Annotated in this window: 52 protein-coding genes, 1 tRNA gene, 1 pseudogene and 1 riboswitch (1 of these 55 running past the window's edge); of the genes and pseudogenes, 31 read left to right on the top strand and 23 right to left on the bottom strand. The window is 62.0% G+C overall.

Annotated elements, in window-relative coordinates; translation table 11 throughout:
- From VMP31_RS12865 to VMP31_RS12855, 3 genes are all read right to left on the bottom strand, one after another.
- Positions 1–967 carry the 5' portion of a sigma-54-dependent transcriptional regulator gene (locus VMP31_RS12865; protein ID WP_325507697.1) on the bottom strand. 572 nt of this gene lie to the left of the window's left edge, so 967 of the gene's 1,539 nt are visible here — the first part of the coding sequence; the start codon lies at positions 965–967; the stop codon falls past the left edge of the window.
- Positions 968–1,159: 192 nt separating this feature from the next.
- Complete coding sequence (locus VMP31_RS12860) at positions 1,160–1,840, bottom strand: response regulator (RefSeq protein WP_325507695.1); 681 nt, start codon at positions 1,838–1,840, stop codon at positions 1,160–1,162.
- On the bottom strand, positions 1,840–3,225 hold the full coding sequence (locus tag VMP31_RS12855; protein WP_325507693.1) for an ATP-binding protein: 1,386 nt from the start codon (positions 3,223–3,225) through the stop codon (positions 1,840–1,842). Before VMP31_RS12855 ends, VMP31_RS12860 begins: the two co-directional genes overlap by 1 nt.
- A 156-nt stretch (positions 3,226–3,381) precedes the next feature.
- Here VMP31_RS12855 and VMP31_RS12850 point away from each other — a divergent pair, with 156 nt between their 5' ends.
- The 13 genes from VMP31_RS12850 to madM all read left to right on the top strand — a co-directional run bounded on the left by VMP31_RS12850 (position 3,382) and on the right by madM (position 17,017).
- Complete coding sequence (locus tag VMP31_RS12850) at positions 3,382–4,539, top strand: efflux RND transporter periplasmic adaptor subunit (RefSeq protein ID WP_325507691.1); 1,158 nt, start codon at positions 3,382–3,384, stop codon at positions 4,537–4,539.
- Between the two features lie 10 nt (positions 4,540–4,549).
- Positions 4,550–7,684, top strand: coding sequence for an efflux RND transporter permease subunit (locus tag VMP31_RS12845; protein WP_325507690.1), 3,135 nt, complete (start codon positions 4,550–4,552; stop codon positions 7,682–7,684).
- Positions 7,681–9,078, top strand: coding sequence for an efflux transporter outer membrane subunit (locus VMP31_RS12840; RefSeq protein WP_325507688.1), 1,398 nt, complete (start codon positions 7,681–7,683; stop codon positions 9,076–9,078). The genes VMP31_RS12845 and VMP31_RS12840 overlap by 4 nt, the downstream gene beginning before the upstream one ends.
- Before the next feature lie 46 nt (positions 9,079–9,124).
- Entirely contained in the window at positions 9,125–9,601 is a 477-nt protein-coding gene (locus tag VMP31_RS12835) for an anti-virulence regulator CigR family protein (RefSeq protein ID WP_325507686.1), read from the top strand.
- A 109-nt stretch (positions 9,602–9,710) separates the two neighbouring features.
- A complete protein-coding gene (gene mdcA, locus VMP31_RS12830) occupies positions 9,711–11,372 on the top strand; it encodes a malonate decarboxylase subunit alpha (RefSeq protein WP_325507684.1) in 1,662 nt (553 codons plus the stop codon).
- On the top strand, positions 11,372–12,250 hold the full coding sequence (locus VMP31_RS12825; protein ID WP_325507682.1) for a triphosphoribosyl-dephospho-CoA synthase: 879 nt from the start codon (positions 11,372–11,374) through the stop codon (positions 12,248–12,250). Before mdcA ends, VMP31_RS12825 begins: the two co-directional genes overlap by 1 nt.
- 2 nt (positions 12,251–12,252) lie before the next feature.
- Entirely contained in the window at positions 12,253–12,552 is a 300-nt protein-coding gene (locus tag VMP31_RS12820; RefSeq protein WP_325507680.1) for a malonate decarboxylase subunit delta, read from the top strand.
- Positions 12,545–13,402: a biotin-independent malonate decarboxylase subunit beta gene (locus VMP31_RS12815; RefSeq protein WP_325507679.1), complete on the top strand. Its 858-nt coding sequence runs from the start codon at positions 12,545–12,547 to the stop codon at positions 13,400–13,402. The genes VMP31_RS12820 and VMP31_RS12815 overlap by 8 nt, the downstream gene beginning before the upstream one ends.
- Positions 13,399–14,205, top strand: a complete 807-nt coding sequence (mdcE, locus tag VMP31_RS12810; protein ID WP_325507677.1) for a biotin-independent malonate decarboxylase subunit gamma — start codon at positions 13,399–13,401, stop codon at positions 14,203–14,205. Before VMP31_RS12815 ends, mdcE begins: the two co-directional genes overlap by 4 nt.
- A gap of 10 nt (positions 14,206–14,215) precedes the next feature.
- Entirely contained in the window at positions 14,216–14,851 is a 636-nt protein-coding gene (locus VMP31_RS12805) for a malonate decarboxylase holo-ACP synthase (RefSeq protein WP_325507675.1), read from the top strand.
- A complete protein-coding gene (mdcH, locus tag VMP31_RS12800) occupies positions 14,848–15,783 on the top strand; it encodes a malonate decarboxylase subunit epsilon (RefSeq protein ID WP_325507673.1) in 936 nt (311 codons plus the stop codon). Before VMP31_RS12805 ends, mdcH begins: the two co-directional genes overlap by 4 nt.
- 62 nt (positions 15,784–15,845) lie before the next feature.
- Entirely contained in the window at positions 15,846–16,247 is a 402-nt protein-coding gene (gene madL / locus VMP31_RS12795; RefSeq protein ID WP_325507671.1) for a malonate transporter subunit MadL, read from the top strand.
- 5 nt (positions 16,248–16,252) lie between these two features.
- On the top strand, positions 16,253–17,017 hold the full coding sequence (gene madM / locus VMP31_RS12790; protein ID WP_325507669.1) for a malonate transporter subunit MadM: 765 nt from the start codon (positions 16,253–16,255) through the stop codon (positions 17,015–17,017).
- 183 nt (positions 17,018–17,200) lie between these two features.
- Here madM and VMP31_RS12785 read toward each other — a convergent pair whose 3' ends face one another.
- From VMP31_RS12785 to VMP31_RS12775, 3 genes are all read right to left on the bottom strand, one after another.
- Complete coding sequence (locus tag VMP31_RS12785) at positions 17,201–18,112, bottom strand: LysR family transcriptional regulator (protein WP_325507667.1); 912 nt, start codon at positions 18,110–18,112, stop codon at positions 17,201–17,203.
- 76 nt (positions 18,113–18,188) lie between these two features.
- Positions 18,189–18,488, bottom strand: a complete 300-nt coding sequence (locus tag VMP31_RS12780; protein ID WP_325507665.1) for an I78 family peptidase inhibitor — start codon at positions 18,486–18,488, stop codon at positions 18,189–18,191.
- A gap of 160 nt (positions 18,489–18,648) precedes the next feature.
- Positions 18,649–19,041, bottom strand: a complete 393-nt coding sequence (locus VMP31_RS12775) for a GFA family protein (protein ID WP_325507663.1) — start codon at positions 19,039–19,041, stop codon at positions 18,649–18,651.
- A 143-nt stretch (positions 19,042–19,184) separates the two neighbouring features.
- Between VMP31_RS12775 and VMP31_RS12770 the strand changes: the two genes are divergently transcribed.
- From VMP31_RS12770 to VMP31_RS12760, 3 genes are all read left to right on the top strand, one after another.
- A complete protein-coding gene (locus VMP31_RS12770) occupies positions 19,185–19,733 on the top strand; it encodes a heme NO-binding domain-containing protein (protein ID WP_325507661.1) in 549 nt (182 codons plus the stop codon).
- Positions 19,730–21,940 (top strand): putative bifunctional diguanylate cyclase/phosphodiesterase, encoded by a 2,211-nt coding sequence (locus VMP31_RS12765; protein ID WP_325507659.1) that lies wholly within the window; start codon positions 19,730–19,732, stop codon positions 21,938–21,940. The genes VMP31_RS12770 and VMP31_RS12765 overlap by 4 nt, the downstream gene beginning before the upstream one ends.
- Positions 21,941–22,177: 237 nt before the next feature.
- Complete coding sequence (locus VMP31_RS12760; protein ID WP_325507657.1) at positions 22,178–23,170, top strand: NAD-dependent epimerase/dehydratase family protein; 993 nt, start codon at positions 22,178–22,180, stop codon at positions 23,168–23,170.
- Here VMP31_RS12760 and VMP31_RS12755 read toward each other — a convergent pair.
- Entirely contained in the window at positions 23,167–23,547 is a 381-nt protein-coding gene (locus tag VMP31_RS12755; RefSeq protein ID WP_325507655.1) for a MerR family transcriptional regulator, read from the bottom strand. The genes VMP31_RS12760 and VMP31_RS12755 overlap by 4 nt on opposite strands.
- Before the next feature lie 343 nt (positions 23,548–23,890).
- Here VMP31_RS12755 and VMP31_RS12750 point away from each other — a divergent pair, with 343 nt between their 5' ends.
- From VMP31_RS12750 to VMP31_RS12705, 10 genes and pseudogenes are all read left to right on the top strand, one after another.
- Entirely contained in the window at positions 23,891–24,820 is a 930-nt protein-coding gene (locus VMP31_RS12750; RefSeq protein ID WP_325507654.1) for an ABC transporter ATP-binding protein, read from the top strand.
- Positions 24,817–25,577: pseudogene (locus VMP31_RS12745) on the top strand (ABC transporter permease). The gene VMP31_RS12750 and the pseudogene VMP31_RS12745 overlap by 4 nt, the downstream one beginning before the upstream one ends.
- Before the next feature lie 101 nt (positions 25,578–25,678).
- Positions 25,679–26,905, top strand: coding sequence for an RNA polymerase sigma factor (locus VMP31_RS12740; protein ID WP_325507652.1), 1,227 nt, complete (start codon positions 25,679–25,681; stop codon positions 26,903–26,905).
- Positions 26,906–27,079: 174 nt separating this feature from the next.
- Entirely contained in the window at positions 27,080–27,454 is a 375-nt protein-coding gene (locus VMP31_RS12735) for a YciI family protein (RefSeq protein ID WP_325507650.1), read from the top strand.
- Positions 27,455–27,539: 85 nt separating this feature from the next.
- Complete coding sequence (locus tag VMP31_RS12730) at positions 27,540–28,322, top strand: DUF899 domain-containing protein (protein ID WP_325507648.1); 783 nt, start codon at positions 27,540–27,542, stop codon at positions 28,320–28,322.
- Between the two features lie 24 nt (positions 28,323–28,346).
- On the top strand, positions 28,347–28,784 hold the full coding sequence (locus VMP31_RS12725) for a YybH family protein (RefSeq protein WP_325507646.1): 438 nt from the start codon (positions 28,347–28,349) through the stop codon (positions 28,782–28,784).
- A gap of 368 nt (positions 28,785–29,152) precedes the next feature.
- Positions 29,153–29,992: a hypothetical protein gene (locus tag VMP31_RS12720; RefSeq protein WP_325507644.1), complete on the top strand. Its 840-nt coding sequence runs from the start codon at positions 29,153–29,155 to the stop codon at positions 29,990–29,992.
- A 66-nt stretch (positions 29,993–30,058) separates the two neighbouring features.
- A complete protein-coding gene (locus VMP31_RS12715) occupies positions 30,059–30,553 on the top strand; it encodes a hypothetical protein (protein ID WP_325507642.1) in 495 nt (164 codons plus the stop codon).
- Positions 30,554–30,780: 227 nt separating this feature from the next.
- A complete protein-coding gene (locus VMP31_RS12710) occupies positions 30,781–31,152 on the top strand; it encodes a TIR domain-containing protein (RefSeq protein WP_325507640.1) in 372 nt (123 codons plus the stop codon).
- Between the two features lie 13 nt (positions 31,153–31,165).
- Complete coding sequence (locus VMP31_RS12705; protein ID WP_325507638.1) at positions 31,166–32,140, top strand: caspase family protein; 975 nt, start codon at positions 31,166–31,168, stop codon at positions 32,138–32,140.
- 246 nt (positions 32,141–32,386) lie between these two features.
- Here VMP31_RS12705 and VMP31_RS12700 read toward each other — a convergent pair.
- The 5 genes from VMP31_RS12700 to VMP31_RS12680 form a co-directional block, all read right to left on the bottom strand.
- A tRNA-Gly gene (locus VMP31_RS12700) sits at positions 32,387–32,460 on the bottom strand.
- A 95-nt stretch (positions 32,461–32,555) separates the two neighbouring features.
- Positions 32,556–33,440: an alpha/beta hydrolase gene (locus tag VMP31_RS12695; protein ID WP_325507636.1), complete on the bottom strand. Its 885-nt coding sequence runs from the start codon at positions 33,438–33,440 to the stop codon at positions 32,556–32,558.
- Positions 33,441–33,843: 403 nt separating this feature from the next.
- Entirely contained in the window at positions 33,844–34,545 is a 702-nt protein-coding gene (locus VMP31_RS12690; protein WP_325507634.1) for a pseudouridine synthase, read from the bottom strand.
- A 2-nt stretch (positions 34,546–34,547) separates the two neighbouring features.
- Complete coding sequence (locus VMP31_RS12685; RefSeq protein ID WP_325507632.1) at positions 34,548–34,766, bottom strand: cysteine-rich CWC family protein; 219 nt, start codon at positions 34,764–34,766, stop codon at positions 34,548–34,550.
- Positions 34,763–36,235 (bottom strand): sensor domain-containing diguanylate cyclase, encoded by a 1,473-nt coding sequence (locus VMP31_RS12680; RefSeq protein WP_325507630.1) that lies wholly within the window; start codon positions 36,233–36,235, stop codon positions 34,763–34,765. Before VMP31_RS12680 ends, VMP31_RS12685 begins: the two co-directional genes overlap by 4 nt.
- Before the next feature lie 308 nt (positions 36,236–36,543).
- Here VMP31_RS12680 and VMP31_RS12675 point away from each other — a divergent pair, with 308 nt between their 5' ends.
- Positions 36,544–37,212 carry a histidine kinase gene (locus VMP31_RS12675; RefSeq protein WP_325507629.1) on the top strand — a complete coding sequence of 223 codons (669 nt, stop codon included), beginning with the start codon at positions 36,544–36,546 and terminating at the stop codon, positions 37,210–37,212.
- A 74-nt stretch (positions 37,213–37,286) separates the two neighbouring features.
- Here VMP31_RS12675 and atzF read toward each other — a convergent pair whose 3' ends face one another.
- The 8 genes from atzF to VMP31_RS12635 form a co-directional block, all read right to left on the bottom strand.
- Positions 37,287–39,092 (bottom strand): allophanate hydrolase, encoded by a 1,806-nt coding sequence (atzF, locus tag VMP31_RS12670; RefSeq protein WP_325507627.1) that lies wholly within the window; start codon positions 39,090–39,092, stop codon positions 37,287–37,289.
- 261 nt (positions 39,093–39,353) lie between these two features.
- On the bottom strand, positions 39,354–42,995 hold the full coding sequence (uca, locus tag VMP31_RS12665; protein WP_325507625.1) for an urea carboxylase: 3,642 nt from the start codon (positions 42,993–42,995) through the stop codon (positions 39,354–39,356).
- A gap of 167 nt (positions 42,996–43,162) precedes the next feature.
- Positions 43,163–43,798, bottom strand: a complete 636-nt coding sequence (locus VMP31_RS12660; RefSeq protein WP_325507623.1) for an urea amidolyase associated protein UAAP2 — start codon at positions 43,796–43,798, stop codon at positions 43,163–43,165.
- 11 nt (positions 43,799–43,809) lie between these two features.
- Entirely contained in the window at positions 43,810–44,538 is a 729-nt protein-coding gene (locus VMP31_RS12655; RefSeq protein ID WP_325507621.1) for an urea amidolyase associated protein UAAP1, read from the bottom strand.
- A gap of 9 nt (positions 44,539–44,547) precedes the next feature.
- Positions 44,548–45,339: an ABC transporter ATP-binding protein gene (locus VMP31_RS12650; RefSeq protein WP_325507619.1), complete on the bottom strand. Its 792-nt coding sequence runs from the start codon at positions 45,337–45,339 to the stop codon at positions 44,548–44,550.
- A complete protein-coding gene (locus tag VMP31_RS12645; protein ID WP_325507617.1) occupies positions 45,336–46,151 on the bottom strand; it encodes an ABC transporter permease in 816 nt (271 codons plus the stop codon). The genes VMP31_RS12650 and VMP31_RS12645 overlap by 4 nt, the downstream gene beginning before the upstream one ends.
- A gap of 132 nt (positions 46,152–46,283) precedes the next feature.
- A complete protein-coding gene (locus VMP31_RS12640) occupies positions 46,284–47,351 on the bottom strand; it encodes a putative urea ABC transporter substrate-binding protein (RefSeq protein ID WP_325507615.1) in 1,068 nt (355 codons plus the stop codon).
- Positions 47,352–47,418: 67 nt separating this feature from the next.
- A riboswitch (guanidine-I (ykkC/yxkD leader) is annotated at positions 47,419–47,532 on the bottom strand.
- A gap of 164 nt (positions 47,533–47,696) precedes the next feature.
- On the bottom strand, positions 47,697–47,822 hold the full coding sequence (locus tag VMP31_RS12635) for a hypothetical protein (protein ID WP_325507613.1): 126 nt from the start codon (positions 47,820–47,822) through the stop codon (positions 47,697–47,699).
- Positions 47,823–48,304: 482 nt separating this feature from the next.
- On the opposite strand from VMP31_RS12635, the gene VMP31_RS12625 reads away from it, so the two are divergent.
- Together VMP31_RS12625 and VMP31_RS12620 are read left to right on the top strand one after the other, a co-directional pair.
- Complete coding sequence (locus tag VMP31_RS12625; RefSeq protein WP_325507609.1) at positions 48,305–48,790, top strand: hypothetical protein; 486 nt, start codon at positions 48,305–48,307, stop codon at positions 48,788–48,790.
- A gap of 190 nt (positions 48,791–48,980) precedes the next feature.
- A complete protein-coding gene (locus tag VMP31_RS12620; RefSeq protein WP_325507607.1) occupies positions 48,981–49,232 on the top strand; it encodes a DUF1145 domain-containing protein in 252 nt (83 codons plus the stop codon).
- Between the two features lie 10 nt (positions 49,233–49,242).
- Here the strand turns inward: VMP31_RS12620 and VMP31_RS12615 are convergent, their stop codons facing one another.
- Positions 49,243–49,881 carry a potassium channel family protein gene (locus tag VMP31_RS12615; protein ID WP_325507605.1) on the bottom strand — a complete coding sequence of 213 codons (639 nt, stop codon included), beginning with the start codon at positions 49,879–49,881 and terminating at the stop codon, positions 49,243–49,245.
- Positions 49,882–50,018: 137 nt separating this feature from the next.
- Here VMP31_RS12615 and lapG point away from each other — a divergent pair, with 137 nt between their 5' ends.
- Positions 50,019–50,690: a cysteine protease LapG gene (gene lapG / locus VMP31_RS12610; RefSeq protein WP_414705458.1), complete on the top strand. Its 672-nt coding sequence runs from the start codon at positions 50,019–50,021 to the stop codon at positions 50,688–50,690.
- A 22-nt stretch (positions 50,691–50,712) separates the two neighbouring features.
- The gene (lapD, locus tag VMP31_RS12605; protein WP_325507603.1) at positions 50,713–52,647 is read left to right on the top strand and encodes a cyclic di-GMP receptor LapD; all 1,935 of its coding nucleotides are present in this window, start codon (positions 50,713–50,715) and stop codon (positions 52,645–52,647) included.
- A 95-nt stretch (positions 52,648–52,742) separates the two neighbouring features.
- Here lapD and VMP31_RS12600 read toward each other — a convergent pair whose 3' ends face one another.
- Together VMP31_RS12600 and VMP31_RS12595 are read right to left on the bottom strand one after the other, a co-directional pair.
- Entirely contained in the window at positions 52,743–53,081 is a 339-nt protein-coding gene (locus tag VMP31_RS12600) for a tryptophan synthase subunit beta (protein WP_325507601.1), read from the bottom strand.
- A 270-nt stretch (positions 53,082–53,351) separates the two neighbouring features.
- The coding region (locus VMP31_RS12595) for an Ig-like domain-containing protein (protein WP_325507599.1) at positions 53,352–56,267 on the bottom strand (2,916 nt) is incomplete at its 5' end.

Genomic DNA, 56,267 nt, shown 5'->3' with positions numbered 1-56,267 from the left:
TGCCGTCGCTTAAAAAGCGCAGCAGCTTGGCTTGCAGGTAGGGCGACATTTCGCCGATTTCATCGAGAAATACCGTGCCCTGGTTGGCCAGTTCCAGCAGCCCCGGCTTGCCGCCGCGCTGGGCACCGGTAAAGGCACCGGGGGCATAGCCGAATAGCTCGCTTTCGGCGAGGTTCTCCGGCAATGCCGCGCAGTTCAGTGCGAGAAAAGGTGCGGTGCGTCGCGTGCTGATGGCGTGACAGGCGCGCGCTACCAGTTCCTTGCCGGTGCCGGTTTCACCCTGAATCAACAGCGGTGCATCCAGGGTGGCGACGCGCTGGGCACGGGTTTTCAGGTTGCGAATCGGTGCGGAGTCGCCGAGCAATGAGTCAAAACCCTCGGCGTGATCATGGTGCAGCGCCGCCAGACGTTCGCCGATGCGGCTCGGCGCATACAGGCTAAGCAGACCGCCGGCCAGATGGCGCGCACCACCGTCGACGCCTTCGGTGATCGGTTGCGCATCCAGCAGCAGAGCCTGGCCCTTGAGGGTGACCTCGCGCATTGGTAGGCGGAATTTCTGTTCGAGTAGTTCTGTCTGTAACTGGCTGTCGGCGAACAACTCGCCAATCCCCAGCCCCTCAGGCTGTTGGCCGCACAGCTCGATCAGCGCCGGGTTGGCCAGTAGCACGCGGCCCTGGTTATCGACCGCCAGCACCGGGTCGTTCATGGCCGCAAGCAGGGCGTCGAGCTGTAGATGGCGGCGCTGGCCGGGGAGGATGTCGACGATGGTCACCGCCTGTACGCCGCGCACCTTGAACAGCGCCTCGCGCAGCTCGTCGAGCACCTCTGGGCTTAAGGTCGGCGCGTCGATATAGACGTTCGGCGGCACCATCTCCACCGCATCCAGGTTGAGATTGCGCCCACCGAGCAGGGCCAGCACTTCCTGGGTGATGCCAACGCGGTCGATAAAGGTGACGTGAATACGCATGGGGCGACTGAGCTGCGAGGGGGAGGGGCAGAATACCCGGTCTGCCGGGCTTAGTTAACTGCGCTATTTTCTGCCAGGGCCTGGTACCCGGCTGTCTACGTGCAAAGCGCTGCTGGCGGGGGCGGTTGGCGTTGGAGTTGGTGCGCACGGCGCACCCTACGGGCAACACCGCGTTGGTGCATAGCCAAGGCCTCAGGGCTCCAGCTTGTAGCCTACGCCGTAGATCGAGTGAATCAGCTCCTGCCCAGGTGCCACCAGTTCCAGCTTGCGCCGCAGGTTTTTCACGTGGCTGTCCACGGTGCGGTCGGTGACCACGCGGTGGTCGTCGTACAGTCGATTCATCAACTGGTCGCGTGAATACACCCGGCCCGGCGTCGCCGCCAGGCAATGCAGCAGGCGGAATTCCACGGGCGTCAGGTCCAGCTCCACCCCGGCGTAGCTGGCCCGGTAGGTCGCCGCATCCAGCTGCAGGCCGCCGCTGGCCTGTGGCGGGCAGCGGCGCAGGATGGCCCGTACGCGGGCCATCACCTCGCGTGGGCTGAAGGGTTTGCAGATGTAGTCGTCGGCCCCCAGGTCCAGGCCGAGTAGGCGGTCTACTTCCTCGACCCGCGCGGTGATCAGCATGATCGGCACCTCGCTGAAACTGCGCAGCTCGCGGCAGATATCCAGGCCATCGCGGCCGGGCAGCATGATGTCGAGCAGGATCAGTTGCGGCTCGGCCGCCCGCACTGCTGGCACCACGGCCAGGCCGTCGTCCAGGCAGGTCACGCGGTGTCCGGCGGCCTGCAGGTAGTCGCGCAGCAGGGCGGCCAGTTTCGGTTCGTCCTCCACCACCAGGATGTCGGCGCTGCTCAGTTCGTCGTTGTTCAGCATCAACGTGCTTCCCGTGGCAGGCTCAGCTGCAACCACAGCCCGCCGAGTGGCGAGGGGCGGGCTTCCAGGCTGCCGCCGTGGGCTTCGGCAATGCTGCGGCAGATCGCCAGGCCCAGCCCCGAGCCGCCACTGGCCCTGCCGCGCGAGGCTTCGCCGCGGAAGAAGCGCTCGAACAGGCGCGGCAGGTCCGCCTCGGCCACCCCAGGCGCGGAGTCGAGCCAGTCCAGCACGATATGGCCGTTCTGTTCCAGCAGGCGAATGCGCAGGCGGCCGCCCGCTTCGGTGTAGCGCAGGCTGTTCTCCAGCAGGTTGCCGAGCAGTTGGCGCAGGCGCGCGGCATCGGCCAGCACCGGCTTGGCCGTCATGGGTAGCTGCAGCTCCAGGGTCAGGCCCTGTTCCTGGCAGCGTTCGCGGGCACCGGCCAGGCTCTCATGCAGCAGCTCGACCAGATCCAGCGGCTGCTTGCGGTAGGTCAGCGCGCCGACATCGGCCATCGACAGCTCATACAGGTCGTTGACCAGTTGGTTGAGCTGGCCGACTTCCTGTTGCAGCGAGTGCAGCGAGTCGCCGTCGAGCTTGCGCACACCGTCTTCCAGCGCCTCCAGCTCGCCGCGCAGCACCGCCAGTGGGGTGCGCAGTTCATGGGAGATATCGGCCATAAACTCACGGCGCAGTTGTTCGTTGCGCTCCAGGGTGTACGCCAGCTGGTTGAAGTCGCGGGCCAACTGGCCGACTTCGTCGTTGCTGCTGACGCTGACCCGCTCGGCATAATCGCCCGCGGTCAGGCGATGGGTTGCCGCCGCCACCTGGCGCACCGGGGCGAGCAGGCGACGCGCCGCCCACCCGGCGATCAGCGCCGCCAGCAGCAAAGACAGCGCCGCGACCGCCAGGCTGGCCAGCAACTGGCTACGCAGCAGGCGTTCGCCGCCGACCTCGGTAACGCTCTGGAACGGAGCCATGGCCAGCCAGCCGACGGTCTTGCCATCCACCTCGATGGGCATGCGCACGGCATCGGCCCCCATCTCGATAAAGCCCATGACCTTGTGCTGTTGCATGTCCAGCAGGGAGATACGGAACACCGCGCCGGTGAGGTCGGAAATCGGCAGATCCCACTTCGCGCGGTCGCGGATCTGATCGCCTTGCGGGTGAATCATGCCGAACCACTCATCGCGATTGTCACGCAGAAAATCCCAGCTGCCGTGGCTGCGATAAGCCTTGCCGAAACGCGGCAGCACGGTGGCCATGCGCTGCTCGGTCAACTCGTTGATATAGCCGATAAAGCCGCGGCTGAAACTCCAGCCGCCGGCCACGAACATGGCCAGGGCGACGAACAGAGCGGTGCTGAGCACGGCGAGGAAGAGTTTGCGCGACAGGCTGAGTTTCATGACGGTCCAGAACCGAGGGCGAGCCTCTATTAAGGCCGTCCGCAGCGCGGGATTCAACGCCCCGAGGGCAATCTCCAAATTCTCTGCACATTTGCCCGCCAGCATGGCCCGGTCGAAACACGATTCGTTCCGGTCAGATGCCGGTTGGAGAAAGCCATGTTACCTACTCTCAACAGACCGCTGCTTAGCCTGTTCGTCCTGCTTGGCCTGGCCGGCTGCACACCAAATGCCGAGCCGCCCGCGCGCGGCCCTAGCGAAGTTGGCGTGCTCACCCTTACGGCGCAGGCGCAGACCGTTACCAGCGAACTGCCCGGGCGCACCAAAGCCTGGCTGACGGCGGAAATTCGCCCGCAGGTCGGCGGTATCGTGCAGCAACGGCTGTTTACCGAAGGTGCCGAGGTCAAGGCCGGTGAGGTGCTCTATGTGATTGATCCGGCCACTTACCAGGCCGCCTTCGATCGGGCCCGCGCCAGTACCGCTGAGGCCAAGGCTGCGCTCAATTCGGCGCGGCTGAAGGCGACTCGTTATGCCGGGCTGGTGAAGATCGATGCCATCAGCAAGCAGGACGACGAGGACGCCCAGGCCAGCCTGCAGAGCGCCCAGGCGGTCTATCAGGCCGCTCAGGCCGCGGAGAAAAGCGCGCGTATCGACCTGACCTACACCCGTATCAAGGCCCCCATCACCGGCCGCGTGGAAAGCTCCAGCGTCACCCCAGGCGCGCTGGTAACCGCCAGCCAGGACACGCCGTTGACCACGGTGCAGCAGCTCGATCCGCTGTATGTCGACATCACCCAGTCCAGCGCCGAGGTGCTGCGTCTCAAGCGTGAGCTGGCGGCAGGCCGCCTGAGCAAGGCTGGCGACAATGAGGCGCGCATCGCCCTGCGTCTGGAAGACGGCAGCGAGTACAGCCACCCCGGGCGCTTGCAGTTCAGCGGTGCCAGCGTTTCGCAAAGCACCGGCAGTGTCACTCTGCGTGCCGTGGTACCCAACCCGGATGGCCTGCTGCTGCCGGGCATGTATGTGCGCGCCGTGCTCGAAGAGGCGGTGGACGAACAGGCGCTGCTGGTGCCGCAGCGCGCCGTGACTCGCAGCCACAGCGGTGATGCCAGCGTGCTGCTGGCCGTGGACGGCAAGGTCGAGCAGCGCCAGATCAGCATCGGTCGCAGCATCGGCAACCAGTGGTGGGTCGACGCCGGGCTGGCTGCCGGCGACCAGGTGATAGTCGAGGGCGGGCAGAAGGTGCGCGTGGGCGACAGCGTCCTCACGGTCGCCGTCGATAGCCCGGCCACATCCGCCCCCCTGGCCAGTCACTGAGGAACGCACCATGGCACATTTTTTTATCGACCGGCCGATCTTCGCCTGGGTTATCGCCATCGTCATCATGCTCGGCGGTGGGCTGTCGATCAGCCAGCTGCCGCTGGAGCAGTACCCAGACATCGCTCCACCCACCGTGAATATCTCCGCCACCTACACCGGTGCCTCGGCCAAGACCATCGAAGACTCGGTGACCCAGGTGATCGAGCAGCAGATGAAGGGGCTCGATGGTCTGATGTATATGTCCGCCACCAGCAGCTCGGCTGGTAGTGCAAGTCTCAGCCTGACCTTCGCCGCCGGCACCGATGTCGACGTGGCGCAGATGCAGGTACAGAACAAGCTGCAGCAGGCCGAGTCGCGCTTGCCCCAGGCAGTGCAGAACCAGGGCATCACGGTGACCAAGGGCGGCGGCGACTTTTTGATGATCATCGCCTTCCTGTCGAGCAACCCAGGCGTGACCAACACCGATATCGGCGACTTTATCGACAGCCAGCTGCTTGATCAGATTAGCCGCGTCGACGGTGTCGGCGAGGTGCAGACCTTGGGCTCCGGTTATGCCATGCGCATCTGGCTGGACCCGGCCAAGCTTGAGCAATACGCGCTGATGCCGTCCGATATCAGCAGCGCCCTGGAGGCGCAGAACACCGAGGTCTCCGCCGGTCAGCTCGGCGCGCTGCCGGCAGCTGCCGGGCAGCAGCTCAATGCGACCATCAGTGCGCGCAGCAGGCTGCAGACGGTGCAGCAGTTCCGCGACATCGTGCTCAAGAGCGCCAGCGACGGCTCGCTGGTGCTGCTCTCCGATGTGGCCCGGGTCGAGCTGGGCAACGAAAGCTACGATGTGGTCACCGCGCTCAACGGCAAACCCTCTGCGGCCATGGGCATCAAGCTGGCCACCGGTGCCAACGCACTGAATGTGGCGGAGGCGGTCAAACTCAAGCTCGCCGAACTGGAGGCCAATTTTCCCGCCGATATGCTGCTGGAAACGGCCATTCCCTACGACACCACGCCCTTCGTCAGCCTGTCGATCGAGGCGGTGGTGGAGGCGCTGTTCGAAGCCACCGCGCTGGTGGTGCTGATCATGTACCTGTTCCTGCAGAACTGGCGCGCTACCCTGATTCCCGCCATCACCGTGCCGGTGGTGCTGCTCGGCACCTTCGGTGTGCTGGCGCTGTTCGGTTACTCGATCAACACCCTGAGCATGTTCGCCATGGTCTTGGCCATCGGCCTGCTGGTGGACGATGCCATCGTGGTGGTGGAGAACGTCGAACGGGTGATGGCTGAAGAAGGCCTGTCGCCGCAGGAGGCCACGCGCAAGTCGATGAGCGAGATCAGCGGCGCGCTGGTGGGCATCGCCCTGGTGTTGTCGGCGGTGTTTATCCCCATGGCCTTCTTTGGTGGTTCCACCGGGGCGATCTATCGGCAGTTCTCGGTGACCATCGTCAGCGCCATGCTGCTCTCGGTGCTGGTGGCCATGAGCCTCAGCCCGGCGCTGTGCGCGACCCTGCTCAAGCCCGTGGCCAAGGGCGAGGTGCATCAGGCGCGGGGCTTTTTCGGCTGGTTTAACCGCACCTTCGAACGCAATGCGGCGCGCTACCAGCGCGGCGTTGCCAGCGTACTGCGCCGTGGCACGCGCATGCTGGCGCTTTACGGGCTGATTCTGGCGGCGCTGGCGGTGGGCTATATGAACCTGCCCGGTGCCTTCCTGCCCGAAGAGGATCAGGGCATGTTGATGGCCATGGTCCAGCTGCCGGAGGGTGCCACCGACGCGCGTACCCAGGCCGCGACCCAGCAGTTGGTCGAGTACATGCTGGCCCAGCCCGAAGTGGATTCGCTGGTGACCATCACCGGCATGGGCATGGGCGGCAACGCGCAGAACTCCGGCCGCGCCTTTATCAAGCTGAAGGACTGGAGCCTGCGCGAGGGGGCTGAGCAGAGCGCCGCGGCCCTGGCCCGCCGGGCCACCGGCGAGCTGTCCGGTTTGCGCGATGCGAGCATCTTCGTCATGCAGCCGCCGGCCATTCGTGGCCTGGGCGACAGCTCCGGCTTCAACCTGCAACTCAAGGATGTTGGCGGCGTTGGCCACGATGCGCTGATCGCCGCGCGCAATCAGTTTCTCGCCCTGGCCGCGCAGAGCGACAAGCTGGTGGGCGTGCGCAGCAACGGCCTGGAGGATACCTCCGAGTTTCGCGTCGTTATCGATGACCGCAAGGCCGGCGCTTACGGCTTGGCCCCTGGTGACATCAACAGCACCCTCGGTACGGCCATGGGCGGCAGCTATGTCAACGACTTCGTCTACAACGGCCGGGTGAAGAAGGTCTATGTCCAGGGCGAAGCCGAGAGCCGCATGCAGCCCGAGCATATCGAGCGCTGGTATGTGCGCAACGACGCCAATGAGATGGTGCCGTTCAGCGCCATCGCCAGCAGTGCCTGGAGCTACGCTTCGCCGCTGTTGGAACGCTACAACGGCAACGCCTCGCTGGAACTGGTCGGCGACCCGGCCGATGGCGTCAGCTCGGGCGAAGCCATGGACGAGGTCGAGCGGCTGGTCGCCCAGCTGCCAGCCGGCATCGGCTTCGAGTGGTCGGGGCAATCCTATCAGGAGCGCTTGTCCGGTTCGCAGGCACCGCTGCTCTATGCGCTGTCCATTCTGTTCGTGTTCCTCTGCCTGGCGGCGCTGTACGAGAGCTGGTCGGTGCCCTTCGCGGTGATGTTGGTGGTGCCGCTCGGGGTGGTCGGTGCGGTGCTCGGCAGTGGCCTGGCCGGACAGAACAACGATGTGTACTTCCAGGTCGGCCTGCTGACCACCGTCGGTCTGGCGGCGAAGAACGCCATTCTGATCGTCGAGTTCGCCAAGCAGTTGCAGGAGCAGGGCCAAGACCTGTTCAGCGCCGCCATGGAAGCCTGCCGTCAGCGACTGCGGCCGATTCTGATGACCTCCCTGGCCTTTATGTTCGGCGTGCTGCCGCTGGCACTGAGCAGCGGTGCCGGCGCTGGCGGACGCCAGGCCATTGGCACCGGCGTGCTGGGCGGCATGTTCAGCGCCACCGTGCTGGGTATTTTCTTCGTCCCGCTGTTCTTCGTTCTGGTAGGCCGCCTGGCCAGCCGTCGCGCGCCGGCTGAGACTGGCGCAGGAGTAGAAGCATGATCCGCCCATCGCGTCTGACTCTGCTGCTGCCGGCTCTGCTGCTGGCCGGCTGCGTCAACCTGGCCCCCGATTATCAACAACCGCAGGCACCGATTCCCCAGCAGTGGCCGGCCAACGCCGAGCTGGGCAGTGCTTCCGCGCAGATCGGCTGGCAGGCGTTCTTCCTCGATGCCCGCCTCAAGAAGGTGATCGAGCAGACCCTGGCCAACAACCGCGACCTGCGCGTGGCCGCCCTCAATGTCGAGAAGGCCCGCGCCCTGTACCGGGTGCAACGCGCCGAGCAACTGCCGACCCTCAATGCCGGCGGCAGTGGTACTCACAGCCGCACCCCGGCCAGCCTCAGTGGCACGGGCAGCGCCAGCACCACCCACCAGTACAGCGCCGCGCTGGGCCTGAGCGGCTACGAGCTGGACCTGTTCGGGCGTATCCGCAACCTGAGCGATGCGGCGCTGGAAGACTACCTGGCGCTTGAGGAAACCCGGCGCAGCACGCAGATCAGTCTGCTGGCGGAGGTGGCCAATGCCTGGCTGACCCTGGCCGCGGACCGCGACCTGCTCAAGCTGGCCGAGGACACCCTGACCAGCCAGCAGGCCAGCTATGAACTGCAGCAACGCAGCCATGCTTTGGGCAATACCTCGGGCCTGATCCTGGCCCAGGCGCAGACCACCGTGGAGTCGGCGCGGGTCGACGTGGCGGCTTACCAGAGCCAGGTGCAGCAAGACCTCAACGCTCTCAACCTGCTGGCCGGCAGTCAGTTGGCCGAGGAGCTGTTGCCCGGCGGGCTAAGCGAGAACAGCGCCGAGCTGCTGGACGTTCCTGCCGGGCTGCCCTCCAGCCTGCTGCAGCAGCGCCCCGACGTGCTGGCTGCCGAACATGGCCTGAAGTCCGCCAACGCCGATATCGGCGCGGCGCGTGCGGCCTTCTTCCCCAGCATCAGCCTGACCGCCAGCGCCGGCAGTAGCAGCGCGGCCTTGAGTGGCTTGTTCTCGGGCGGCAGCGGTGCCTGGAACTTCGCCCCGAGCATCAGCCTGCCGATCTTCGACGCCGGCTCCAACCGCGCCAACCTGCAGGCCGCAAAGAGTGAACGCGATATTCAGTTGGCCACTTACGAGAAGACCCTGCAGAGCGCCTTCCGCGAGGTGGCCGATGTGCTGGCCGAGCGCGGCACCCTGCGCCAGCGCATGGACGCGCAACGGGCGCTGACCGAGGCCACAGCCAGAAGCCAGAATCTGGCCGACGCGCTGTATCGCAACGGGGCCAGCAGCTACCTGGATGCCCTGGATGCGCAGCGCGAGCTGTATGCCGCGCAGCAGAACCTGATCAGCCTGCAACTGACCGAACAGAGCAACCGCATCGGCCTGTACCGAGTGCTGGGCGGCGGTATCACCGAATAACGGGACTGAACGGTCCCTCTCTTGTTAACCCCGTAGGTGGAATGAAATGGATAAAACCCGGATTGCCAGTGTGTTTATTGCCTTGCTCTGCGCCAGTCCGCTGATCTCGGCGCTGCCCCAAGGTCCCGATGAGCAGCAGGACCGTGCTGCCCAGCACGGCGGCAAGGCAGCCAACAGCCAGCAACACAACCCAGGCAAAGCCCAGAGCAAGCCTGGGCAGACGCCGCAAAAAAGCCCGGCCAAGAGCCACGCTCAGCAACCGCCCAAGGACTTTGCCCCGGTACACCAGGCTTTTCGCGAGCATCGTGGGCAGATTGGCCGCGGCGGGCCGCTTCCCGCTGGTATCAAAATTCAGAAGGGCAAGCCGCTGCCCCATGGTTATGGCAAGCGCCTGGACGCCAAGGCGCTAAAAGGCTTGCCGCATTATCAGGGCTACGAGTGGCGTCGGGTCGGCAGCGATATCGTGCTGATTACCGTCACCAGCGGCATCGTCCACACCATTTTGCAGGGGGTGCTGGATTGACCGGGCAATCATTAACCCAGGCGTAATGATCGCTCGCTCTGGTTGATTGATGACCGGATGGTCACGGCCCTAAGGTGGCTCCACGACAGCGGAACTCGTGGAGTCTTCAATGACAACAACAATATCCCCACCGCCGCAGTGGTCGCGTCGTCGCGCTGAAAAAGCGCGACGCCTCGATCAGGTGCGCACCCTTGCAGATGGTGTAGTCCTGCCCAGCGACAAGATCGTCGCCGCGCTTGAGGAGTTGATCGCCCCCGGCGATCGGGTGGTGCTCGAAGGCAATAACCAGAAGCAGGCGGATTTTCTCTCCCGCTCCTTGGCCCAGGTCGATCCTGGCCGCTTGCATGACCTGCATATGATCATGCCCAGCGTCAGCCGCGCCGAGCACCTGGATCTGTTTGAGCGGGGCATCGCGCGCAAGCTCGACTTCTCCTTCGCCGGCCCGCAAAGCCTGCGCATCAGCCAGTTACTGGAAGACGGCCTGCTCGAAGTCGGTGCCATCCACACCTATATCGAGCTGTATTCGCGGCTGCTGGTCGACCTGATTCCCAACGTTGCGCTGGTAGCCGGTTTCCAGGCTGACCGTGCCGGCAATATCTACACCGGGCCAAGCACCGAGGACACCCCGGCGCTGGTCGAGCCCACGGCCTTCAGTGATGGCATCGTGATCTTCCAGGTCAACGAGATCGTCGACGAGCTGCCGCGGGTGGACATTCCCGCCTCCTGGGTGGATTTCGTGGTGGTGGCGGACAAGCCGTTCTATATCGAACCGCTGTTTACCCGCGACCCGCGCCATATCAAGCCGGTGCATGTGCTGATGGCGATGATGGCGATTCGCGGCATCTACGAGAAACACAAGGTGCAGTCGCTCAACCACGGTATCGGTTTCAACACCGCCGCCATCGAACTGATCCTGCCGACCTACGGCGAGTCCCTTGGCCTCAAGGGCAAGATCTGCCGCAACTGGACGCTCAACCCGCACCCGACGTTGATCCCGGCCATCGAAACCGGCTGGGTGGAAAGCGTGCATTGCTTCGGCACTGAGCTGGGCATGGAAGGTTATATCGCCCAGCGCCCGGATGTGTTTTTCACCGGTCGCGACGGTTCGATGCGCTCCAACCGGATGATGTGCCAGCTGGCCGGGCAATACGCGGTGGACCTGTTTATCGGGGCCACCCTGCAGGTGGATGGCGATGGCCATTCCTCCACCGTGACCCGTGGACGCCTGGCCGGTTTTGGCGGCGCACCGAACATGGGCCACGACCCGCGCGGCCGCCGCCATCCCACGCCCGCTTGGCTGGATATGCGCCCGAGCGAGAGCGAGGCACCGCTGCTCGAACGCGGCAAGAAGCTGGTGGTGCAAATGGTCGAGACCTTCCAGGAGGGCGGTAAACCGACCTTCGTCGATCAGCTCGACGCCATCGACGTGGCGAAGAAAAGCGGCATGCCGCTGGCACCGATCATGATCTACGGCGACGACGTCACCCACCTGCTCACCGAAGAGGGCATCGCCTATCTGTACAAGGCGCGCTCGCTGGAAGAGCGCCAGGCGATGATCGCCGCCGTCGCCGGGGTGACCGTCATCGGCCTGCGGCATAACCCCAAAGACACCGAGCGCATGCGCCGCGAAGGGCTGATTGCATTGCCGGAAGACCTTGGCATTCGCCGTGCCGACGCCAGCCGCGAATTGCTTGCGGCCAAAAGCATTGCCGAATTGGTCGACTGGTCCGGTGGCCTGTACAACCCGCCTGCCAAATTCAGGAGTTGGTGATGAGCGCAGTCAATGCACGACAACAGCCACTGTCGCTAAGCGAGTGTCTGGCTGACCTGGCGGTAGATGCGCTGATCGACGAGGCCGACCTGTCGCCCAAGCCGGGCCTGGTCGACCGCCGTGGCAGCGGTGCGCATACCGACCTGCACCTGGGGTTGATGCACGCCTCGGCGCTGTCGCTGTGGCCATGCTTCAAGGCCATGGCCGATGCCGCCTGCGCACGAGGGGCTCTTAGCCAGGCGCTGCGTGAGGACATCGGGCAGATCGGCCGCGAGGGTGAAGTGGAAATGCTGCGCATTACCGCAGGGGTGAACACCCACCGTGGGGCGATCTGGGCACTGGGCTTGCTGACGGCTGCCGCCGCCCTGGACAGCACGGCTTTGCAGCCGGGCGAAGTGAGCCTGCGTGCCGCGCGGCTGGCCATGCTCAACGACCGCCGCGCCCCGGCCAATGGCGACAGCCATGGTGCTCAGGTCTGTCGGCTGTATGGCGTGCGCGGTGCCCGTGAGGAAGCGCAGCTGGGCTTCCCGGCCGTCACCCAGCAGGCCTTGCCGCAGTTGCAACGCAGCCGCGCGGCGGCGGCCGGGGAGCAGAACGCCCGGCTGGATGCCTTGCTCGCGATCATGAGTACCTTGACCGATACCTGTGTGCTCTATCGCGCCGGCCTGGCCGGCCTGAGCAGCATGCAGAGCGGTGCCCGTGCCGTGCTCAAGGCCGGCGGCAGCGCCAGCCTCGAAGGGCGCAGACGCCTGCGTGAACTCGATGACGACATGTTGAGGCTACGTGCCTCGCCCGGCGGTGCAGCCGATTTGCTCGCCGCGTCTTTATTCCTCGACCGCCTGCAGCCTGCGCTGCAGACGCAGATTGGGAGTGTTTAAGCATGGAAACCCTGACCTTTGAATTTCCCGCTGGGCAACCGAGCCAGAGCCGTGCCCTGGTCGGCTGTGTCGGCTCCGGCGATCTGGAAGTGATGTTCGAGCCCGGTAGCGCCGGCACCCTGACGATTGAGGTGGTGACCTCGGTCAATGGCAGCGCACCGCGTTGGCAGCAACTGTTCGAACGCATGTTTCGCGAGCAGCAACTGCCGGCCCTGAATATTTCCATTCATGACTTCGGCGCAACCCCAGGCGTGGTTCGCCTGCGCCTGGAGCAAGGCCTGGAGGAGCTGTCCCATGCATGATGCCAATATCCAGCGCCTGCTTGCGCAGCGCAGTTTTACCGAGCTGGGTGCCCGTCAGCGTGCCCGCGCCTTGCTCGACCCTGGCAGTTTCCGCGAGCTGATCGACCCCTTTGCCAAGCTGGTTTCACCCTGGCTGCCCCAGCAGGGCATCGTGCCCCAGGCCGATGATGGCGTGGTGATCGGCAAGGGCCAGATCGACGGTCAGCCGGCGGTCATTGTCGCCATCGAAGGGGCATTTCAGGGCGGCAGCCTCGGCGAAGTCGGTGGCGCGAAGATCGCCGGTGCTCTGGAGCTGGCCGCCGAGGACAACCGCAGCGGCACGCCGACCCGCGCCATCTTGCTGCTGGAAACCGGTGGCGTGCGATTGCAGGAGGCCAACCTCGGCCTGGCGGCCATTGCCGAAATCCAGGCGGCGATTGTCGAGCTGCGCCAGTACCAGCCGGTGATCGCCCTGATTGCCGGCCCGGTCGGCTGCTTCGGCGGCATGTCGATTGCCGCTGGCCTGTGCAGCTACCTGCTGGTGACCCGCGAAGCCCGCCTGGGGCTTAACGGCCCGCAGGTGATCGAGCAGGAAGCCGGCATCGATGAATACGACTCGCGCGACCGGCCCTTTATCTGGAGCCTGACCGGCGGCGAGCAGCGCTATGCCAGCGGCCTGGTAGACGGCTATGTGGCCGACGATGTCGAGCCGATTCGTCATGAGCTGATTGCCCTGTTTCGCGCTGGCAAGCCCGCGCTGGAACGTAGCCGCCGACATGCCTGGTTCCTCGAACGCCTGCAGCGGGTCGACACCTCCATCCAGGCCGATGCCGCTGCCGTACGCAGCGCCTTTCAAGGAGAGCAGCCATGAGCGACGCAACTCAACAACGTGGGCGCAACTGGTTCCAGGCCCTGAGCCTGGGTGCCACGCCAGCCGAGGGCTTGCCTGCTTCCGTGCTGGCGGCCGACAGCCAGTTGGGTGATCAGGCGGTGCGCTACCTGGCGGTGGTGGCCGATGCCAACAATCCCTTCCCGCGTGCGCGCAATGGCGAGGTCGGTCTGCTCGAAGGCTGGGGCCTGGCCAAGGCGGTGGATGAGGTGATCGAGGCCGATGCGGGCCGGGCGGACAAACGTGCGCTGATCGCCATTGTCGATGTGCCGAGCCAGGCCTATGGCCGCCGCGAGGAAGCCTACGGCATTCACCAGGCCCTGGCCGCTGCGGTAGACAGTTATGCCCGCGCTCGCCTGGCCGGGCATGCGGTGGTTGGGCTGCTGGTGGGCAAGGCCATGTCCGGGGCTTTTCTGGCCCACGGTTATCAGGCGCAGCGGCTGATTGCCCTGCGCGACCCTGGCGTGATGGTGCATGCCATGGGCAAGGCAGCGGCGGCGCGGATCACCCTGCGCAGCGTCGAGGAGCTGGAAGCCTTGGCCGCCAGCGTGCCGCCCATGGCTTATGACCTGGACAGCTACGGCTCCCTCGGGCTGCTCTGGGAAACCCTCTCGGTGGCCGAGATCGCTCAACCGACCCCAGAGGATATCGCCCGGGTGCAGGACTGCCTGGCCCAGGCCCTGGTGGATATCGCCAGGGGCAGCAAGGACCTGCGCGGGCGGCTGGGGGCGGTTAACCGAGCCGCTTCCTCGCAGGTTCGTGAACTGCTGCGCGCGCAGTGGTAAGGAGCCTTCGATGGCCAGTGAAGCGTTCGCCATGCCCCGTCCCCATGACCTGCTCTGTGGGTTGACTGCGCAGCATCTGCCAGCCGATGCCCCAGCGTGGACGCGTGCTGCTCTGGCGCGTTATGCGCCAGTGGTGGTGCGTCGCGCCATGGCTGAGCCGGGCTGGGTGGCTGTGGGTATCCGCGGCGCGGCGCGTGAAGAGCGCTTTGCCAGCTGGATGCGCCTAAGCGATGTGCGGCGGCGGGTCAGCCCGGAAGCGATAGCCAGGGCCGGGCGCTGGGTTCGGCACGCCCAGGGCCAGTGGCCGGCGCTGCGTGCACTGAGCTACCTGGCTGCGCCACTGAATGCCGGCGGCCTGCACTGGGGCGTCACCGGCAGCCTGGGTTTCGAACTGGCCAGCGGCTTGCCTGCGGTGCATCCGGCCAGCGATCTGGATCTGCTTATTCGTGCCCCACAGCCACTGTCGCGCAGCTGGGCGCAGGGGCTGTGCACACTGCTCGACGGCGCGCCGGGCACGGTCGATGTGCAACTGGAAACCCCCCAGGGTGCACTGGCCCTGCGCGAGTGGGCCAAGGGTGCACCGCGCGTGTTGCTCAAGACCCATACCGGGCCGTTGTTGGTCAACGACCCTTGGATGGCAACATGAGCACCCTCTGGGCATTTCCCGGCCAGGGCGCGCAGCAGCCCGGCATGCTGCATCACTTGCCCGATAGCCCAATCGTCCAGGCGTGCCTGGCCGAAGCCGGCGAAGTGCTGGGCGAGTCGGTGCTGGCGCTGGACACTGCCGAGGCGCTGCGTGCGACCCGCGCGGTGCAGCTCTGTCTGTTGATTGCCGGGGTGGCTGGCGCGCGTCTGTTGCTGGCGCGTGACGCGCGCCCCGACTACGTTGCCGGGCTGTCCATCGGTGCCTATGCGGCAGCGGTGGCGGCGGGGGCACTGGGGTTTACCGATGCCGTGCGCCTGGTCGCCCTGCGTGGCGAGCTGATGCAGCAGGCGTACCCTGAAGGCTATGGCATGACCGCCATTCTCGGCCTCGACCTGGCCAGCCTCGAGCGGCTGCTGGCGGCGGTAAACAGCGCGGAGCTGCCGGTCTATCTGGCCAATATCAATGCCGACAATCAACTGATCATTGCCGGCAGCGAGGCGGCCATGCAGCGTGTCGCCGAGCGTGCGCGTGGCCTGGGCGCGGGCATGGCCAAAGCCCTGGCAGTCAGCGTGCCGTCGCACTGCGCATTGCTTTCCGAGCCCGCCGCACAGCTGGCCGCAGCCTTTGCCGAGGTCACGGTGCAGCGGCCGAGCGTGCGCTACCTGAGCAGCAGTTCGGCGCGGTTGATCAGCGACCCCGAAAAATTGCGCGACGACCTGGCGCACAACATGTGCCGGGTGGTCGACTGGCAGGGCACCCTGCAGACCGCGTTCGAGCGCGGGGTTCGCCTGCATCTTGAATTACCGCCGGGCAACGTGCTGAGCGGCCTGGCTCGGCGCGTATTCGAGCCCGGTATGGTCATCGCTTTTCAAGGTTCGCGCCTGGATACACTGGACGCCATGTTGCGCCAGGAGGTGAATCGGAGCCGATAGCAACACCCGATTACCGAAGGACAAAAACAACAACTTCGATGCGTAATACGAGGATAAAAACAATGATTATCTACGGTGTGGCCTTTCTGGCTTTCTGCACCCTGGCAGGCATCTTTATCGGAGAGCTGCTAGGCAAAATGATTGGCGTACCTGCCAACGTCGGTGGTGTCGGTATCGCCATGATGCTGCTGATCTTCCTGGGCAGTTACCTGCACAAGCGCGGAATACTCGACGCAACGTCGGAAAAAGGCGTGGCGTTCTGGAGTGCTATCTATATCCCCATCGTGGTCGCCATGGCCGCCCAGCAGAATGTCTACGGTGCCCTCAGTGGCGGGCCGATGGCGATTCTCGCCGGTACGGCCGCCGTGGTCGTGGCCTTTGCTCTGGTTCCCGTGCTGAGTCGGGTCGGGCAAAAAAAGCCTGAAGAGACCGCAACTGCCCCTCTGACTAAAGCGCCACGGTGATCGCCATGTACGAATCCTTAATGAAAGTACTCTCCGGTTACGGCTTGCTCAGCGGTTTCGCCATTATCGGCCTCACCATGTGGGTGTCCTACTGGATCTCAGACACCTTCACCAAAGGCCGTTTGCACGGGTCGGCGATTGCCATCCTGTTGGGGCTGCTGCTGTCTTATATCGGTGGTGCCTACACCGGCGGGACTAAGGGCTTGGTGGATATCCCGCTGTTTGCCGGGGTCGGCCTGCTCGGTGGGGCCATGTTGCGTGACTTTGCCATTGTTGCCACTGGCTTTGGCGTAAGCGTTGAAGAGCTCAAGCGTGCAGGTTTTGCCGGGGTGCTGGCGTTATTTGTCGGTGTGGGCGCTTCATTTGTTGCCGGGGTCGGCGTGGCCATGGCCTTCGGTTACACCGACGCGGTTAGCCTGACCACTATAGGCACCGGTGCGGTGACCTATATCGTCGGGCCGGTGACGGGGGCGGCCATCGGTGCCAGTTCGGAAGTCATGGCGCTGTCGATTGCTGCCGGTCTGGTCAAGGCGATCCTGGTGATGGTGGCGACACCCTTTATTGCGCCCTTTATCGGCCTGAACAACCCACGCAGTGCGGTGATTTTCGGTGGCCTGATGGGTACCTCCAGCGGTGTGGCCGGTGGCCTGGCGGCAACCGATCCGAAGCTGGTGCCCTATGGTTGTCTTACCGCGGCGTTCTATACCGCCCTGGGCTGCCTGCTCGGCCCATCGCTGTTGTACTTTCTCATGCGCGGCCTATTCGGCTGAGCCTTCGCCCGCCGTTTGGCGGGCTTTTTCTTCCGCTAGGGTGTGCCATGCGACGGCTGACGCTGTAGCCGTCGCATGGCCTGGGTGGCCCCGCGACACCCTACAATTGATGGCGTATAGACGGCATTCGGCGCGCCGGTAGGGTGCGCTGTGCGCACCACGGTGAACCCGTATAAGCGGCCCCTACGACTGGCGGCTGTACATCCGGCATTCGGCCAGCAGCGCCAAGAGGTTCGGATCGCGTTCCTTGGCCTTGAGAAACACCACGCCGATGTGCTGTTGCAGGTGGTACTTGGCTTGCAGCGGGATCAGGCGCACGCGGTTTTCGTACACCGCGGCAATCCGCCCTGGCAGCAAGGCGTAACCCACCCCGGAACTGACCATGCTGAGCAGGGTGAAAATATCGTTCACCTGCATCGCCACCTTGGGCTCGAAGCCCGCCTGCTGAAATACCCGCGCGCCGTCCTGATGGGTGGCGAAACCCTGGGTGAGGGTGATAAAGGTCGAGTCGCGCAGGTCCGCCAAATCCACTTCGGCCTGCATGGCGAAGGGCGAGTCGACCGGTACGGCGAGGAAAATATCATCGGCAAACAGGGGCAGTTGCTCGCAATCGGGGTCGCTGACGCTGTCATTGAGCGCCACCAGAATGGCGTCCAGTTCGACGTTTTTCAGCTTGTACAGCAGGTCGACGTTGGAGCCGAGAATCAGGTCGATATTCAGCTCGCTGCGGCGCAGTTTCAGTCCCATGATCAACAGCGGTACGGTTTTTACCGTCAGCGAATACAGCGCGCCGAGCTTGAAGCGTTCGGCTGAAAAGCCTGCTGCTTCGCGGGTCACGCGCACGCTCTCAAGTACATCCTGGACCAGCTTCTGCGCCCGCTCCTCCAGCACATAGGCACTTTCCAGGGGGATCAGGTTGCGCCCTTCGTGCTTGAACAGCGGACAGCGCAGGGCGCTCTCCAGCGAATGAATGGCACGGTGAACACTGACGTTACTGGTATTCAGCTCGCTGGCGGCGCGCGTCAGGTTGCCGCTACGCATAAAGGCCAGAAAGATTTCCAGCTTTTTCAGGGTGAGTTCTTCATCGATCAGCATCGGATCAGGCCTGGGGAATACGTAAGCCAAGTGTGCCGTATTCGCACGGCAGATACGCGCAGTCGTTGGTGCTAGCTCAGCCGCAGGTCAGGCGCACAATCACTTCGCTTTCATCGATATCGATATTCAGGCGCTGCGCGTTGTAATCCATGGTGGCGGCGTCGCCGGGGGCGAGTACGCGCAGGGTCTTGGCGTTGGCCTGTTGCTGTATCTGCTCGATCAGCGCGACGCTGGCGGTCTGGCCGAGCACGCCACTGAGTTTGTCGACGCTGCAGTCGCCGCGGATTTCGGCAGCGGATTGTGGCGACGGCTGCGAGCTGCAACCGGCCAGCAGGGCGAGGAGGGTAAGGCTGGTGAGGTGATGACGAAGAACCATGGTCTATTTCCTTGTCTGCGTAAAAGCAGCTCCAGCCTAGCAGCCGCATCCATGACCGCTCAACGTTGCTGTGCCAATTGCGGCTGTTTGCTGGATTTCATCGCCGCGTTCAACCCACCCGCGAATGCCCAGCAAACCTTAGGAACGGCGGGACGCCCAGCTACTCCTCAAGGCGACCCGAGGCATCACGATCACGCTCGTAGTGCTTGCTGAGCGGGAGCGGCGGCAACCAGGACTCGCGGCGGATGGTCCAGAGTTCGTAGGTGGGCTGCAGCTGGTCAGGAGCATCCAGGGTGCCCAGGTTCACTTCGATTTCGTCCGCGATGCGGCCGAACACCGAGGAGCCGCAGTTGGGGCAGAAAAATCGCCCGGCGTAATCGCGGGTTTCGCCCGTGATCGTCACCGCGTCTTGAGGGAACACCGCGGAGGCGTGAAATAGCGCGCCATGATGCTTGCGGCAATCGAGACAGTGACAAAGGCCGACCCGGTAGGGCCGTCCCGATGCCTCGATGCGCACATTGCCGCATAGGCAACCGCCGGTGAATCGGTCCATATTGCGTCTCCTCTCGAAGCGATGGGGGCAGGGGTGGTTCTGTCGAAGGCTGGTGAGCGGGTTGTCCTGTCTGGTATAGCCGCACTTGTCGGTCGTCATGCTGCCATCTATACCCTCTATAGCCTGTTTACCAGAAGGGACGAATGATGCTGGGCATGGTATTCACCGAGTTTCTGGAAATGGTCGAGCAGCGTTATTCGCCCGAGCTGGCGGACCAGATGCTGACCGAAACCCCGCTCGCCAATAATGGTGCCTACACCGCCGTTGGTTATTACCCGTTTGAGGAAATGCAGGCGCTGGTGGCGACCCTGGCCCGGCTGACCGGCAGTAGCGTGCCGATGCTGATACAGGTGTATGGCGAGCACCTGTTCCAGCGCTTTGTCGAGCTCTACCCGCAGATGCTTGAGCACTGCCACGACGCCTTTAGCCTGCTGGCCAGTGTCGATGGGCATGTCCACCAGGAGGTGCACAAGCTCTATCCGCAGGCGCAGTTACCCACCTTTGAAACCACCGAACACACGGAGCAGCGGCTGGTGTTGATCTACCGTTCCAGCCGCGGCCTGGCCGACCTCGCCGAAGGCCTGATCCGTGGCTGTATCGGCCATTACGGTGAAACCATCCGTATACACCGCGAGGATCTGCCCGCTAGTGATGGCATCAGTGCGACCCGCTTCGAGATGACCCGGGCATGAGCGAAGAGCTCTGGCAGCGTCGCCTGGACCGCGAACGCCAGGCGCGCAAGACCGCCGAGCAGTTGCTCACGGAAAAGTCCCGCGAGCTGTACCAGAGCACCATCGAACTCAAACAGGCCCTGGCCGCCTCGGAAGATCAGCGTCGTTTGCAATTGGCGCTATGGGGCAGCGGTGAATTGATCTGGGAGTGGCAGGCGCAGGACAACCTGATGCGCCTGCACTATTTCTCCAGCCAGCCGGGCGAAACCCTGTGCGAAACCCTGCCCTGGGCCGAGTGGGTGCAACGCCTGCACCCGGACGATCAAGGCGCAGCCTTGCGCGACTGGGATGACCACCTCTGCGGCCAATGCGACTACTACGACCTGGAGTTTCGCGTGCGCAGTGCGCCTACCGAGGCCTGGCACTGGCTGAGAACCCAGGGCCGCGCGGTGGAGCGGGACGCCGCCGGCCTGGCGCAGCGCATCACCGGCACCTGCAAGGACATCAGCCGCCAGCGCGAGGCAGAGGAGCATCTGCGCTTGCTGGCTGCGGCCTTCGCCAATAACCGCGATGCCTGCGCGGTACTGGCCAGCGACAAGCGCGTGCTGCAAGCCAACGCCGCCTTTCTCGACCTTATGGGGATCAGCTCCGCGCAATTACCCGAGCTGCGGCTGGAGCAACTGCTGCTCGATAGCGACGACCGCTGCCCCTGGCTGACGCTGAGCAGCACCGATCACTGGCAAGGTGAGCTGACCTGCCTGCGACAAAACGGCCAACGCATGCCCATCGAGCTGACCAGCACCCTGGTACGCACCCGCGACCAACAGCTCGGCCAGCTGGTGCTGTCGCTGCGCGACATCAGCGAACGTCGCCGCGCCGCGGATCACCTGCAGCACCTGGCGCGCCTGGATGTGCTGACCCAGCTGCCCAACCGTCTGCAATTTCAGGAGCGCCTGCAGCGCGCCCTGCAGTGCCGCCAGAACGACAGCTACCTGGCGCTGTTGTTCGTCGATCTGGATGACTTCAAACAGGTCAATGACGCCTTCGGCCACGATATCGGCGACGCCTTGTTGCAGCAGGTTGCCACGCGGTTGCAGCACACCCTGCGCCAGGGCGATCTGGTGGCGCGCTGGGGCGGCGACGAGTTTGTGGTGCTGCTGGAACTGCACTGCCAGGAGGAAGTACTGCGGGTCGCCGACAAATTGATCAAGGCGCTCAACGAACCCATGGATTTTGCCGGCCACATCCTCACCGCGACGCCGAGCATTGGCATTGCCCTGGCACCCGAACACGGCGAGGAGGCCGGCGACCTGCTGCGCCATGCCGACGCCGCCATGTATGTGGCCAAGCGCGAAGGGCGCAATCGCTACGCGTTGTACCGTCCGGAACTCAACGAACAGCTGCTGCACCGGGTCAAACTGGCCAACCTGCTGCGCCGCGCGCTGGCTCAGCAGGAGCTGAGCCTGGCGCTGCAACCGAAGGTCCGCCTGAGCGACCAGCGGATTGTCGGGGCCGAGGCATTGCTGCGCTGGGATACCACTGAGTTCGGCCGGGTTGCACCAGATACCTTTATTCCCCTGGCCGAAGAACTGGGCCTGATCGTACCGATCGGCCATTGGCTGGTGCGTGAGGCCGCCGTGCTGCTCAACGACTGGCAAGAGCGCGGCTGGCCGTTGACGCTGGCGATCAACCTGTCCGCGCGGCAACTGCGCGACGAGCAACTGCTAACGGTGCTGTGCGACAGCATGGGGCAGTGCGCAGCCCCTGCAGGGGCGCTGGAGCTGGAGGTCACCGAATCCATTCTGCTGGAAGATGCCGCCTTCGCCCGCCAACGCCTGCAGGCCCTGCGTGACGCCGGCTTTCGCATTGCCCTGGACGATTTCGGCACCGGCTACTCATCCCTGAGCTATTTGAAGGAACTGCCGCTGGATCGAGTGAAAATCGACCGCAGCTTTATCTCTGACCTCGAGCAGTCACCCCGCGGCCGGGCGCTGCTGTCGTCAATCGCCGGGCTGTGCCGGGCCCTGTCGCTGCAAACCACCGCCGAAGGGGTGGAGACCGCCACCCAACTGCAACTGGTCCAGGCCGAGGGTATCGATGAAGTGCAGGGCTATTACTACTATCCGCCGCTAAGCATCGAGGCCTTCAATCAGTTGCTGGATACGCAGACAAACGCAGAACCGCGCGACAGGCAGGGGGCTTTAGCGGCTCCGGGTAGCCAGCTGTAGGACGTAGCGTATTTCGAACCGTTGGGCTGCATCAACCTACCCACGGGCATAGCGAACAGTCGTGGGCAGTGCTGCGGGAGCGCCCGCAATGGGGCTTTAGGCTGCTTGGGGTGAGCGGCAGCCGACTATCTTCCCTCTCAATGTTTCTGTGTTACCTGGGTTGACTCTGCCCCATGGGACAGACCTTATCGTTCCTCGGCCTAATCATGGTTAAGCCTAAAAGGACAAGGAAACACGATGAACAACTTGTGTCTGGTAACGGGGGCCAACGGCCATCTCGGCAACACGCTGGTGAGAGCGTTGCTTGAGCGCGGCGAAAGGGTGCGGGCCGGCGTGCGCGATCTCGACAACCGCGCACCGTTCGCGGGCCTCGCATGCGAGCTCGTGTATGCAGAGCTGCAGGACAAGGCGGCCATGCTCAAAGCACTGGAGGGCGTGGACGTGCTTTACCAGGTCGCCGCCGTGTTCAAGCACTGGGCGAAGGACCCGCAGGCAGAGATCATCGATCCGAATGTCAACGGTACCCGCATCCTGTTGGCAGCCGCCGCCGAGGCCGGCGTGAAGCGGATTGTTTACGTCAGCTCGGTCGCGGCGGTCGGCCAGAATGGGCAGCCCCTGACCGAAGACGACTGGAGCGCCGAAGAGCACAACGCCTACTTCAAATCCAAGATCCTCGCGGAACGAGCCGCCTGGCATGCGGCGCAGACCCACGGCCTGTGGATGGTCTCGGTTCTCCCGTCCGCGATGATCGGCCCTAATGCACTCCGCCTCACCGACACGATGAACTTCCTCGCTTCAGTGCAGAAACGCGAGGTTCCCCTCGATCCCGACTTCCATTTCAATTTCGTGGACGTGCGCGACGTAGCAGAGGGCATGATCCAGGCTGCGACGAGAGGAAGGCCCGGCCATCGCTACATCCTGGCCAATGAGCACTCGTCCCCGCTGGCTTCGCTCGTCGATGCCGCCAACGCGGTCACGCCCGGCTATCGCCTGCCTCCCCGGGCACCCAAGTGGTTGCTGCTCTGCGTGGCCTGGCTAAAAGAGCGCGTGGCGCACATCACCGGTGCGCCTGCAAACCTGCTGGTCAGCCAGGTGCGGATGTTCTATGGCATCAAGCAGGAGTACAGCATCGCCAAGGCACGGGCCGAGCTGGGCTATAAGCCACGGCCTCCGGAAGAGGCGCTAAGAATGGCCTTTGCCTATCTGAGTGAAAGGCCGGCTCGGGTTTAGGTCGTGCAAGTCGGTTGTGGGGCCTGGGCGAATAGCACATTGATGTCGCGCTTCAACTCGATGAGTCGCTGATCAAGCGCTTTTAGCGCTGCAACCTGCGCCTGCACTTGCAGGCGCTTGGCTTCGATACCTTCATTGGCAAGTTCGAGCGGGAAGCGATTCTGCCGGTTCTTTTCCTCGATCAGTGTGCCCAGTTCGGACAGCTTGAACCCTGCGGACTGCGCCACGCGGATAATCCGCACGATGTCGACATGGTGCGGCGTATAGAAACGGTACGTGCCGCGGCGGCCCGGCTCGGGCAGCAAGCCGAGACTTTCGTACAAACGAATCGCCTTCGGTGTACAGCCCGTCAGTTCGGCAATCCTTCCGATATACATTTCGTTTCCTTCTTCCAGGGGTGTCGCCAAAGAGCCCGATTGTAGTCCGCCTCGTTAGGGCCGGCCATCAGATGCCAATACCCGCAGGAGCAACCGGGTACGCCACTAGGTGGGTGCATGCGAATAAGCGTCCCGTCACTTCGGACACTATATCTTCAGCTTCGCCCCTCGACGCCCTGCGCGCCTTTGCTAGCCAGGTGATAGGCCAGGGGGCGCGGCCACTCGGGCCGCATCGCCACGCCCTGCAGCCAACAAGCGCGCTCCTGTCTAGGCAAACCGACCGTTGCACCTCGCCTGGGTTTTCATACACTCTGCCTTTCTTTTCTTCAGGCAAGGCCCTCCCGTGCAACCGGTGATCTCGATTCAGCAACTGAGCAAGACCTACGCCAGCGGCCATCCGGCGCTGCAGCAGATCGATCTGGATATTCGCCAGGGCGAGATTTTTGCCTTGCTCGGGCCCAACGGCGCGGGCAAGACCACCCTGATCAGCATCGTCTGCGGCATCGTCAATCCGGGCGGCGGGCGGGTGCTGGTGGGTGGCAAGGACATCATCCAGGACTACCGCGCGGCCCGTTCGCAGATTGGCCTGGTGCCTCAGGAGCTGGTCAGCGATGTGTTCGAAACCGTCTGGGCGACGGTGAAATTCAGCCGTGGCCTGTTCGGCAAAAAGCCTGACCCGGCCTACCTGGAGCGGCTGCTGCGCGACCTGTCGCTGTGGGACAAGCGCGACGCGAAGATCTTCGAGCTGTCCGGCGGCATGAAGCGCCGGGTGATGATCGCCAAGGCCCTGAGCCACGAGCCGCAGATTCTGTTTCTCGACGAGCCCACCGCCGGCGTCGACGTCGAGCTGCGCCGCGATATGTGGAACATGGTGCGCGGCCTGCGCGAGCGCGGGGTGACCATTATCCTCACCACCCACTATATCGAGGAGGCCGAGGAGATGGCCGACCGTATCGGGGTGATCAGCAAGGGCCGGATCATTCTGGTGGAAGACAAGCAGGTGCTGATGCACAAGCTGGGCAAGAAGCAGCTGACCCTGCATTTGCAGCAACCCCTGAACAACCTGCCGGCGGAGCTGAGCGGCCACCGTCTGGAACTGGCGGACGAGGGCCATGCCCTGGTGTTCACCTTCGATGCGCAAAGCGAGCACACCGGCATCGCCGAGCTGCTCAAGGACCTGGCCCAGCACGGTATCGACTTCAAGGATTTGCAGTCCAGTCAGAGTTCGTTGGAAGAAATCTTCGTGTCTCTGGTCAAGGAGTCGCGCGTATGAACCTGTATGCCATCAAGGCCATCTACTGTTCGAGCTGGCGCGCACCTGGCGCACCTTGCTACAGAGCATCGCCACCCCGGTGATCAGCACCTCGCTGTATTTCGTGGTGTTCGGTTCGGCCATCGGTTCGAGCATGACCCAGATCCAGGGCGTCAGCTACGGGGCCTTTATCGTGCCGGGGCTGATCATGCTGGCGCTGCTCACCGAGAGCATTTCCAATGCCTCGTTCGGCATCTATATGCCCAAGTATTCGGGGAGCATCTACGAGCTGCTGTCGGCCCCGGTGTCCTATCTGGAAATCCTCATCGGCTATGTCGGCGCGGCGGCGACCAAGTCGATCATCCTCGGCCTGGTGATCCTGGTTACGGCGCGGCTGTTTGTCGATTTCGAAATTCTCCATCCGTTCTGGATGCTGGCCTTTCTGGTGCTCACCGCGCTGACCTTCAGCCTGTTCGGTTTTATCATCGGCGTCTGGGCCGATGGCTGGGAAAAACTGCAGATCGTGCCGGCGCTGATCGTCACGCCGCTGACCTTCCTCGGCGGCAGCTTCTACTCCATCAGCATGCTGCCGCCGGTGTGGCAGACGGTGACCCTGTTCAACCCGGTGGTGTACCTGATCAGCGCCTTCCGCTGGAGCTTCTACGGCGTTTCCGATGTCAATGTGGTACTCAGCCTGGGGATGATTCTCGGCTTTCTGCTGCTGTGCATCCTGGCGGTGGGCTGGATCTTCAAGACCGGTTATCGGCTGAAAAGCTAAGCCAGAAACCGTAGCCCGGATGCAATCCGGGGAGGCATCAGCCAATTTCCCCGGATTGCATCCGGGCTACGACATCCCACCAATGCGTTGCGGGGGAGGTTATGGACGACGCTCAACGAGCCCAGCTCGACGCCATCTATCGCGCCGAATCGCGCCGGGTGCTGGCCAGCCTGATCCGCCTGCTGGGGGATTTCGACCTGGCCGAGGAGGCGCTGCACGAAGCCTTTCGCGCGGCCATGGAGCAATGGCCAGAGACGGGCATACCGGCCAACCCGCGGGCCTGGCTGGTGTCGGCGGGGCGCTTCAAGGCCATCGACCAGTTGCGCCGTCTGCGCCGCTTTCAGCCCCTCGACGAGCAGCCCGAACTGCCCGACGCGACGGTGCTGGCGGACGACGAACTGCTCGAAGACGACCGCCTGCGGCTGATCTTCACCTGTTGCCACCCGGCACTGGCCAGCGATGCCCAGGTGGCCCTGACCCTGCGCGAAGTCTGCGACCTGGGTACCGAGGACATTGCCCGCGCCTTTCTCACCACCCCCGCGACCCTGGCGCAGCGCATCGTCCGCGCCAAGGCGAAGATCCGCGACGCGCGTATCCCCTATGAAGTGCCGGGGCGCAGCGAATTGCCCGAGCGCCTGGATGCGGTGTTGCGGGTGATCTACCTGGTGTTTAACGAAGGCTACTTCGCCAGTTCCGGTGCCGAGCTGACCCGCACCCAGCTGTCTGACGAGGCCATTCGCCTGGCGCGGCTGCTGTTGCAATTGCTACCCGAGCCAGAGGTGATGGGCCTGCTGGGCCTGATGCTGCTGCATGAGTCGCGACGCAGCGCGCGCAGTACGGCCAGCGGCGAGGTGGTGCTGCTGGAGGCGCAGGACCGCAGCCAGTGGGACCGCGCGCTGATCGCCGAGGGCGAGGCCCTGGTCTTGCAGGCCCTGCATTCGCGGCGCTTCGGGGCCTACAGCCTGCAGGCCGCCATCGCCGCCGTGCATGCCGAGGCCGCCAGCGCCGAGCAGACCGACTGGGCGCAGATAGTCGGGCTTTACGATGCCTTGCTGCGCCTGAGCCCGTCGCCGGTGATCGAACTCAACCGCGCCGTGGCGGTGGCCATGGAGCAGGGCCCCGAGGCCGGTCTGACGCTGATCGAGGCCTTGCTGGCCAACGGCGAACTGGCGGACTACCACCTGGCCCACGCCGCCTGCGCCGATCTCAATCGCCGCCTGGGCCGCATCGCCCCGGCCCGTGAGGCCTACCAGCGCGCCTTGCAACTGGCCCAGCAGGGGCCGGATCGACAGTTGCTGCAACAGCGCCTGGCCGAACTAGAAACCTAGGGTGCGCCGCGCGCACCGAGACATTGGCTGCCGGGCCTGCATGCGGTAAACGCACGCGACAGCCAAGACAGCGACCATTCGTCGGCCGCAGCGATATTTTTTCCGCGCTTGTCGAACGCCACGCGCCGCGCTCGACTATCCAATACTCAGCCCGTAAAGGAACCGGAGTTCGCCATGAAATACCTCTGCCTGGTTTATGCCAAAGAACAGGAGCTGCACAGCTCCCCCGACAGCCCCCACGACGCCGAGTGCTTCGCCTACGCCGAGGCGGTAGGGCAGAGCGGCCGCATGCTCGCCGCCGAAGCCCTGCAGTCGGTGCAGACCGCCACCACGGTGCGCATGCGCGGCGGCAAGCTGTCGATCACCGACGGGCCCTTCGCCGAAACCAAGGAGCAACTGGCCGGCTTCTACCTGGTGGAGGCCCGCGACCTTAATGAGGCCATTCAACTGGCCGGGCATATCCCCGCGGCGCGGGTCGGCTGTGTGGAAGTACGCCCGGTGCGCGAACTGCAGGTCGAGCAGGCTCCGCTGCAGGTTCGCGAGGGCTAAGGCACCTAGTTGCCCAGCCGACAACACCCAGCCCCGAGGGCCGCAGTTCGGGGCGGTTAACCATCATCCCAATGGAGGATTTGCCATGGACCGCAGTTACTTTCCCCCGGTCGTCAGCCGCACAGAGTGGCTGGTGGCGCGCAAGGCCCTGCTGGAGCAGGAAAAGGCCCTGACCCGTCAGCGCGATGCCCTGAATAGGGCGCGTAGGCGTCTGCCCATGGTGGCCGTGGAGCAGGACTACCGCTTCCAGGGCCCCCAGGGCGAAGTGGGCCTGCTCGAGCTGTTCGCCGGGCGCAGCCAGTTGATCGTCTACCACTTTATGTACCACATGGACCGCGGCGAGGGCTGCGACGGCTGCTCCTGCCTGGTCGACAATATCGGCCACCAGGCCCACCTGCATGCCCGCGATACCACCCTGGTGCTGGTGTCGCGCGCGCCCCTGGCCGACCTCGAAGCCTTCAAGCGCCGCATGGGCTGGACCCTGCCCTGGTACAGCTCCTACGGCAGCCGCTTCAACTACGACTACCAGGCCACTGCCGACGAGAGCGTCGCTCCGGTCGAATACAACTATCGCGACAAGGCCGAGCTGCAGCGCCTGGGCCTGGACTACCACGTGCAGGGCGAGCAGCCCGGGGTCAGCGTGTTTCTGCGCGACGGCGACCAGCTGTTCCACACCTACTCCGGCTACGCCCGCGGCCTGGAAATGCTGATGAGCAGCTTCCACTACCTCGACCTCACCCCCTTTGGACGTGGCGAAGGCTGGGACGGCATGCCCGATCTGGACGGCAAGGGCCTGAACTGGACCCGCCTGCACGACGAGTACGAACAGCCCGCGGCGCAGCATGAATGCTGCGCCCACAAGGCTTGAAGCACCCACAAGGAGGAAACCGGCATGAGCAATCACAACTTACACACCGCGCTGCAAACCACCCTGGACAGCTGGACCGAGGCCTGCAGAAGCAAGGACGTGGCGCGCATCATGGCTCACTACAGCGAAGACGTAGTGGCCTACGACGCCATCGGCCCGCTGCGCTTCGTCGGCCGGGCCGCCTACCAGGCGCACTGGCAGGCCTGTATGGAAATGTGCAGCGGCCCGACCCTGTTCGAACCCCACGACCCCAGCTTTATCGCCAGCGGTGAAATGGGCGTGGCGCATTACCTGCTGCACTGCGGCGGCAGTGACGACAAAGGCCAGATGCAGAGCTGCTGGATGCGCGTAACCCAGTGCCTGCGCCAACAGAACGGACGCTGGCTGATCATGCACGAACACTTCTCCACGCCCTGCGATATGGAAAGCGGCAAGGCGCTGTTTGATTTGCAGCCGGAGTAGGTGGGCATAGTGGTAGAAGCGGAAAGCCCTGCATACGCAGGGCTTATTCGTTAAGCATCTGGAGCGGACGATGGAAATCGAGCCCTCTGTTTCTGCCTGCGTTATCCTGCAAAGCCTTGCTATTCCTGGGGTCTAGCTGACTCACCACTGCTTTGATCCGCTTTTCTTCGCTTTGATTTCGACACTTTTTCGACACGTTTGCTAGACAGTCTTAAAGTCTAATAGTAGCGTCTAGCTATCACTGCCTCTTGGCTCATCTGGGGTGTGGATATACACGTATTATTTTCCATTGACCTGATTTTTGTTTTTACTAGTAAATAGTTACAAGTAAAGCGTTTGCTGCGGCATAGGGTGTTATCTGCTAATAATTGAAATTGCGTAATGCTACTGCGTTTTATTTAATATTCGGTCAAGTAGTATTTAAGGGGGTGATGTTGAAAGTTTTTTTGAGCTGGTCTGGGCAAAAAAGCCTTGCCGCTGCACAGCTTTTTTCTGAATGGCTGCCATGTGTTATTCAAAAAGCCCAGCCTTGGATATCTTCAAAGGATATTGATAGAGGAAGTATTTGGCTTGGCGAAGTGTATTCACAGTTAGCGGGCTGTAATCAGGGAGTTATATTTGTTACAAAGGAAAACCAAGTTAATCCTTGGCTGCTGTTTGAAGCAGGTGCCTTGTCTAAAGGTATGTCTGAGAACAGAGTATGTACATTCCTTGTTGATCTCAGTATTAGAGATATTGAAAGCAGTTCGCCTCTAAGTCATTTGCATCATACAGTTACTACAAAAGAACATCTTTTAGACTTAATAAAGTCTATTAATAAGCGCCTCGAAAGCGAAGCGGTACAAGAAACAGTTCTTCAGAAAATTTTCGAGGCAATGTGGGACGATTTCAATGTAAAACTTGAAGAGATAAAGTCTCGTCCAGATGAGGTTAGTACGCCGGATCGAACCGATAATGACGTTTTAAATGATATTTTAGAGAATGTACTGAATATCAATAGGAAAGTTTCTAGTCAGGGTGTTCGAAGAAGTCGCTATATTCATGCGGATAAGGCCGTGGAGATAATTGACTTGCTGTTAGATCTTAATGTTGATCGTGAAAATATTATTTCTGGTCTTTCCGGTATGGTTCCGCCTGGCTGGCTTATACGTAGGCTGGAGAAAAAAGACTCTAACAAGGAAGAGGATGAGTTTAATGAGTTGATCTAGTAATCAATTTCTTTTCTGGGTTTAAGGCTTTTAATAAAGTTATTATTTAGGCTTCTTGGTTCTAGTATGAATATAACTCTTGAGTATCTAAGGGATCGTTACAGTGAAGAGCAAGCGCGGTTTGATCACTTCGAAAATAAGTGCGAAAAATTTTTAACATTCGTGTCTGTCTTGATCGGCGGAGTGACTGCTGTCGCGGGGATTAGCAAAGGTATTATATTTCACCCGAGCAGCCCTGTTGGATGGATTGTTCTCTGCGCTTTTCTAATGGCGTCAATATCGATAGCTTGTGCATGGGGACATTCTTTATTAGCGCTGCGAATTGGCGATTGTCCTGTACTACCGCGCAGTAGGGCGGCTGCAGAGTATCTTTCAGTGGTTGATATAGGCACCCAGTCAGAATACATTTACAACTGTTATGTTGATACATTGGAGAAGGTTTCAAGAGCAATCGACGTAAAGTCAAAAAATCTTGAATTAGCCTATCAAGAGCTTTCAATAGGCGCTTGGGGATTAACTGTCGTCGCATTTTTAACTATTTGTATGGAGATTTCAAAATGAGCGAGACTGATAAAAAAATCCAAAACAACAACAAAACACCTCCCCCGCCACCGCCAACCACTGAATACGTTAAAAGGGGTCAAGAGCCAGTCGTGAATAAGAAGGATAAAAGTTAGTTTCTTGTGAGGATATAATAGGATTTATTCGCTTGCTCATTAGTATTTGTTTTGGTCTTTATTTTGCTAAAACAGTAATGAGCAATTCAAACCTTGTTTTGGAGAGTAAGAATGAACGCTAAGAAAACAATTTTTGTGGCTTTTTCAATTGAAGATGAAAAGCAAAGAGATTTGTTGAAGGGGCAGTCGCTAAACACCAAATCTCCTTTTGAATATATAGATATGTCAGTGAAAGAGGCATATGACTCTGATTGGAAACAGAAAGTTCGTACTCGTATTAAGCGCTCGGACGGAGTTATTGCTCTTGTTAGCAAAAACTCGTTAACTTCATCGGGGCAAAAATGGGAAATTGCTTGTGCAAAAGAGGAGGGTAAAAAAATTCTAGGCATTTGGATTTATAAAGATGATAGGACTAATTTAGTCGGTGTTAATACCAAAGTATGGACGTGGGATGCTATCAGCGATTTCATTGACAGTTTATGAAAGGTGATCACAGATGCGTATCGCGCTTATTGTAGGAGTTGACTACTATGCACATGGAGGATCATTGCATGGGTGTGTGAACGATGCCCATGGAGTAAAAGCCGTTCTAGAGCGGCATGATGGTGGTGCTGTAAATTTTGACTGCCGCTTATTAACTGGTACGGGGCCAGCTGATCCAGTTAACAGGGGTGTTTTGAAAGATAGCATTCAGCAATTATTTGAGGTGGATGCGGATATAGCACTGTTTTACTTTGCTGGGCATGGGCATATTGAAGCCACCGGTGGTTATTTGTTGACCACGGATTCTAGTCGAGGAGATGAAGGTGTTTCATTGTCTGAGATTCTTACCTATGCAAATAAATCGCCTGCAAAAAATAAGATAGTTATTCTTGATAGTTGTCATTCTGGAATTGCTGGGGACGCTCCAGGCGTTGATCAGCTAACCTCACTGTCTGAAGGCCTTACTGTGTTAACCGCATCAACCAAAGATCAGTATGCAACTGAAGTAAATGGAAGCGGCGTTTTCACAACGTTGCTCATAGATGCGCTACACGGCAGTGCGGCTAATCTTACGGGTGATATTACTCCAGGCAGTGTTTATGCTCACATTGATCAGTCTTTAGGTGCATGGGAGCAACGGCCTGTATTTAAAACAAATGTTAAGCAGTTTGTTTCTTTGAGAAAATCAGCCCCCGCTATTCCGATAGACGAACTGCGAAGAATTTCAGAGTTTTTCCCAGCGCCAGGGTTTTTTTTCAAGCTTGATCCCACATTTGAGCCTGAAATGAAAGGGCGAGATGCCGGTATGCCCCCACCCAACCCCGAAAACAATCGGATATTTGCGATCCTACAGAAATTCAATCGTTTGAATTTATTAAGCCCTATAGATGCTTCTCACATGTGGAATGCTGCAATGGAATATAAGTCATGCAGGCTTACAGCATTGGGCGAGCATTACAGACGGCTGGTCGAGAAAAATCGCATATAGAACTTCGGGGCTTCTTGGCACACTAGGTCAAAGCTCTTATTCGGCTGCTTTCTTCCAAGCGCTCTACTCGCCTTGGCTCCATGCGCTCGGGCATACCAGCGTCTAGTCACTTCCTGGGTGATCGCTATCCCGCCCCGAACCATCCCGATGCTTTGCGCCTCAACCCGCCAGTCGACACTTCTTCGACTCTGCGGAACACCAGAAACGAAAAAGCCCTGCATCAGCAGGGCTTTTTCGTTAGACATCTGGAGCGGGCGATGGGAATCGAACCCACAGCTCTAGCTTGGGAAGCTAGGGTATTACCACTATACGACGCCCGCAGCGGGTGCCTTTATACCGGAAGTCCGGCCTGAAATGAAGCCCGCGCCGCGGTTATCTGCAATATCGCGGTGCGGGCGGGGGTTGTGTGCAGGCTTCATACGGCCAGCGCGTGCAACACGTCCATCTGCGGGCGGTAGTGGGTCTGACGCAGTGGCTTGCTCTGCAGGAAGCCCAGCAGTGCGGCCTGGCTCTGCAGCCACGCGGCTTTGTGCTCCATGTCGAGGAAGTGCCCGGCGTTATCGATGGTGACGAACTGGCAGTCGTTCAGGTGCTCGGCAAACAGGCGCACATCGTCCGGCGAGGTGTAGGCGTCGTGTTCGCCGTTGACGAACAGCAGCGGAATGTCGATGGCCGACAGGCACTGCATCTGGCAATGGGCGTCGAGGTGCAGCACTTGGTGCACATGGGCATGCATCTGCTGGTATTCGTGGCTGTCCAGGCTGCTGATATGGCGATGGTTATAGCGCTTGAACAGCGACGGCAGGTAGCGGCCGATGGTGCTGTTGACCAGGTGGCCGAGCTGATCGCCGTCGAGGGCGTGCAGGTGGGTCAGGCCTTTTTCCAGGTAGTCGATCATCGGCTCGTTGAGCAGCGGCGAGAAGGAGGTGATGACCGCCTTTTCGATCCGCGCCGGACGCTGGGCCAGGGCCAGCATGGCGGCGACGCCACCCCAGGAGAACGACATCAGGTGATCGGCGCGGAACTGTTCGATCAGTTCGAGCAGGATGCTGGCCTCGTCTTCCTTGGTGATCGGCTGGTGGTGATGGTTGTGCGGCTTCGACTGGCCGGCATAGGGCTGGTCGTAGAGCACCACATTGAACTGGGTGCGCAGGTATTTGACCGTTTGCGCGAAGGCGGCGGTGGTGGAGAGTGAGCCGTTGACCAGGATGATGGTCTTGCGCGCGCTCGGATTGGCGTAGAACTCCGTGTAGATCTTGTAGATTCCGTGAACATCGACGACAGCGGTGGCTGGCTTCATGTCGTTTTCTCCTGGCGCAAGTCGGGGCGTGGCAAAACGGCGGAGCCGTTAAACCGGGCATAAGGGGACAGTCAGGAAAGCGCCTGGACATGACAAACCGATGTCAGGCTGGGAGATTTTTATAAGTATTTATTTTTCAATCAGTTAGGGCTGAAATAGAGCATCGCACCGACCTTTTTCAAGGTGGCGGAGTGATGTCGTGTTACCAGGCAGGAACCCATTTCGCGCAGAGCGCAAGCAACTGAAAGAACGCTTGGATGGTCAACTGTGACTCATCGGTCACATCAAGACCTTATGGCTCGATTTAAGCAGTGGGCCCTGACGCTGGCAAGCCTTTATTCCCTTAGGGCACTACCGTTTATCGGTTAGCTTGCGAACGATGTGACCTGGGGGAAAATTGACGTCAGCGTTTCTCGAAACTGGCGATCTCCAGGGCGCTCAATTCGCGGTATTGCCCGGGGCAGAGGCGCTCGTCGAGCTGGATTGCGCCCATGCTGACGCGGTGCAGGCCGATCACCTTGTTCTGGAAGTGGCCGAACATGCGCTTGACCTGATGGTAGCGACCTTCGAAGAGGGTCAAGCGAGCGTGCCGCGGTGCGAGCAGTTCGAGAATGGCGGGGCGGGTGGTCAGGTTTTCGTACTGGAAGTACAGGCCACGGGCGAACACCGCGATGCAGGCCGGGTCTATTTCGTCCTGGGTTTGCACCAGGTAGACCTTGGGTTGTTGCCCGGTGGGGGCGGTGGCCCGGCGCGACCACTGGCCGTCGTTGGTGAGCAGCAGCAGGCCGCTGGTGTTGAGGTCCAGGCGGCCTGCCAGGTGCAGCTGGTGCTTGTCCGGCTCATCAAGCAGGTCGAGCACGGTGCGGTGCTCGGGGTGTTCGGTGGCGCTGACCACGCCGACCGGCTTGTGCAGCATAAAGTAGCGCGCGGCCTTGCCGGCCTGCAGCAGCTCGTCGTCCAGTTGCACGCGACTGAACTGGCTGACTTCGCTAAGGCCGTCGCGCTGGGTCTGTCCGTCCACCTGCACCCGGCCGCTGGCGAGCAGCTGGCGGGCTTCCTGGCGATTGCAGTGCGGCAGGTTGGCGAGAAAACGATCCAGGCGCATGGCTAGTCGGCGGGCTGGTCGGGCTGTGCCGGCGGGAGCTCCCGAGCGCAGCGCGGGCACAGGCAGATGCGCTCGCGGGCCTCGGCGGGCAGGTTGTCGAGCACCGCGGGGGCGATGCTCAGGTCAAAGCACCAGCAGTGTTCGACGGGCGTGGTCGCGCCCGCCTGGGCGCACTGGTTGGCCTGGCCACAGCGCGGGCAGTGCTGGGGTGAGAGGCTCATGCGGTTTCTTCACACAGGCGGTTGCGGCCACCCTGTTTGGCCCGGTAAAGGGCGCGGTCGGCGCGGGCAATCAACTGGTCGAGGGCGTCGTCCGTCTGCAGGTGGGCGAGGCCGATACTGGTGGTGATCTGCAGGTCGGTACCGTTATGCAGCACGCGGTTGCGCTCGGTCTGCTGGCGGATTTTCTCGCCCAGCTCGCGCGCCTGTTCGGTGGAGGTGTCCTTGAGCAGCAGGATAAATTCCTCGCCGCCCCAACGGCAGATGATGTCGGACTTGCGCAGGTTGTCCCGCAGGTCGCTGGCAAAGCCGCGCAGCACCGCATCGCCGGCCAGGTGGCCGTGCTCGTCGTTGAGTGCCTTGAAGTTGTCGAGGTCGAGCAGCAACGCGCAGAGCGGGCTGTTGTTGCGTCGCGCCTCCTGCAGCGCCTGGTTGGCCAGCAGGTCGAAACCGCGACGGTTAAGCAGTTCGGTAAGCTGGTCGGTGGTGGCCAGGGCGGTGATGCGCGCCTGGTAGCGGCGCAGGGCGAGGCTGACCAGGCTGATCACCACCAGGGTCACCAGCAGGCAGATCAGCAGGTTCAGGTACAGGGAGTAGCGCAGTTCGTCGAGGGCGGCGTTTTCCGGCTTGTCGACAAACAGGTACCAGTTCAGCTCGGGGATAAAGCGCACATTGAGAAAGTGGCCGCGGCCCTGTTCCCGGTACTCGAAGTTGCCACTGCTGGGCAGCGGCAGTTTGGCCATCAGGTTGGCCAGCTCCGGCAGTTCGCCGATCGACTGGCCCACCTTGGCTCCCATCGGGCCGCCGCTGGCTCCGGTGAGGACGACACGGCCCTCGGTATCGACGAAGAACACGCTGCGGTTGTAGCGCTGCTGGTAGGTATCGATCAGCTTGACCACCGCATCCACGGTCAGGCCGACACCGGTCGCGCCGATAAAGCGCTGCTGGTAGTCGAACACCTTGTAGTTGATAAACACGGTCATGCGGTCGTTGTTGGCCATGTCGACGTCGACATTGATCTCGTAAGGGGCCTGCATATCGCGCACGCGGAAATACCAGGCGTCGCGCGGCTCGCTGGCCTTGACCTGCTTGAGCACGCCCTTGGCCTGGTAGTAGGTGCCGCTCTGCTCGGTGACCAGAAAGCTGGTGACGGTGCCGTAATGCTCCTGCACTTCCTGCAGGTAGCGGGTGATCTGCGCGGGGTCCTGCTCGCCGGCCAGAATCCAGTCGCGCATATAGGTGTCGCGGGACATCATCGAGGAAATCAGGATGGGGCGGACCAGGTCCTTCTGGATTTCCGAGTAGACGTTGTCGGAGGTCAGCGGCAGTTCGGTGTCGATAATCCCCGCGCGTATCGAGTCCAGGGCGGTGTAGTAGCTGACCAGCGACGTGGTGAGGAAACCACAGCCGAGCAATAGCAGGATCAGCAGAATCAGCGAGCGTTGCCGGGTAGCGGGGGCGGGACGTGACATACAAAGGGTCTACGGGGGGAAAGTTGAGCGCATTGTAGCCTTGGCCATTGGCGTCTGTCGGCGCTATTGCGCGGGCCGTTCATCGCGGCCCGCCTGGCCGCGCTTGCTGTCGGGCGCAGCGCAGGCCTATGGTGCGCGCACACGAAGAGTCTCCTTGGTGACTTGTGATGCGCTGGCCGGCATTGCGCCTTGCTGATGTGCCCCCGAATGAAGCACCCCAATGTCAGGCTGGGTGATAACGACTGCGCTCGGTTATGCGGCGTTAACCACAGTCTGGTTCGGGTCCTTTTCAGCCATCCGAGCCGCCCATGTCCAGCGTCAGCCCTGGCTACCGCATCAAGTATTCAACCCTGAGTATCGGCGCAGAGGACTTCCATCTGTGTTCCCTGCGCGATAAACAGCAGTTTGCCGATCGCGATGGCCGAGCCGAACGGGCGGGCATCTCTTCTGCGACCTGGCCTCTGTTCGGCCAGCTATGGCCGGCGGGCGAGGTACTGGCGCAGACCCTCAGCGGCATGGCGGTGCAGGGCTTGCGTATTCTCGAACTGGGCTGCGGCCTGGGGCTGACCAGCCTGGTGCTGCAGCGCCTGGGCGCGGATATCACCGCCAGTGACCACCATCCGCTGGCTGGCGAGTTTCTCCTGCGCAATGCCGCGCTCAATGAGCTGCAACCCATCACCTACCTCAACTGCGACTGGGCCGCGTACTACCGGGAACTGGGCCTGTTCGACCTGATTATCGGCAGCGACCTGCTCTATGAACGCGACCATCCCGCCTTGCTCGCCGACTTTATCGCCCGCCATGGCGCGCGCCGCTGCCGGGTGCTGATAGTCGATCCCGGCCGGGGCAATGGCGCGCGGTTCAGCCGCGAGATGGGCAGCCATGGCTACCAGCAGATGGCCGACCCGCTCAATGATCTGGATAACCCGGATGCGCCATTTAAGGGGCGCATCCTCAGTTATCAGCGTTTGCTGTAGGCTCCAGCGCTTCGTAGGGTGCGCCGCGCGCACCGAGGCCCGCTAAGCGTTTGAACGTGCACAGCCTACGCGCCTCAGGCCTTGCTCTGCAGATAGGCCTTCCAGCCGCCAAAGTGGCTGATATCGACTGCCCCGGCCAACCCATAGGGTTCGCAGATAAAGCCGCTTTCCCAACTGCCATCGGCCAGTTGCACCTTGCCCAGGCCCAAGGGGGCCGGGATGCCGGTGAGGAAGGAGCCCAGCTCGGCGCTCGGCAGTTCCCAGACTTCCACGGCGATGGCCACGCCGCCTTCGGCAACCCGCAGCATGCCGGGCCTCAGCGGTGGGCCACCAGCCAGGGCGTAGAGCTGATAGTCCGGCGAGCTTTGGGTGGCCTCGACCAGCTGGCCGCCGCGCTGTTTGAGCTGCCAGTTGAGCGGCAGGCCATCCAGATGGGCACCGCAGACCACCAGGCGGGCGCGGTCATTGCGCGCGATGGCGGCTGGTGCGCCTGGCTCCAGGCTGCGCTCGCCAGCCAGTGGCAGCTGTTGTTGGCGCTGCAGGGCTGCGGCCAGGCTCAACAGATACTGGTCGGTAAAGGCGCGGCCGAACAGGGTCACGCCCCAGGGCAGACCATTGGCCATAAATCCCGCCGGGACCGCGACGGCGGCGTAGTCGAGCATATTCATAAAGTTGGTGTAGTAGCCCAGGTCGGCGTTGCGCGCCACCGGTTCGGCCTGCAGTTCGGCCAGGGTCACCGGGCGCGGATAGGCCGGGGTCAGCACGCAATCGAGCTTAGCCATGATCCGCTCGCACTCGGCCTTGAGCGCCTGCAGGCGGTACTGGGCGCGAAATAGCTGAACGGCGCTGGTGCCCGGGGCTTTCTCCAGCACGGCCTTGATCACCGGCAGCACGGCATCGGGCTGAGCTTCGATCAACGCCCCGGCGACGCTGTAGCGCTCGGCCACCCAGGGCCCTTCATAGAGCAGGCGGGCGGCCTCGAGAAAGGGCGCGAAGTCGATTTCTACCGCTTTGCCGCCCAAGGCCTTGAGTTGTTCGATGCTGGCGGCGAACAGCGCTGGGCTCTCGGCGCAGCCAAGAAACTCCAGCTGTTTGGGCACGCCGAAACGAAAGCCCGAGCGCGGTGCGCCAAAGGCGCTGCCATCGTTCCAGAGCGGGTTGCTGCGGCTGTATTCGTCGCGTGGATCGAGGGTGACGGTCAGGGCCAGCAACTGGCTGGCCTCGCTGGCCGTGGCGGTGAAGTAGGTGACGCAGTCCAGGCTGCGGCAGGCGGGCACCACGCCGGCGGTGGAGAGCAGGCCCTTGCTGGCTTTCAGGCCGACCAGGTTGTTCAACGCGGCTGGCACCCGACCGCTGCCGGCGGTATCGGTACCCAGGGCAAAGCTGGCCACACCCAGTGCCACCGCCAGGGACGAACCGGCGCTGGAACCGCCGGACGGGTAGTCCGGGTGCACCGAGTTACGGCAGGCCCCGTAGGGCGAGCGGGTGCCGTTAAGGCCGGTGGCGAACTGGTCGAGGTTGGTCTTGCCCAGCGGCACGGCCCCCAGGGCCAGCAGTTGCTCGACCAGGGTGGCGCTCTGCTCCGGCGTGTAGGCAAAGGCCGGGCAGGCCGCGGTGGTGGGGATACCGGCCAGGTCGATATTGTCCTTGATGGCGAAGGGCACGCCGTATAGCGGCAGATCCGTCGCCGACTTGCCGTCCAGCGCGGCCAGGTAGGGTTCCAGCTCCGCTTCGCTCAGTAGATGGATAAACAGATTGAACTCGGGATTAAGTACCGCGGCCTTGTTGCGCAGGGCTGTGATCAGCTGGCGCGGGGTGGTGCTACCGGCCAGGTAGGCGGCTTTTAGTGCATCGAGGCGTAGATCGAATTCGTGGGTCATATTGGCTTCCTCGTAAGGTTGGAATGCGGTCAGTTCCCTCTACCCTTCGGGGAGAGGGTTAGGGTGAGGGGGCCAGGCGCGTGCGATGTCGTTGTCTGGCCCTTTCCCCTCACCCCAGCCCTCTCCCCAGTGGGGAGAGGGGGCTTGTTCTGTGTTGTTGCGGAATTAGGTGTTGCGTTACTGCAGGTTCGTAGCCTGGATAAGCGCAGCGCAATCCGGGAGCGGTCCGGGATTGCGCCAAGGCTTATTCGGGCCAGGGGTTTATGTTTCTTGCAAAACCACCACCCGCTGGCCGGCGCGTACCGGTGAGCCGGGTTGTACGCGTATCTCGCTGACCACGCCGTCTATCGGGGCGAGCAGGGGGATTTCCATCTTCATCGACTCCAGAATCACCAGCACATCGCCGGTCTTGACCTTGCTGCCAACCTCCACCTGCACCTGCCAGAGGTTGCCGGCGATATGGCTTTCGATGCTGTGCAGGCCGGCACCGAGGGGGGCGTCTTCGCCGACATCGGCGGCGACTTCCTCGCTCTCGTAGTGCGCCTGGCCGGAGGCGATCCAGCGCTGGCGTTCGGCATCGAAGGCGGCGCGCTGCTGGTTGCGGAAGGCCTCGATGCCCTCGGCCTCGTGGTCGAGAAAGGCCTGGTAATCGGCCAGGTGCAGTTCACTGTGTTCGATACGCAGGTCATAGCGGCCCAGGGGGAAGTCGCGGCGAATGCGCAGCAACTCCTCGGCCGATACCGGATAGAAGCGGATCTGGTCGAAGAAACGCAGCAGCCAGGGCTTGCCGTCGAATGCGGCGACTTCACGGTAGCGGTTCCACATCTGCAGGGTGCGGCCGACGAACTGGTAACCGCCGGGGCCTTCCATGCCGTACACGCACATATAGGCACCGCCGATGCCCACCGAGTTTTCCGCGGTCCAGGTGCGCGCCGGGTTGTACTTGGTGGTCACCAGGCGATGGCGCGGGTCCAGCGGGGTGGCCACTGGCGCGCCGAGGTAGACATCGCCCAGGCCCATCACCAGATAGCTGGCTTCAAAGACCGTGCGGTAAACCTCGTCGAGATTGGGCAGGTCGTTGATCCGGCGAATAAATTCCAGATTGCTCGGGCACCAGGGGGCGTCCTTGCGCACCGTGGTCATATATTTCTCGATGGCCAACTGGCAAGCCGGGTCGTCCCAGGACAGCGGCAGATGGACGATGCGCGATGGCACCTTGAGGTCTTGCGCGGCGCACACGACGTCCCATTCGCCGATGACTATGGCCAGCAGATTGGCCAGCGACAGGGTTTCCGGCTGGTAATGCACCTGCAGCGAGCGGATGCCAGGGGTGAGGTCGATCACGCCGGTTAGGTTTTTCGCTTCCAGCGCCTGCATCAGCGCATGGCCACGAAAGCGCAGCACCAGATCCAACTCAGGCGCGCCTATTTCCAGCAGCAGATGGGTGTCACCAGACAGGCGCGCGACCAGACGTTTATCGGCTTCGCCGATATCGAGGACGATGGGGGAGGGGAGGGTATTTTCTTTTGTAGGAGCGGCCTTGGCCGCGATTGCGTTGTCAGCTTGATCGCGGCCAAGGCCGCTCCTACGAAGGCTCGCACATTCAAGATTGCCGGCTTTTGCCAGCTCCCGCGCCGTTGCGATATCCACCGGCGCAAAGCGCACTTTATCGCCCGCTTTCAACTGCCCCAGCTGCCACAGATCCGCCTCGATAATCGTCACCGGGCAGACAAAGCCGCCCAGGCTGGGGCCGTCGGGGCCGAGGATCACCGGCATATCGCCGGTAAAGTCCACCGCGCCGATGGCGTAGGGGTTGTCGTGGATATTCGAGGGGTGCAGGCCGGCTTCGCCGCCGCTGTCGCGTACCCACTCAGGTTTTGGTCCGATCAGGCGCACGCCGGTGCGGCTGGAGTTGAAGTGCACTTCCCAGTCGGTGGCGAAGAAGGTCTCGATATAGGCCGGGGTGAAGTATTCCGGCGCGCCGTGGGGGCCGTAGATCACGCGGATTTCGCGCACGGCTGGCAGCGCGCTGCGCAGCTCGCTGGGCAAGTGTGCGCCAACGTCAAGGTCGCTCAGGGCTGGGATATGCAACACATCACCGGCCCGCAGGGCGCGGCCGCCGTGGCCGCCGAACTGGCCGAGGGTAAAGGTGCTTTTGCTGCCCAGGTAATCCGGCACCTGCACACCGCCACGCAGGCTTAGATAGCTACGTGCCCCCGCACCCTGGATGGTGCCGAGGCTCAGGGTGCTGCCGGCCTTGATCAGCAGCGCGGTATTCAGGGGCTGCTCGATACCATCGACGCTTAGCGGAATAGGTGCGCCAGTGACCGCCACCACCGCATCGGTGTTAAAGCGCAGCGTCGGGCCGCTCATGGTGATTTCCAGGCCGGCGGCATCCGCCTCGTTGCCCAGCAGACGGTTGCCCAGACGCAGGGCGCGGCTGTCCATCGGCCCGGAGGGCGGCACGCCGACCGCCCAGTAACCGAGGCGGCCGGGGAAGTCCTGCACGGTGGTCTGGGTGCCGGCGCTCAGCACTTCGAAGGTATTGGCTGTGTACGTCAGGCCTTCCAGGCAGCGGGTCCAGGGGTTGCCGCTGGCAAAGGGTGCGTCAGTGAGGATCTGCCGCAGGTACTGGCTATTGGTTTCCACGCCATACAGCAGGGTATCGGCCAGGGCCTGACCGAGGGCGGCACTGGCGGCTTCGCGGTTATCGGCCCAGGTGATGACCTTGGCGATCATCGGGTCGAAGTAGGGCGGGATCTCGCAGCCGGCTTCGACCCAGGTGTCGATACGTAGCGCCTTGCCATCGGCCTTGGGGAAGGCGACGGCAGTCAGCAGGCCGGGGCTGGGTTGGAAGTCGCGGCCCGGATCTTCTGCGTACAGGCGCGCCTGAATGGCATGGCCGCTGGGTTTTAGCGTTTTCGCCAGTTCGCTCAACGGGGCCAGATCGCCAGCTGCCAGTTCGATCATCCAGCGCACCAGGTCGACGCCCCACACCTGTTCGGTAACGCCGTGCTCGACTTGCAGGCGGGTGTTTACTTCGAGGAAATAGAAACGTGCCGCCTCGCTGTCGTAGACAAATTCCACGGTGCCGGCGCTGCGGTAACTGACCGCCTTGGCCAGCTTGATCGCTGCGGCGCACAGCTCCTCGGCCATGCCGGCTGGCAGGTTGGGGGCCGGGGTTTCTTCCAGCACCTTCTGGTTGCGCCGCTGCACCGAGCAGTCGCGCACGCCGAGGGCCAGCACTTCACCGCGACCATCGCCAAATACCTGCACTTCCAGATGGCGGGCGCGCTGGATGTATTTTTCGATAAACACGCCGCTGTCGCTGAAGTTGTTCTGCCCCAGGCGTTTGACCGCCTCGAAGGCGTCACTCAGCTCGGCGGCGCTGTTGCATACGCGCATACCGATACCGCCGCCGCCGGCTGTGCTCTTCAGCATCACCGGGTAGCCGACCTGCTCACCCGCGATCAGCGCGGCGTCGAGGTTTTCCAGCAACTCGGTGCCTTCCAGCATCGGCACACCATGCTGTTTGGCCAGGGCGCGGGCGGTGTGTTTCAGGCCGAATACGCGCAGTTGCTCGGGCGTTGGGCCGACAAAGGCGATACCGGCGGCCTCGCAGGCTTCGGCAAAGGCGGCGTTCTCGGAGAGAAAGCCATAGCCGGGGTGGATGGCCGTGGCACCGCTGGCCTTGGCCACAGCGAGAATCTTCTCGACCACCAGATAGGTGTTGGCCGCCGGGCCTTCGCCCAAGCTGAAGGCTTCATCGGCCTGTTGAATATGCAGACTGGCGGCGTCGGCCTCGGAGTAGACGGCTACGCCCTGTACATCAAGGGCTCGCAGGGTGCGCAGAATGCGGCAGGCGATGGCACCGCGGTTGGCGATCAGCAGTTTGGTGAACATTCGAGGTGTCCTCGAAGGGGCGGGCCGTCCCGCCGGTAGTGGTGCGCCCTATGGTCGTCCATAGGTTGTAGGAGCGGGCCATGCCCGCGAAGAGCGTTCGCGGGCATGGGCAAGGTGCCGCCGCCTCTCCTACAGGTCTGGTTGCAAGCTTTTCGTTTTTAACCTGCTTAATCCCACACCAGCACTTCAGCCGGAGTCGGGTTGTAGCCGTTACACGGGTTGTTCAGTTGCGGGCAGTTGGAGATCAGCACGATCACATCCATATGCGCCTTGAGCTCGACGTACTTGCCGGCGGCGGAGATGCCGTCTTCAAAGGTCAGGCCGCCTTCAGGGGTGACTGGCACGTTCATAAAGAAGTTGATATTGGCGCTGATGTCGGCCTTGTTCAGGCGGCCGTCGTGCAGGCTGGCGCGCAGGAAGTTGTCGCGGCAGCTGTGCATATAGCGCTTGTCCAGGGCGTAGCGAACCGTGTTGCTCTCCTGGGCGCAGGCACCGCCGAGGGTGTCGTGGCACCCGCAGGTGTCGGCAACGATGCTCAGCATCGGCTGGCCCAGGTTGGAATACAGCACGCTGCCGGTGGTCAGGTACACGCGGTTCTGTTTGCGCAGGGTGCGTTGCACGTCATAGCGCTCGCGCGGGTTGCGCGCCGAATAGAACAGCGTATCGACCGCCTGGTTACCTTCCAGGTCGAGCAGGCGCAGGGTCTGGCCGGCCTTCACTTCACAGAGAAAGGGCTCGCCGGCACCAATGGTGGCGCGGTACACGGCGGCTTCCGGGTGCTTGTCGCTTGAGATAAGAGTCATGCTGGCCGGCCTCAGATATACAGACGTTCGGTGTTGTGGAAGCCACGGGCGTTTTCCGCGCGCGAGGTGCGGCACAGCACGCTGATGCCGTCGCTTTCGACCTTGTGCCAGGACAGTTGCAGCGGCTTGGGCGCGTAGTCGGGGTTGGGGTCCATGGGGTGCTGCAGGGCGGTGAGCACCACCAGCGTGTCCATCGGCGCGTACAGCTCGATATAGTCGCCGGCCTTGGAGTTGCCCGCTTCGAACTGGAAACAACCATCAGCGTCCACGCTCACCTTGCTAAACAGGTTGAGGCACATCAGCAGGTCGGCAAGACCCAGGTTCCACTTGCCCATTTCCACCAGCAGGTTGTCCACGCCGTTGCGGAAGAAGCCGTTGCGCAGTTGTTGGTAGCTGCCTTGGCCGTATTTTTCGGCAACTTCATCGGCGTTCAGTACGCCGCCGAAGCTGTCATGCCAGCCGCAGGTATCAGCGGTGATCGCTGCCAGCACCCGGCCCATATCCGAATACAGGCAGTGGCCGGCGGTGAGCTTGGCGGTGTGCTGGCATTTGAGGCTGTCGGGCAGATTCAGCCGTTCGCTTTTCTCGGCTGCGTTGAGCAGCAGCAGGCTGGCATTGGCACCGCCTTGTAGGTCGGTGATGCGCAGCAACTGGCCGCGCTTGAGCACAAAGGAGGTGTGGCCACCGCCAGGCACGAATTCTTCGTAGAGGGTGGGGCGCAGGGTCAGTGCAGCTGTCATGGCAACTCCTTACAGGGCCGGGTTCAGCTTGCCGGCGATATGCGCGGGCAAGGCGTCGACGGCGGCGCGCTGGGCGCGGCGGTCGCTGTTCAAGGGAATGTCGTAGGTGATGCGCGCGCCAAAGGCATTCGGTGCGTGGGGGTCGACGCGGACCTTGTCGAACACCAGCAGGCGGGTGCCGAGGCTAAAGCCCTCGCTGAGGTCATGGGTGACCATAAACACGGTCAGGCCGGTGGCGCGCCACAGCTCCAGCAGCAGCACGTGCATGTCCTTGCGGATACCGGGGTCGAGCGCGCCGAAGGGCTCGTCGAGCAGCAGCACGCGCGGCTGCATGATCAGCGCCTGGGCAATCGCCAGGCGTTGCTGCATGCCGCCGGAAAGCTGGCTGGGGTATTTGTCCAAAGCATGGCCGAGGCCGACCTTGTGCAATATCACTGCGGCCTGTTCGCGGGCCTCGCGCTTGGCGCGGCCAAATAGCCGGCCGAGCAGCGGCGCGCGGGGCAGCTCGAGGCCGATGGCGACGTTATCCAGCACCGAGAGATGGGGGAACACCGAATAGCGCTGGAACACCACGCCGCGGCTGCTATCGGGCTCACCTGCCAGGGGCTCGCCGCCCAGCAGAATCTCGCCCCGGCTGGCGCGCTCCTGGCCCAGTAGCAGGCGCAGAAAGGTCGATTTACCGCAGCCGGACGCGCCGACCAGGGTGCAGAACTCGCCCTCGTGGATGCTTAGATTCAGGCGCTCAAGCACCACTTGATCGCCGTATTCCTGCCAGACGTTTTTGACCTGAATAAAGCTCATGCCTTGGCCCCCTCATACCAGGGGAAGCACAGGCGGGTGAGCTGACGCAGGCCCAGGTCCATCAGCCAGGCGAGCAGGGTGATCCAGGCCACGTAGGGCAGAATCACATCCATGGCCATATAGCGGCGCACCAGAAAGATCCGGTAACCCAGGCCATCGGTGCTGGCGATGGCTTCGGCGGCGATCAGAAATAGCCAGGCCGAACCGAGCACCAGGCGCAGGGCGATCAGCAGGCGCGGCAGGATCTGTGGCAGCACCACGCGCAGAATCAGGGTCCAGGTGCTGGCCCCTAGGGTCTGCGCCTTGATCAGCAGCTCCGGCGGAATTTCCCGGGCGCGCTGTTCCAGGTCGCGGGCCAGGACCGGGGTGATGCCGATCACGATCAGCATCACCTTGGATAATTCGCCCAGACCAAAGACGATAAACAGGATCGGCAGTATCGCCAGCGGCGGCACCATCGACAGCACCGTGAGCAGTGGCGACAGCGGTGCGCTGAATAACGGCAGGGTGCCGGCGGCGATGCCCAGACACAGGCCGACCAGGGCGGCGATACCGATGCCCATGGCCAGACGCTTGAGGCTGGCGGCGCTGTCCTGCCAGAACAGGTAGTTGCCGCTGCGCTTGTCCTCGGTAAAGGCCAGGCGCTCGATGGCCGCACCCATCTGGCTGGCGCTGGGCAGCAGCTTGTCGTTGGGATTGTCCGCCAGACGCTGCGCCGAGCCGACAAAGTAGGCGAACAGCAGCAGGGCGAAGGGCAGCAGGATCAGCAGCAGGCGACCGCTGCGATCCGGGTGGCGGTTGATCAGGCGCATAGTGCTCCTCGTGATTCGACATTCCCCTCTCCCTCTGGGAGAGGGGCTAGGGGTGAGGGTCTTGCGAACGGCGCGGGGTTTCCCTCACCCCAACCCTCTCCCGGAGGGAGAGGGGGTTAGAGCGCAGGCTCGTTACAGCGTGCCGTCGGCCGCCATCTGCATAAACGAAGGATCAAAGCGCAGCTTGAGGTTGCTGCTGTCGCCGGTGGTCACGTCCTTGGCGAAGCTCATGCCGATGGCATCGCTGCTTTGCGCGCCTTCGCCGAGCAGGCCGTGGCCGAAGGAGAACTCCGCGACCTTGGTCATGGTGGCCGGCAGTTTCGGGCTGGTGGCGAAGGCCACGGCGTCCTTGGCCGAATAGAACATCTTGGTCGCTGCCAGCTGTGCTTCGTAGCCAGCCAGGTCGGTGCCAGAGGCTTTGGCCATATGCTCGCGGGCCGCTTTGCCGGCTGGTGTGTCGGCGCTCATGGTGGCCATGATTTCGTACCAGGCACCGGTCAGCGCTTTGCCGAAGGCCGGGTTGTCCTTGAGGGTGTCGCTGTTGACCACCATCAGGTCGATGATTTCACCGGGGATCTGGCTGGAGTCGAACACCTTGGTCACACCAGGTGTGGCTTCGATCTCGGCCAGCAGCGGGTTCCAGGTGGTCACGGCGGTGACGTCGCTGGTGGCGAAGGCGGCCACCAAGTCGGCGTCAGAGGTGTTGACCACTTTCAGGTCTCTCTCACTGAGACCGGCCTTTTCCAGGCCGCGGGCCAGCAGGTAGTGGGACACGGACAGTTCAACCAGGTTGACGTTCTGGCCCTTGAGGTCGCCCAGGGTCTTCTTCTCGCCCTTGAGCACGACGCCGTCGTTGCCGTTGGAGAAGTCGCCGATGATCAGCGCGGTGGAGTCGATGCCGCCGGCAGCCGGGATGGTCAGGGCGTCCATATTGGTCATGGTGCAGCCATCGAACTGGCCGGCGCTGTACTGGTTGATCGACTCGACGTAATCGTTGATCTGCACCACATCGATATTGATGTCGTACTTCTTCGCCCACTTGTCGACGATGCCTTCTGCGGTACCGTATTCCCAGGGCATCCAGCCGGCGTAGATGGTCCAGCAGACGCTGAAGTCGGATTTCGGCGCGGCGTGGCTGTTGAGGCTGATGGCGGCAATCAGACCAGCGGCGAGGGTGGAGAACAGACGGGGCTTACGCATGGTGGAACCTCCAGTTCGAGAAATGGCGGGCAGGAGTGCGCGGCGGTTTCCCCATCTCTGGGGCGCGTTCTCCCGGGCTTTTATCCCGCCGTGTAACCTCGAAGGAGGTCGCCAACTCTCGGACCAGTCACTCGCCTATGCCTTTCGCATCGAACGAGCCGGAACCCTAGTCGGCTATTGCAAATTGTGGTGCCGCGATTCCGTTATGCATCGGCATAAGGGTTGTTCCTGCACGCTGGTTACTTAGCGAACATCGTGCCAGTCGCTCTGCAGGGCTCTGCAATGGGGGTAGAGAGGGCAATGAGCGATTTATAGATATGGTATTTGCGCTGTTCTGGTGCGCGTTCAGCTGGGTACGCTGCAATAAGGTGCGGGTGCGGTGTTGGTTGCTCGGGTCGGCGGCATGGCCCGGACCCGTGCTGTATTTTTGAGGCAATTGAACAGGCGCGATTCGGTGATGTCGAAGTTCATACCTGCTCCAGTTAATGGGAGCCAAGGTGGTCGCAGGCATCTGATGTCCGTGGGAAATTCGAGGAGTAGCGCAATGCGTGTTCTAACTCTGATGGCTTTAGTGCTGTTGCTTGGTGGCTGTACCCTCAGTGCGCCGGGTGTGCATGCGCGCATCGGTGAACCTGTAAGGGTGGATGTAGGGTATGGTGGTAGTAATGGTGGCCATTGCCCACCAGGTTTACGTATGCAAGGGCGTTGCTGATGAAAACTTATTTGAGCTTATTGCTGGTCGCCATGCTGGCCGTCAGCGTACAGGGTTGTAGCCTGCGTCTTCCAGGCATAGGGGTCGATATCGGCGATGGCGGTGGTGGCGGTGGTGGCCCATCTCATTGCCCGCCAGGGCAGGCGAAAAAAGGTCGCTGCTGATTCGTTAGCTCGATTTCAGCGGTTCCAGAAGGCCAGCATTTGCTGGCCTTTTATCCACTGGCGGTACGGAGGCCAGCATGCTGTTTAAATCCATGATTATCGCGTTGTTGGGGCTGACCCTGACCGGTTGTGCGGTATACGGTGGCAGTGGCTATGGCCATCGCGGCCATGACCGCCATTATTCGACCACTTATTACCATGTGCCGCGTCAACCGGTGTATGTGGTGCCACGCCACTATCGGCACGACGGTTATCGCTATGACGCGCGTCGCCATGAGCATGACGGTCGTCGTCACGACGGCCGGCGTTATGACAACGATCGGCATGACCAGCGCCGCTATATGCCGGCCCCTGCGCCGCGCCATTACCAGTCCAACGGGCACAAGTACCGGGGCATAGAGCGCCAGGCAGGCTGGAGTGAGCAGCGCGGCGAGCGCCGGCAGGAGCAGTCACGTCAGCACCGGCAGGACAACGCTCAGCCGCGCCGGCAAAAGGATGGCCGCCAGCGTGGTAACGAGCAGCGCGGCGGTGATGGGCGCGCCTGGCAACGCCAGTACAACTAATAGCCCTTAGGGGACTCAACTAGGCGGCTGCGGCTTACGGCTGAAGCCGCCATCTTCTATATAGCTTCTTGTCCACGGCGCACCTTACGGGCGGCCATTGCTGCGGTATACGGCTCAACCAAAGTCCAGCGGGCAGGGTGGCCTGGCTGCGGCATCCTCGGTACTTCCATTGCCCGCGAGGAGTGTACCGATGCATCTGCTGAGTTTTATCAAGGGCGCGCTGGCCATGTTCTGGCTGCTGGCGCTGGCCAATCTGTTCGTACCCCTGGGCGAGGCCTGGTTCTGGCCGGTCAACCTGGCCGCTGCGGCAGTGTTGCTGGCTCATGTCGGCGAGGTGATGCTGTTTCGCCAGCGTTTGCAGGGCCGCCCGCAACCCTGGCTGGAACGGGTCCAGGTGTTGCTGTTCGGCATGTTGCATATTCAGAGCCTGCCCAGGGCCTGAACTGTCCCCGCTAAACCTCTTCCTCGCGGTCGTTCATCAGCATCAGGCTGCGCGCCACCGCGATGGCGATAAACATCACCCCAGCGACCGCTTCGGCCCCTGCCAGTAGGCGTGCGGCCGGGGCTTGGGCGTGGATATCGCCATAACCCACGGTGGTCAGGGTAACCAGGCTGTAGTAGACGAAATCGTCCAGGTGCAGCTCGCCACGGGCATTCCAGAACGCATTGGGGAAAAAGCCGTTGACCACCTGATAGGCCATGGCAAACGCCAGCGCTAGCAACAGGTAGAGGGCCAGCAGGCCGTACAGAAGGTCGCCAGTGACCGGGCGTTCGTGGATCACCCGGTGAAATAGCGACGCCACCATGGCCAGGTAGAACACCACCAGTCCGAGCCCGTTACTCATAGGGCTTGGCAGGCCGATAAGCTTTTCCAGCAGCAATAACAGTAAGTTGCTCAGGCCCAGTATCACCACCAGGCTCATAAACAGTTTCTTGTGCCGAAGGGTGTTGATCCCCGCTATGACCAGCAGCAACAGCGCTGCCCATTCCAGCCACAGCGCCGGCTGCGGCCAGCCCATCACGCCCGTCAGCAGCACGCTGGCGAAGAACAGCAGGCGCAAACGATAGTGCAGTAAAAAATGTTCGAACAAGGGTGATCTCTCCGTTACGGGTGGCGCAGTCTGAACAGGGCGGCCGTTTGCTGTCCAGCCGTGATTGCCTTTTGCCGGCACCGCCCGCACCATGGCCGCCATCTTGTGGTGGAAGTCGTGGCGTGCAGTCTGGCCGGATCGAAATTCTGCGTATTTCTGTGGGCAAAGCCGCTCTGGCCCTTGCGTTGCTGCTCGCCCTGGCGGCGGGCATGTTGCATGCCGACTGGGATTTTGGCCATATCACCTCGCGTGCCGAACAGCTTTATGGCCCGCTGGGTGAGGGGCGGGGTCGCATCAATGACTGGCAACGGCTGTTGCAGGAGCAGGCCGCAGTAGATGAGCTGGAACAGCTCAAGGCGGTCAATCGCTTCTTCAATCTGCGTCTGCGCTTTCGTGACGATATCGCCATATGGCGGGTGCAGGACTACTGGGCCACGCCGGTCGAGGCGCTGTGGCGTGGGGCCGGCGACTGTGAGGACTATGCGATTGCCAAGTATTTCAGCCTGCGCCAGCTCGGGGTGCCGAGCGAAAAGCTGCGTATCACCTATGTCAAGGCGGTGCGCCTGAATCAGGCCCATATGGTTCTGACCTATTACGCCCATCCGCTGGCCATGCCGCTGGTGCTGGATAACCTGATCGATGCCATCGAGCCGGCCAGCCAGCGCAGTGACCTGGTGCCGGTATATTCCTTCAATGCCGAGGGCCTGTGGTTACCTGGTGCCGGCGGTGGCAAGCAGGTGGGCGACAGCAAGAAGCTGTCACGTTGGCAGGATCTGTTGAAAAAGATGCGCGCCGAGGGTTTCCCTTGAGCGCGCCTAGCAGGAGTCACTGATGTCACTGTTCAAGCAGCTGTTTATTGCCATCTGCGTGTTGATGCTGGTGAATTTCACCGGCAGCTTCCTGGTCAGCGTGGAGAGTTCCCGCGAGCAGCAGGTCAACCAGCTGCGTGCCCACGCCCAGGATGCCGCCACGGCCCTGGGCCTGTCGCTGAGCCCGCACGTCAATGATGTGGCGATGATCGAATTGATGGTCAGCTCGATCTTCGACAGTGGTTATTTCGAGAGCATCCGCGTGGTCGACCCGGCCAATGGCGAGTTGCTGGTCGAGCGCGTCGGGGCTCCGGTCTCGGGTGAGGCTCCGCAGTGGTTTGCCCGCCTGGTCGATCTGGCTCCGGCCCGCGGCGACGCGATTGTCAGCGACGGCTGGCGACAGGCCGCCCAGGTGCAGGTGATCAGCCATCCGCTGTTCGCGGTCGGCAAACTCTGGCAGAGCGCCCTGGGTAATCTGCTCTGGCTGGCCCTGAGCGGTGTGTTCTGTGTCGCCCTTGGAGTGCTGCTGCTCAAGCGCCAGTTGCGCCCGCTGGACTATATGGTCGAGCAGTCCAACGCCATCGCTCGCCGCGAATTCCTCAGCCTGCCGGAATTGCCGAAAACCCCGGAGTTCCGCCGGGTGGTCAATGCCATGAACCAGATGGTCGGCAAGCTCAAGGCGTTGTTCGCCGAAGAGGCCGCGCGCAGCGAAGTGCTGCGCGCCGAGGCCTATCAGGACAGCCTGACCGGCCTGGCCAACCGGCGCTATTTCGACCTGCAACTGCATGCCCGCCTGAGCGTCGAGGAGCAGGCCTGCAGCGGTTTCCTCCTGCTGTTGCGCTTGAACGACCTGGCCGGGCTTAACCAGCGTCTCGGCGGCCAGCGCACCGACCAGCTGCTCAAGGCCGTTGCCGAGCTGTTGCAGCAGTCAAGCCAGGGGCGCTTTGTGCTGGCGCGTAATCGTGGCGGCGAGTTCGCCATTCTGGCGGCGGGCCTGGAGCGTGGCGAAGCCCAGCAGTTGGCGGAAGACCTTGAGCGCACGCTGCTCAGCCTGCAGCAGACCGGAGCCAGCGATTGCCTGCCGGTGGCCCACCTCGGCCTGACCGCCTTTGCTCCGGGTGATGAGCCGCAAGATCTTTATCGCGCCCTGGATGCCGCCCTGGCTCAGGCCGCGAGCCAGGCTCAGCCGAGCTGGGCCTTCAGTGCGGCGCTGGCGTCGGCACAGGCGGTGGATGAGCGGCAGAACTGGTACCGCCTGCTCGACCAGGCGCTGGAGCAGAGCCGCTTGCAGTTGTTCTTCCAGCCAGTGGTGGCCGCCTGCGAGCCGGACCGGGTGCTGCACCACAAGGTGCTGGCGCGGGTGCTCGATGAACAAGGCAAGCTGTTGGCGGCGGGGCGCTTCCTGCCCTGGCTGGAGCGCTTCGGCTGGTCGAGTCGGCTCGATCTGGCCATGCTTGAACAGGTGCTGCAGCAGATGGCCAGCCACACGGCCACGGTGGCCCTGAGCCTGTCCGGCCATACGGTGCGCGAGCCCCAGGCCCTGGCCCGGCTGTATGAGTTGCTGCAGCAACATCGCCATCTGGGGCCGCGCCTGAGCCTGGAACTGGACGAGGACCAACTGCCTGAACAGGCCGAACTGGAAGCCCTGACCCAGCGCTTGCGCGGCCTGGGCTTCAGCCTTGGCCTGCAGCATTTTGGCGGACGCTTCAGCATGATCGGCAACCTGGCCAAACTCGGCCTGGCTTATCTCAAGGTGGATGGCAGCTATATCCGCGCCATCGACCAGGAAAACGACAAGCGCCTGTTTATCGAAGCCATGCAACGGGCGGCCAACAGCATCGACCTGCCGCTGATCGCCGAGCGGGTGGAAACCGAAGGAGAGTGGCAAGTGCTGCGTACCATGGGTATTGAGGGTGTGCAGGGTCGCCTGTTTGGCGAGCCAGGGCCTTGGGCATAGAGCGTTTGGATAAGCAGACGTAGAGAGCGGCTTTTGACCGCGCTCAGATCGCGGGCATGGGCTAGGCATCCCCGCCGCTCCTACAGGGGTAAGCTTTAAATCAGCTCCGACTCATCGTCGTTAATCAACCGGTGCAAGCCGCCCAGCGCATCACGCGCCTTGCTGCGGCCGACCAGCTTGCTCTGCGCCGCTTCCGGTAGATCGGTGATCCGCACCACACCCTTGCGGATCAGTACGGTGATCAGATCTTCCAGTACCCGGATCATATCCAGGTCGCTCTGCTTGAGCTGCAACAGGCTGCTTTCGGCAGTCTGGTTGGCATACCAGGCCTGGGCCTCCTGACTGTCCGCCGCCAACTCGCCATCCATGCCTTCGAAGGGCGCAGCCTCAACCTGTTGCAGGTTGCCCCACGCATCACGCTTCACATACAACATCGACCACTCCTAGCCTGTTGGCAGCCTAATAGGCCGTGACTTGATTCAGCCTCGCCCCGTAGGGTGCGCCGTGCGCACCAGCTCCAAGAGCCAATGTTCACGACGCGCCCTACGAGATGTTTTGTATAGAACAGGATAATGGCCTATTCGGGTGCAGATTGGGAAATGCGTTAAAAATGACCGGAGCCATTGTTACTCCTGCGCTGCGCTGTCCCCTAGCATGGCCACCATAAAAACAAACCCCGCTACTTTGGGTAGCGGAGTTGTTTGTCAGTCCTGGATCTTGAGTAGGGGGTCGGGGCTTGCGATCAGCGAGCTGATGGTATCGCTGGCGGTGAACACATTACTGCCAGCATTTTCCACCTTAATGGTGATATCGGCTTCGCCACCCGAAGCAAAAGCCCCTGTGGTGCTGATCAACAGGCTGGAACTGTCGGTGTCGAGGCGTAGGTAATTGCTTAGATCGGCTTCGTCCACAGTGCTGAGCAGATCGCTCAGGTCGATGACATCACCTTCGCTGCTATTGAAGTCCTTGATCACGTCGTGCCCCAGGTCGCCGTTCTGCCAGGCGAAGGTATCTGCACCGCTGCCACCGAAGAGAATATCGTCGCCCTCGCCGCCGATCAGGATGTCGTTGCCGCCTTGCCCGTAGAGAATATCGTTGCCCTTGCCGCCATCTAGCGTGTCGTTACCGCCACGGGTATCTCCGGCTACGTTGAACAGGTCATGGTTGCTCCGGACATAGTCGTAGAGATCCTGATTGCTCGGGGCTATACCGTTCTTCAGCTCTAGGAACTGTTGCAGCGCGGAAAGCCCAGAACCTGCAGGCAGATTGTTCGGTTGGCTCGGGTTGCCGTTAAGCCCCCACGGCAATTCATCGGTGTTGATCACATCGCCAAAGATAATGTCCTGGCCTGCACCGCCGACAATGTTGTCGTCGCCCACCGGTACCAACTCGAGTGCTGCTGCACCACCTTGCAGCGCGGCGTCAAGTTGATCGGCGGTGGTGACGATTTCGACAGTGCCAGCAGGGGCGCTTACGAGGTCGTCATAGCGGGCAATATTGTCAATGTAGACAGTGGTATTGCCACCAGTGATGGAGTTGTCGGTCACGGTGAAGACAAAGCGGTAAGTCCCTGCGCCTGCGGCAGTAGTGTATACGTTTAAGTCATCTGCTTGAGCGTTGGTGTATGTCCCAATGGCGTTAGTGACGGTCGACCAAATGGCTTCGCTACCAGAGCCTGATTGCTTTTCCAGAGCCCAGGTGAAAGTATCACCTTCAGTGAAGTTGGCAGTTCTGAACTCGAAGCCGAAACCGCTATTGGCCTGGGCAGCGCTGAGAGAGAAGGTCGGGCTAGTTGCGCCGGCCGAGCCACTTACATTGTCAATGATCTGCAGTTCATCATTCGAACGGGCCACCGAGCCAGTTTTGTTTGTCCAATTGCTTGGGTTATTACCGCCACTATTGTTATTGAAACTGAACAGTGTTGAGCTATCGAACCCAACTACGCCTTGGCCAGTTACCGTGGTGTTATCAAAGAAGCGCAGATAGTCTTCATTAATACCAGTGCCAATACCTATTGCATGTACAGTGCTCATATTGCTCAGCGGAGCAAATGCAGCGATAGATTCGCTCAATATCGCATAATCGCCTCCGCTGTCAGTGCTGTTGCCACTGCTATTCAGATAGCGGGTTGGGTCACCGTCGGTCAGGAGGAAGGTCAGATTCTGGTAGCCATCACTGATTCCCTTGCTATCGGCAGCTTGATCATCAAACCAGTCAACGGCTTCATTAAACGCGGCTTCATAGTTGGTATAACCACCAGCGCTCAGCGCTGTAATAGCATTGAGCAGCGTATCGACATTGGCATCACTGAGGTCATCGATATCTGCAGTGATTGTTGCGCCATCAGAAAAACGAACCAGACTGATATTGATAATGCCGTCATGGTCTTTCAACTGGTCGGCCAGGTTTTGCAGAGACGCTTTCACCAGGGCCACTCGTGTTGAGTTCATGCTGCCCGACATATCCACTACCAGAGCAATATTGTAATTGCTGCCAGGCTGAGTGCTGGTCAACGTGCCGCCAACATCGCCCAGCAGTACATCATCGCCGCTACCGCCCAGAATGTCGTCGTCGCCATTATTGGCACCACTACCTTCGACCTGAATGACCCCAGGAGCCTGAATAACCTTCACGGTCACAGTCGCGGTATCGAAGCCGCCTTCTCCGTCCGTGATGGTGTACGCGAAACTCGCATCACCATAGAAGCCGTCAGTTGGGGTGAATACCACCTGGCCGCCGGCATTCAGTTCAACGGTGCCGTTCACAGCATCCTGCACACTGACAAGGCTGAGCGGATCAGTATCCGGATCGCTATCGTTGTTTAGCAAACTGCTGGGATCGATGGTCAGGCTGTCGCCACTGTCCACTACCAGTGGCGAACCGGCAGGTACATGGTAGAGGTCGCTGCCACCTACGAGGCTGTAAGCACCACCGTCCTTGCTAAGCTCGACCTGCAAACGGGCCTGTCCGGCCTGATCCCAGTAGACGATCTCAATATGCTGAGGACCCGCCTGCTCTTCACTGATGCTGAAAAGAGCGCCTTGGTTGGTCTGGATCACCTGGATGTTGTTGACCTCGGCGACAATGAGGCCATTGATGCGAATGCTGTAGCCGTCATCTGCCGTTACCTGGAAACGGTACTCGCCAGCTGCCATCTCAATAAAGCCCGTCATCTTGATGATGGCGTCGGAGCTGTTGTCGCTCGGATCTGCTGAAAGCGAGTTGCCATTGCTGCCGATAAAGTTCCGCAGGTTGTCATTACCCAGGCCGCCGGCATCGTCCAGAGGGCCGTAGTTCAGCGTTGTCGCATTAAAGGTCGCATCTGGGGTGCGGCCGTCGATAAAGCTGTTTACCAGGCTGAGGTTGGTTAGGTTTGGCCCATCGTTGCCTGCGCCTGTGCTGGTGTCGTTATAGCCGTAATACTCCGCGAACAGTCCTTGAATTTCGGTATAGGTATCGGCAACGGCTGTTGGGGGAGTGTTGGTGCCGGTGACGGTGATGGTCACGGTGGCCGGCGCACTGACGGCACCATCGTTGTCGGTGGCGGTGTAGGTGAAGGTCACGTCACGGGTTGCATCAACCGCCAGGTCGTCGAAGTCGGTACCTGGGGTGAAGGTGTA

Origin of the sequence: Pseudomonas sp., assembly GCF_035512415.1 — a bacterium.
Lineage (GTDB): Bacteria > Pseudomonadota > Gammaproteobacteria > Pseudomonadales > Pseudomonadaceae > Aquipseudomonas.
This window is presented reverse-complemented; position numbering and strand designations above follow the sequence as displayed.

Bases quoted from the DNA above. Each gene is read 5' to 3' on its own strand.
- VMP31_RS12860 (WP_325507695.1), bottom strand. From the start codon at position 1,840: ATGCTGAACAACGACGAACTGAGCAGCGCCGACATCCTGGTGGTGGAG.
- VMP31_RS12855 (WP_325507693.1), bottom strand. From the start codon at position 3,225: ATGAAACTCAGCCTGTCGCGCAAACTCTTCCTCGCCGTGCTCAGCACC.
- VMP31_RS12850 (WP_325507691.1), top strand. From the start codon at position 3,382: ATGTTACCTACTCTCAACAGACCGCTGCTTAGCCTGTTCGTCCTGCTT.
- VMP31_RS12845 (WP_325507690.1), top strand. From the start codon at position 4,550: ATGGCACATTTTTTTATCGACCGGCCGATCTTCGCCTGGGTTATCGCC.
- VMP31_RS12840 (WP_325507688.1), top strand. From the start codon at position 7,681: ATGATCCGCCCATCGCGTCTGACTCTGCTGCTGCCGGCTCTGCTGCTG.
- VMP31_RS12835 (WP_325507686.1), top strand. From the start codon at position 9,125: ATGGATAAAACCCGGATTGCCAGTGTGTTTATTGCCTTGCTCTGCGCC.
- mdcA (WP_325507684.1), top strand. From the start codon at position 9,711: ATGACAACAACAATATCCCCACCGCCGCAGTGGTCGCGTCGTCGCGCT.
- VMP31_RS12825 (WP_325507682.1), top strand. From the start codon at position 11,372: ATGAGCGCAGTCAATGCACGACAACAGCCACTGTCGCTAAGCGAGTGT.
- VMP31_RS12820 (WP_325507680.1), top strand. From the start codon at position 12,253: ATGGAAACCCTGACCTTTGAATTTCCCGCTGGGCAACCGAGCCAGAGC.
- VMP31_RS12815 (WP_325507679.1), top strand. From the start codon at position 12,545: ATGCATGATGCCAATATCCAGCGCCTGCTTGCGCAGCGCAGTTTTACC.
- mdcE (WP_325507677.1), top strand. From the start codon at position 13,399: ATGAGCGACGCAACTCAACAACGTGGGCGCAACTGGTTCCAGGCCCTG.
- VMP31_RS12805 (WP_325507675.1), top strand. From the start codon at position 14,216: ATGGCCAGTGAAGCGTTCGCCATGCCCCGTCCCCATGACCTGCTCTGT.
- mdcH (WP_325507673.1), top strand. From the start codon at position 14,848: ATGAGCACCCTCTGGGCATTTCCCGGCCAGGGCGCGCAGCAGCCCGGC.
- madL (WP_325507671.1), top strand. From the start codon at position 15,846: ATGATTATCTACGGTGTGGCCTTTCTGGCTTTCTGCACCCTGGCAGGC.
- madM (WP_325507669.1), top strand. From the start codon at position 16,253: ATGTACGAATCCTTAATGAAAGTACTCTCCGGTTACGGCTTGCTCAGC.
- VMP31_RS12785 (WP_325507667.1), bottom strand. From the start codon at position 18,112: ATGCTGATCGATGAAGAACTCACCCTGAAAAAGCTGGAAATCTTTCTG.
- VMP31_RS12780 (WP_325507665.1), bottom strand. From the start codon at position 18,488: ATGGTTCTTCGTCATCACCTCACCAGCCTTACCCTCCTCGCCCTGCTG.
- VMP31_RS12775 (WP_325507663.1), bottom strand. From the start codon at position 19,041: ATGGACCGATTCACCGGCGGTTGCCTATGCGGCAATGTGCGCATCGAG.
- VMP31_RS12770 (WP_325507661.1), top strand. From the start codon at position 19,185: ATGATGCTGGGCATGGTATTCACCGAGTTTCTGGAAATGGTCGAGCAG.
- VMP31_RS12765 (WP_325507659.1), top strand. From the start codon at position 19,730: ATGAGCGAAGAGCTCTGGCAGCGTCGCCTGGACCGCGAACGCCAGGCG.
- VMP31_RS12760 (WP_325507657.1), top strand. From the start codon at position 22,178: ATGAACAACTTGTGTCTGGTAACGGGGGCCAACGGCCATCTCGGCAAC.
- VMP31_RS12755 (WP_325507655.1), bottom strand. From the start codon at position 23,547: ATGTATATCGGAAGGATTGCCGAACTGACGGGCTGTACACCGAAGGCG.
- VMP31_RS12740 (WP_325507652.1), top strand. From the start codon at position 25,679: ATGGACGACGCTCAACGAGCCCAGCTCGACGCCATCTATCGCGCCGAA.
- VMP31_RS12735 (WP_325507650.1), top strand. From the start codon at position 27,080: ATGAAATACCTCTGCCTGGTTTATGCCAAAGAACAGGAGCTGCACAGC.
- VMP31_RS12730 (WP_325507648.1), top strand. From the start codon at position 27,540: ATGGACCGCAGTTACTTTCCCCCGGTCGTCAGCCGCACAGAGTGGCTG.
- VMP31_RS12725 (WP_325507646.1), top strand. From the start codon at position 28,347: ATGAGCAATCACAACTTACACACCGCGCTGCAAACCACCCTGGACAGC.
- VMP31_RS12715 (WP_325507642.1), top strand. From the start codon at position 30,059: ATGAATATAACTCTTGAGTATCTAAGGGATCGTTACAGTGAAGAGCAA.
- VMP31_RS12710 (WP_325507640.1), top strand. From the start codon at position 30,781: ATGAACGCTAAGAAAACAATTTTTGTGGCTTTTTCAATTGAAGATGAA.
- VMP31_RS12705 (WP_325507638.1), top strand. From the start codon at position 31,166: ATGCGTATCGCGCTTATTGTAGGAGTTGACTACTATGCACATGGAGGA.
- VMP31_RS12695 (WP_325507636.1), bottom strand. From the start codon at position 33,440: ATGAAGCCAGCCACCGCTGTCGTCGATGTTCACGGAATCTACAAGATC.
- VMP31_RS12690 (WP_325507634.1), bottom strand. From the start codon at position 34,545: ATGCGCCTGGATCGTTTTCTCGCCAACCTGCCGCACTGCAATCGCCAG.
- VMP31_RS12685 (WP_325507632.1), bottom strand. From the start codon at position 34,766: ATGAGCCTCTCACCCCAGCACTGCCCGCGCTGTGGCCAGGCCAACCAG.
- VMP31_RS12680 (WP_325507630.1), bottom strand. From the start codon at position 36,235: ATGTCACGTCCCGCCCCCGCTACCCGGCAACGCTCGCTGATTCTGCTG.
- VMP31_RS12675 (WP_325507629.1), top strand. From the start codon at position 36,544: ATGTCCAGCGTCAGCCCTGGCTACCGCATCAAGTATTCAACCCTGAGT.
- atzF (WP_325507627.1), bottom strand. From the start codon at position 39,092: ATGACCCACGAATTCGATCTACGCCTCGATGCACTAAAAGCCGCCTAC.
- uca (WP_325507625.1), bottom strand. From the start codon at position 42,995: ATGTTCACCAAACTGCTGATCGCCAACCGCGGTGCCATCGCCTGCCGC.
- VMP31_RS12660 (WP_325507623.1), bottom strand. From the start codon at position 43,798: ATGACTCTTATCTCAAGCGACAAGCACCCGGAAGCCGCCGTGTACCGC.
- VMP31_RS12655 (WP_325507621.1), bottom strand. From the start codon at position 44,538: ATGACAGCTGCACTGACCCTGCGCCCCACCCTCTACGAAGAATTCGTG.
- VMP31_RS12650 (WP_325507619.1), bottom strand. From the start codon at position 45,339: ATGAGCTTTATTCAGGTCAAAAACGTCTGGCAGGAATACGGCGATCAA.
- VMP31_RS12645 (WP_325507617.1), bottom strand. From the start codon at position 46,151: ATGCGCCTGATCAACCGCCACCCGGATCGCAGCGGTCGCCTGCTGCTG.
- VMP31_RS12640 (WP_325507615.1), bottom strand. From the start codon at position 47,351: ATGCGTAAGCCCCGTCTGTTCTCCACCCTCGCCGCTGGTCTGATTGCC.
- VMP31_RS12635 (WP_325507613.1), bottom strand. From the start codon at position 47,822: ATGAACTTCGACATCACCGAATCGCGCCTGTTCAATTGCCTCAAAAAT.
- VMP31_RS12625 (WP_325507609.1), top strand. From the start codon at position 48,305: ATGCTGTTTAAATCCATGATTATCGCGTTGTTGGGGCTGACCCTGACC.
- VMP31_RS12620 (WP_325507607.1), top strand. From the start codon at position 48,981: ATGCATCTGCTGAGTTTTATCAAGGGCGCGCTGGCCATGTTCTGGCTG.
- lapD (WP_325507603.1), top strand. From the start codon at position 50,713: ATGTCACTGTTCAAGCAGCTGTTTATTGCCATCTGCGTGTTGATGCTG.
- VMP31_RS12600 (WP_325507601.1), bottom strand. From the start codon at position 53,081: ATGTTGTATGTGAAGCGTGATGCGTGGGGCAACCTGCAACAGGTTGAG.